This is a genomic window from Bifidobacterium amazonense, assembly GCF_018555435.2.
Classification (GTDB): Bacteria; Actinomycetota; Actinomycetes; order Actinomycetales; family Bifidobacteriaceae; genus Bifidobacterium; species Bifidobacterium amazonense.
In genome coordinates this window covers 1-51,370 of record NZ_JAFEJT020000017.1, presented here as the reverse complement: position 1 = coordinate 51,370, position 51,370 = coordinate 1, and the positions used below count along the sequence as shown (strand labels likewise).

The following is a 51,370-nucleotide window of genomic DNA, read 5'->3' as shown; positions in this document are numbered from 1 at the left end:
AGCGCGATACCACAGCCCCGGCGAGCCCACAGACAGGGCCGAGCCCCTCGCGTCACACCCAGCGGTCGGACATGGCGAAGCCGTTGTGCATGAGGTTGCTGGACGTGTACAGCACGTCGTTGAGCAGCGTGGTCGTATGCACGCGCAGATAGTCGGCCATGCGATCGTTCGCTTCCGCGAGCACGCCGGTCACGGGCATGCCGTCACGGCTGCCGTCGCCGTCCGCAAGCCCGTCGCCATTGCCGTCGATGCCGTCGTCGAACCGACCGCTGGCGATCGCCGCGTCAGTCTCGCCCAGCAGTCGGTGCCCGAAGATGCGCACGTTCTCGGCGTACCGTTCGATCGCGTTGCGCGTGTCGAACCAGTGCGCGTCGGCGAGCGCGGCGATCAGCCGGTTCGTCCAGTACAGGCTGTCGGTGGAGACCTCCGGCGTCGTGTCACGCAGGTACGCGGGCGTGTCGTCGACGTTCGCGTAGAACGGCGCGGCCGTAGTGAACGGACCGGAGCCGTACGAGATCCACATGACCGCCCGGCTGGCCGCAGGTGCATACGGTCGCAGCTGGATGGCGACCATGTGGCCGGTGCGGTTCACGCCGATCGGACGGTAGCGGTGGCGTGATTCGGCGGTGCCGGTGGTACCGTACGGGTCATACGGGGTGCCTTCGAAGTGCGACGACAGCAGGAAATCAACATCCTCGACAGTCACCTTCGCCTCGGGCACGCGGCACCACGGGATGTCGTCGGATTCGGGCGTGTAGCGGGCGACGGGCGAATCCCAGTCGTCGCCGGGGTTGAGCCGGCGCTGCATGTACCAGGCGCGCGGCGTGTTGTAGATGTGGTCCTTCGGCGTGCTCGTGCCGAACGCGAGCCGCGGATTGAACACGTCGGGCACGGCGTCGTTCGCGGTTCCGTCCATCGTGCGGTCGAGCCGATGCTGCGCCATGAACTCGCGCAGGTCGGCGCTGCACAAGTATTCACGCTGTTCGCCGAACGCGTCGGCCAGGTCGAACCGGTCGATGCCGAGCTGGTTCGGGATCGTCGCGTAGCAGTCGTCGGGCACGCGCCGCGCGATCCAATGGTGGCCGCCGATCGTCTCGACGTACCAGATCTCGTCCACGTCGGAGATGATCACGCCGTTCGACTCGTACGTGCCGTACGTTTGCAGCAGGTCGCCGAGCCGCAGCACGCCTTCGCGCGCGGTCGCGACGTACGGCAGGACGAGCGTGATGATGTCCTCCTCGCCGATGCCGCCCGGCTGTTCCGGCTGATAGCCGGGCTCCCCCGGCTCGCCGACGGCCGGCACAAGTTCGACGAACGGGTCGGCCGCGGCGACGCGCTCGTTGACGGCGATCGTTTCGGTCGCGCTCATCGCCACGTTGCGTTCGTTCGCACCAGCTTCGGCGAGCACGCCGCGATTGTTGAGCACGTTCGGCACGATCGTGTACCGGCACGGATCGTCCGGCAGATTGATTTCGACGTGGCTGAGCACGCTGCGGTAGTGCCGCGGCTGGTCTTCCGGATGGACGGCGACGAATCGCTTGGGATCGTAGCGGCCGGAGCCGGAGTCGTCGTCGCGCGCGATGATCGTCGATCCGTCGGTGCTGGCTGATTTTCCGATGAGAATGGTGGTGCATGACATGCGACCCACTCTAGGAGCGGGGGCGGCCGTGCCTCTTCATCTCGCGGCGCACATGCGTTGCAGATACGTTGTGGATGCCCGTTCAGTCTTCGGAATCGCGCTGCGCGCGATACTGTGTTGTTGGCGGCGCTCCCGCGCCGAGGAGCTCCCCCAGTCGAGCTTCGCTCGACAGCCCCCTCAGTGAGGGGGCCGAGGCTGCCGCCAGCATCTTTGCCACCGTCATCTCTGTCGGCTCGCGCATCGCCTACAAACAGCTCTGCTGTCTGCTTTACGGCGATGTTTCAGAGGAAACCGGCCTGTGGCTTATAACCGTTGGCAACGCCTTCGAAGCTGGCGGAGCCTCGGCTCCCTCACCGAGCTGTCACGGCGTAGCCGTGACTGAGGGAGCTCCGCGGCGCGAACGCGCCGCCAACAACACAGTATCGCGCGCAGTGCGATTCCGAGATTACGCGGATGGCGTGGCTGGGCGGGCGGGGAGTGGGATCGTGAGACAGTAGTGTGGAATGGCAGCGGATGCCGGGTTCGTTCGGCCGGCCGACTGGGCCGCGGACGGATGGACGACATCGCATTATGGATCAACGGAAAGGAATCATCATGGCCATTGAGATGTACGGCGCGGATTGGTGTGGCGACTGCAAGCGCGCGAAGGCGGCGCTGCAGCGGCTCGGCGCGGAGTATGTGTGGCACGACATCGAGTCCGAGGAGGGCGCGGCCGACCGTGCGGTCGAGATCAGCGGCCAGAAGCACATTCCGGTCGTGCTGTACCCGGACGGCGCGTTCCAGGTGGAGCCGTCCGCCACGGATATCGAGAAGAAGCTCAAAGAGCTGGGCATCATCGCCTGACCGGCAGCACACGTTAGCAGAACTGCCGGCAGATCCTCCAGCGGAACGCATCGGCGGGATTGCCGGCGGATCCGCCATCGTATCGGCCGATCGGCGCGGCTACGCACGACCGCGCACAGCCTCGCGACTCCAAGCGTTTTCCCAGCCAAACCGGGACTCGTATCCAGCAAAATCCGGGGAAACGCCGAAGCTCGCCCGCCTATCCTGTATTTCAGGCCGCAAGGCCGATATAACTTAACCTCTTTCCTCTCTCTTCTTCTCTCTTCTCTGCAAGCCCGGCGCCAATCCCGCCGGGCTTTCTCGTTCCCGCATTTCGTCTGGAATGAGCAGTCCGGCCACATCGTCGGCCGTTCCACCGCCCATCCCCGGTCATCTCATTTCATTCCCGCCACCTCGCCACCCCTCCACCATCCGCACAGCCGAGTACGGGGGTATTGTGTCGCGCGCCGATGCCCGATACATTGAATGGAGTTTGTCCATTTCGCGCGTTCCGTCAAGAACGGGAGCCGAAACCGTTCCGTTTCGCATCGGAGATCAGATCATATGACCCAGCAGCCCGCCGCGCAGCCGACCGGCACCCCCGCCGCCAAATCCTCCCGCCTCGCCATCCCCGACCTCATCTCGATCGGCATCTTCACGGCCCTCTACTTCGTGTGCGTGTGCGTCGCCACGCTCATCAGCGCGCTCGTCGCCGGCGCGGGCACGATCTTCCTGCCGGCCGTCGCCGCGCTCATCTGCGGCCCGGTGTTCATGCTGTCGGTCGCACGCGTCGGCAAGTTCGGCGGCATCACCGTCATGGGCGTCGTGATCGGCCTGTTCCTGTTCGTCTCCGGCCATTTCGCGCTTTCGTTCGTCGCGAGCATCGTCTTCCCGCTCGCCGGCGACCTGATCGCCCGCATCGGCAACTACAAGAACAGGATCACCATCCTCATCGGCTACGTCGTGTTCTGCTACGGCCTGACCGGCCCGATCCTGCCGCTGTGGTTCATGAAGGACGCGTATGTCGCCTCGCTGCAGGCGCGCGGCAAGGACTCGGCGTACATCGACAACCTGTTCTCGCAGATCAGCGTCGGCTCGTTCTTCGTGGCGATGGCCGCGATCCTCGTGTGCGGCCTGATCGGCGGCTGGTTCGGCCAGCGCATCCTCAAGAAGCATTTCGTCAAGGCCGGCATCGCCTGATGACGCGGACGATCGCGGCCCGGCAGGACGTGCGCATGACCGCGTCGGCACGCACCGCCGGCCTGCGGCTCGACCCGCGCGCGAAACTGTATCTGCTGCTGCTTGCGAACCTGCTGTTGTTCTTCCACGTGGACACGCGCGGCGAGGCGATCATGGTCACGCTGTTCCTGCTGCCGCTGTTCGTGGCCGGACGGTGGCGCACGGGATTGCGCTTGACCGTGCTGTACTTCGCGCTGCTCGGGCTGGGATTGTGGTCGGATGCGGTGACGCTGACCGGCACGGGAAGCGGTTCCGGCGGCTCGCTGATCGGCATGATGAACGGCGGCACGACCGGCGCGGGCGACGCAACGACAACGCTCGCGACGGCCGGTCACGTCGCCGGACTACTGTCGGTCGGCATCCGCATGATGATGCCGTGCCTGATCACCGGCGCGTACGCGTTCACGACGACGTCGATCAGCGAGTTCGTGTGCGCGATGCGGCGTATGCGCGTGCCCGAGGCGATCGTGATCCCGTGCATGGTCGTGATCCGCTTCTTTCCGACCATCGCGCACGACTATCGGCAGATCCGCAACGCGATGGCGTTGCGCGGCATCGCGGCCGGCCGGTTCGCGCTCGTACGTCACCCGGTGCAATCGTTGGAGTTCATCATCGTGCCGCTGCTGATGAACGCGACGTTCGTCTCGCGCGACCTGTCCGTCGCCGCACTCACCAAAGGGCTCGGCATCGCCGGCGAACACACGTGCATGACCGTGATCCGCATGCGCTGGTTCGACTGGGCGTTCATGGCCGTGTGCACCGTGCCGATGGCGCTCTCGATCGGAGGCGTACTGTGAGCGAACCGTCATTCTTGTCATTCCGGGCGAACGCCGCCGGCGGGGCGACCGTTCCCCCGTCGACATCCGTATCCGATGCCATCATTCGCATCGTCGACACGTCGTTCCGGTACTCGCACGACGATACGGGCGCGGCGTCCGATGCATCGTCCGGCACGCCAACTGATACGACGGCCGGCACGACGGCCGGCATGTCCCTCGACCCCGCGAACGTCGACGCGACGCATCCCACCGAACCCGCCCTGTCGCACGTCGATCTGACCGTGCGCCCCGGCGAAACCGTCATGCTGTGCGGACAGTCCGGCTGCGGCAAAACCACCGTCACGCGGCTGCTCAACGGTCTGATCCCGAACTTCTTCCACGGTCCGCTCACCGGCACGCAGGTCGTGTGCGGACTGGCACCCGGCGGCTCGGACAGTGCCGCATCCATCCCGATCGAGTCGTACGTGCCGCTCGTCGGCAGTGTCTTCCAGAATCCGAAAACGCAGTATTTCAACGCGGACACGACCTCCGAACTCGCGTTCCCATGCGAGAACGTCGGCATGGAGCCGGACGCGATCAGCACTCGGGTCGACGACGTCGCGCAACGATTCAACATCAACCATCTGCTCGACCGCAGCGTGTTCAAGCTGTCCGGCGGCGAAAAGCAACGGCTTGCAGTCGCCGCGGCGACCATGCTGGGCCCGCGCGTCGTCGTCATGGACGAACCGACCAGCAATCTCGACGCGTCCGCGATGCGCGACCTGCACGACATGGTCGCCGCGCTCAAACGCGACGGCGTGACGGTCGTGATCGCCGAGCATCGTCTCGCGTGGTGCGCCGATCTGGTCGACCGGTACGTGCGCTTCGCGGACGGCGCGATCGTTGGCACGTACACGGCCGACGAGTTCTCCGTACTGCCGGCCGAACGGCTGGAATCGTGGGGACTGCGCGCGCTCGATCTCACGCCGTATCGCAAAGCGCTGCGACAGAAGATGCGGTCCGGAAGCGAGCGAACTGCGGAAGCCACGCGCACGGAAATCGACGCTCCCATCATCGCCACGCAGGGTCTCGCCGTCGGATATCGTCGCGCGTTCCGCCGCGACATCGGCGACCTGACGCTGTCCGGCGGCGAGATCGTCGGACTCATGGGACACAACGGCGCCGGCAAAAGCACGCTGGTACGCACGCTGTGCGGTCTGCAGCAACCGCTCGCCGGACGCATGCTGTTGCACGGCAAGCCGGCCCGGCCGGCCGCGCTCACCCGCGCCGGATTCCTCGTCATGCAGGACGTGAACTATCAGCTGTTCGCCGACAGCGCGCGCGAGGAACTGCTGCTCGGACTGGGTGACGCGGACGATGCGATCCGACGTTCCGTCGATGTGCCGGACGCGGCTGGCGCACCGCAGCTTCACCCCACCACGCTCGGCGAACAGGCCGACCGCGTGCTCGACGAACTGGACCTGCTGCCGTTCGCGGAACGTCATCCGATGAGCCTGTCGGGCGGGCAGAAGCAGCGGCTGGCGATCGCGTCGGCGATCATGTGCGGCAAGGAACTGATTGTTTTGGATGAGCCGACCAGCGGACTCGACCGCGCGCACATGATGCAGGTCGGTGCGCTGCTGCGGCGTCTTGCGGACCGAGGCAAGGCCGTGCTCGTCGTCACGCATGACGAGGAGCTGGCCGCGCTGTGGTGCGACCGTATCATCGACCTGGACGAAAGCTTGCATAAGGAGGCATCATGACCGATCCCATGGCGGCCGAACCCGCGGCAGCACCATCCGCCGCACAGTCCGCGGCGCAACCCGCTGAGCAACCCGCGACGCCATTCAATCCAACCGAATGGCTCGGCGACTGGATCAGCTTCGAGCGGCTCATCGACAGCCGCGAACCCGCGCTCGAACGCGCGTGGGCGGAATCCGAGGCGGCGATGCGACGCAACAAGTCCGCGTTCACGCTCATGCTGCCGTTCTTCGGCGGCAGCATCCGCCGGTTCTGGCGTTGGGCTTGCCGCACGACCTGCCGCGAAAACCGTCACGCATCCATCGTCGGTTGGCACATCGAACCGTTGGAATTCGGCGAGCGCCCGGACAACGGATTCGCACTCGCCTGGCTCAGCGGCGAAAACACGGTGATCGGCCGCTACGCCTACCAGTTCGACCACATGATCGACCGCGGCCTCGAAGGCAAGCCGTGCTACGTGTTCCACGCCGACTCCGCGCCCGCCGACAGTCCGTTCCGCGTGCTCATCGCGATGGACCCGATGCCCGCGCGCGCCGAACTGTCGAACGGCGGCTTGCTGAGTCATCTGCATTTCCAATACAGCAACAGCGAAGCGACGTTGCTGCGCGGCGAAACCGGCAACCCGGCGGCCAAACTGCGTCATCGCATGTGGTATCCGACCATGTGCGCCGGTGACGGCGACCTGCTCGCACAGTGCAACGTCGTGCGCGCGCTGCACAAGCTGCCGGCGTGGACGGAACTGCCGGACTGAAATCGGCGGGCCGGTCAGCGAACTGTTCAACCAGTAATCCGGCAATCGTCCCAACCGGCGTCCCGACGCAATCCGGCACCCCGGCCGCACATCCGACAACCAACCGACCAACCGACAACCAACCGCCCGACAACCGGCCGCATGCCTACAAGCACGCCTACAATGGGACCCATGGGAAACGCCGTCGTACGCCGCAGGCCGAAGTCGGAATCAGCGCTGGAACCACAGCCGGAACCGCAATGCACGGCCGAGGAATGGCAGGGCAGCCGCCAACCCGTCCGGCAGTTGATCCGCCGCCGGCTCTGGCAGACGTTCGGCCCGGCGGTCGTGGTGGCGGTGCTCGGCGTGGCGGCCGTCATCTGCGTGTGGATCATGCGCGACACGATCGGCCGTCCGCTGTTCGCGGACGGCGTCTCGCCGTGGGAATACGTGCTCATCGCCGTCGGTCTGCTCGTGCTCGCCGTGGCCGGCGGACTGGCCCTGCATTCGGTCGTGGTCCAGCTGCCCTACGACATGGTCGGCGTGCGCACCGACGACGATTTTCCGCTGCGGCTCGTCCGCAAGCCGCACGACAACCGCGATCTCGAACTCGAGGACCCCGACTATCTGGTGTCGGCGATCCTGTTCTCCGGCAATCTCGACCGGGTGTTCAAAGTGTTGGAATTGGACGGCGGCGAGGCCGACGTCTGCTGGACGATCATGCAGGTGAGCGACGGCCGACTGCGCGTCGTCGACCGCGACGCCGTCGACACGAACACCCGGCTCGCCTGTGCGGAACAGTATTCGACCGACGACCTGACCGGCATCCCGCTCGACGACAACTGCGAATACGATCAGCGCAACAGCGTGCTCATCGTGCGGTAGCGCCGCCGGCCGGCAGCCGGCCAACGACGCTCCGTTTCACACAGACGACCGGACGGCCGGGATCAGAAGTCCCAGTCCTCATCGTCGGTCTCCTCGGCCTTGCCCATCACATACGACGAGCCGGAACCGGAGAAGAAGTCGTGGTTCTCGTCCGCGTTCGGCGACAGCGACGCGATGATCGCCGGGTTCACGTCGCAGATCTCCGCCGGGAACAGCGCCGGATAGCCGAGGTTCATGAGCGCCTTGTTGCCGTTGTAACGCAGGAACTTCTCCACGTCCTCCGTGAGCCCGACCCCGTCGTACAGCGACTCGGTGTACTCCACCTCGTTGTCGTACAGCTCGTTGAGCAGGTCGTACGTGTATTCGCGCAGCTCCTCGCGCTTCTCGCCGCCGACCAGCTCCAAACCCTTCTGGTACTTGTAGCCGATGTAGTAGCCGTGCACGGCCTCGTCGCGGATGATGAGGCGGATCACGTCGGCCGTGTTCGTGAGCTTCGCGTGGCTCGAGAAGTACATCGGCAGGTAGAAGCCCGAGTAGAACAGGAACGATTCGAGCAGCGTCGAGGCGACCTTGCGCTTGAGCGGGCTGTCGCCCTCGTAGTAGTCGAGCACGATCTGCGCCTTCTTCTGCAGGTACTCGTTCTCCTCGCTCCACGCGAACGCGGCGTCGATCTGCTCGCTCGAGCACAGCGTCGAGAAGATGCTCGAATACGACTTCGCGTGCACGGATTCCATGAACGCGATGTTCGTGTACACGGCCTCCTCGTGCGGGGTGAGCGCGTCCGGGATGAGGCTCACCGCGCCGACCGTGCCCTGGATCGTGTCGAGCAGCGTGAGGCCGGTGAACACGCGCATGGTGAGCGTGTGCTCCTCCTCGCTCATGGCCTGCCAGCTGGGGATGTCGTTGGAGACAGGGACCTTTTCGGGCAGCCAGAAGTTGCCGGTGAGACGGTCCCAGACCTCGAGGTCCTTGTCGTCCTCGAGTTTGTTCCAGTTGATCGCGCTGACGCGGTCGATGAGCTTGAGCGGCTTGCGCGGGATGGAGATCGGTGCCATAGTGCGGTTTCCTTTCGTTTACAGCATGCAGGAGACGCAGCCCTGGACCTCGGTGCCTTCGAGGGCCTGCTGGCGGATGCGGATGTAGTACAGGGTCTTGATGCCCTTGCGCCACGCGTAGATCTGCGCCTTGTTCACATCGCGCGTGGTGGCCGTGTCGGGGAAGAACAGCGTGAGCGAGAGTCCCTGATCGACGTGCTGCGTCGCCTCCGCGTACGTGTCGACGATCGCCTTCCAGCCGATCTCGTACGCGTCCTTGAAATACTCGAGGTTCTCGTTCGTCATGTACGGCGCGGGGTAGTACATGCGGCCGATCTTGCCTTCCTTGCGGATCTCGATCTTGGAGACGATCGGGTGGATCGACGACGTGCTGTGGTTGATGTACGAGATCGATCCGGTCGGCGGCACGGCCTGCAGGTTCTGGTTGTACAGTCCGTCCGTGAGGATCGCGTCGCGCAGCGCGGCCCAGTCGTCGACGGTCGGGATCGCGACACCGTACTTCGCGAACAGTTCGCGCACGCGTGCGGTGCGCGGATCGAGCGAGCGGCGGCCGTCCGTGTACTTGTCGAAGTAGTTGCCCTGTCCGGCCGGCTTCGCGTACGCGGAACGCTCGAATCCGACGAACGCGCGGCCGCGGCTCACCGCGAGGTCGTGCGACGCGCGGTACGCGTGGTAGGCGACGGTCATGAAGTACATGTCGGTGAAGTCGAGCGCCTCGTCGGAACCGTACTGGATGCCTTCTCGGGCGAGGAATCCGTGCAGGTTCATCTGGCCGAGGCCGATCGCGTGGCCTTCCTCGTTGGCGCGGCGGATCGACGGCACCGCGTTGATGCTGGTCTGTTCGGCGACCGACGTGAGCGCGCGGATCGCCGTTTCGACCGTGCCGGCGAGGCCGCCGTCCATGGCCTTGGCGATGTTGAGCGAGCCGAGGTTGCAGGAGATGTCGCGGCCGACGTGCGCGTAGGTGAGGTCCTCGTTGTAGGCGCTCGGCTCCTGCACCTGCAGGATTTCGGAGCACAGGTTCGACATGGTCACGCGGCCGTCGATCGGGTTGGCGCGGTTGACGGTGTCCTCGAACACGATGTACGGGTAGCCGGATTCGAACTGGAGCTCGGCGAGCGTGGTGAAGAACTTGCGCGCGTCGATGTAGGTCTTGCGGATGCGATCGTCCGCGACCATCTCGTCGTACTTCTCGCTGATGGAGATGTCGGCGAACGGCTTGCCGTACACGCGCTCGACGTCGTACGGGCTGAACAGCGCCATCTGCGCCTTCTGCTTGGCCAGTTCGAACGTGATGTCCGGCACGACCACGCCGAGCGCGAGCGACTTGATGCGGATCTTCTCGTCCGCGTTCTCGCGTTTGGTGTCGAGGAAGCGCATGATGTCGGGGTGGTGCGCGCTCAGGTACACCGCGCCCGCGCCCTGGCGCGCGCCGAGCTGGTTCGCGTACGAGAACGAGTCCTCGAGCAGTTTCATGACCGGCACGACGCCGCTCGACTGGTTTTCGATGTGCTTGATCGGCGCGCCGAGTTCGCGCAGGTTGCTCAGCAGCAGGGCGACGCCGCCGCCGCGCTTGGACAGCTGCAGGGCCGCGTTGATGCCGCGCGAGATCGACTCCATGTTGTCTTCGATGCGTACGAGGAAGCAGCTGACCGCTTCGCCGCGCTGCGCCTTGCCGAGGTTCAGGAACGTGGGCGTGGCCGGCTGGAAGCGGCCGGCGATCATCTCGTCGAGGTAGCTGACGGCGGCGGTTTCGTCGCCGGCGGCCAGTGCGAGCGCGACCGCGGCGCAGCGCTGCGGGAAGTCCTCGAGGTACTGCTTGCCGTCGAACGACTTGAGCGCGTAGGAGCGGAAGAATTTGAACGCGCCGAGGAACGTCTCGAACTCGTAGCCGCTGGCGGCCGCGCGCGCGTAGAACGTGTCGAGGAATTCGGGCGTGTACTGCTCGAAGACGCGGGCCTCGTAGTACTGGTTGTCGATCAGGTACGCGAGTCGTTCGGCGGTGGTGGCGAAATGGCGCGTGTTCGGTTCGATCTCGGTGGCGACGTACGCGCGTTCGGCTTCCTTGTCCTTGCCGAACTGGATGCGGTGGTGCTCATCGTACAGGTTGAGCATCGCGTTGAGCGCGTGGTAGTCGGTGGACGGGTCGTAGGTGGTGGGCATGTGTGATGAATCCTGACTGGTTGCGATGTGGATCGGTTACGGTTCGTATCGGGTGGGGCCCGGGCCGGTTGCGTTTTGTGGCCGGCTGGATTCCGGGCCGTTGACTGTTGCCGCTGACTGTTGGCTGCTGGTCGTTAGCGTTGGTCGTTGGCCGTTGGTCGTCTCGATGCGTCGGCTGCTGGTTCGGTTACCGGTCGTCGGCTTGCCTGTTGTCGGCGAAGAATCGGGCAAGTCCGTCGCGCGTCTTGCGCACGTCCCCCGGCGTGCCCATGAGTTCGAACGTGAACAGCAGCGGCACCTTGCATTTCGCGGAGACGATGCGCCCGGCGGCCGCGTACGCCTCGCCGAAGTTCGTGTTGCCGGACGCGATCACGCCGCGGATCCACGCGCGATTGTCCGGATCGTTGAGGAATCGTTTGACTTGCGGCGGCACGGCCTTGCTTACGACTCCCCCGCCGTACGTCGGCACGATCAACACGTACGGTTCGCGCACGGCGAGCGGCTCGTCGCCGGGGCGCAGCGGAATGCGGTAGGAGGCGATGCCGAGTTCGTCCAGTCTGCAGTTCGCGACAAATCGTGCGGTGTTTTCCGATGCGGACGAGAAGTAGACGATCGCGCCGGCGTGACGTTCGGCTGTCGCAGTCGCCGTGGCCGCGTGCCCGACGGTCACGACGGCCGGTGATGTCGCTGGAACTGCCGGCGACTGTTCGCGTTCGGCCAGGATGGTCGACGTGCCGGACTGTATCGTCGGATCGCTCATGCGACGAGGATGCGCTCGTTGGCGCCGGTCGCCGAGATGACGTCGTGTTCGGCGGCGGATTCCGCGGCGATGGTCTTGGCCAGTTCGCGGATGAGGTCGGGGCGGTAGCCGGTCCACGAATTGTCCGGCGTGATGACGACCGGGGCCTGCTTGAAGCCGGCTTCCTGCAGCTGCTCGAGCGTGGACGGGTTTTCGGACAGATCGACGGTTTCGAACGGGACACCCAGCTTGGTGAGCTGACGCTTGGTGGCGTCGCACTGCGGGCAACGCGGTTTGGTGAAGACGGTAACGGTCATGTGATGCCTCCATTCGGTCGATGCTGTGAACTGCCGAGGAACTAGACTACAACCATGCCCCGGATCACGCCGGCACTAGTTCTTGTGGCGTGTTGAGCGTGTCGCAACTAGATATAGGGGTTGCACCCGTTCTGGCAGTAGGCGCACACGACGACGCACGCCTTTCTCGCTCGCCCGCTCCAGCGAAATGTCAGATTGATCACATTCAGGTTTTCGAGCGGCGAGGAGACGACTCCACGACGACTCAGCACACGCCAGGATGCGCGGTGGGAGGCATGACGAGGCGACGCCCCATGCACAAATACACGAACCTTTCCACACACGGACCCCAGTGCGGAAACTATGCATGCACCCCACCATACAGAGTATGAATTTGGATAGTCGTTTATGACTGTCGTTTGTTCTTGACCCGCGTTTCAGTGTTGGCTTTCGCTTTGGCTGACGTCGGGGAGCCGTACTCCTTACGGCGTGACGGACAGCGTTTGCCGTCCGGGCATCGCTGGGCGTGCTCCTTGCGGAGTTGGCTCAGGATGATCGTTCTGCCGATCCTCCGCCAGCTTTCGGGACGGGAACGTCTCGCCCTGATGGTTCTTGCGGCGGCGATATCGGCGTTGAGTGTGTATCCGCAGCATTCGCAGCGGAACAGGTTCCGGTTGGGTCGGTTCTTCGAACTGGCCCAACCGCAGGATCCGCATTCCAGTGACGTGTATGCGGGGTTGACGTGGGTGATGGCGATGCCCTTGGTCTGGGATAAACGTTGGAGCTTGTATCGTACCGTGGCGCGTCCGGCGCGGGTGAGGATACGGTTCATCTGTTTGGATAGTCCGCCGTGACGGAAGTCGAGGTCTTCGACGACGATCTCGCGGAGCCGGTCATCCGCGATGAGGTTCAGTACGCGGTTGGTTTCGTTGCGCACGTATTCGCGGATGCGCCGGTTGAGGTTTCGGTAGCGTTTCGACTGCTTGTAGGAGACATGGGAGTGGGCAAGTTCCCTGGTGAGCGCAGTCAGTTCCATGTCGCGTTTCTGGAGCCATGCGAACAGTTCCAGCCCGTACAGGCGTCCGTCGCTGGTGGCGAACAGGCTTTTCAAACCCCAGTCCAAGCCGATGGCCTCCCCGGTGTCGCGTGGTTTCACGGACTCCATGGTGGTCATGAGCCGGGCGACGATGGTGTCGTCCTCGTTGACCCTCAATTGCAGGTGGTTCGCCAGCCGCTGGGGGTCGTCGGGGTTCAGGTGCGGTTCGAGGTCCGAATGGATGAGGATCGGGGCGTACAGGGGGTGTCCCTTTTCCAGGGTGGAGATGCGCGCCCAGTAATAGTATTCGCCGCCGTTCGATGGTTGGATCTGGGCGATCTTGCCGTCCATGCTCATGGTGCGGCATCGCATCGGGTTCGGGAACCGGTTGCGTTTATGCAGGTGCTTGATGATACGACGGGCCATCCTGTGGGCCTCGTCGTCCACCCGCTCCCACCATGCGTGACGCAGGTTGATCCGGTACAACGCCTGTTTCAGGTCGTCATCGAGCGACGAATGGTAGACGATGCCCCTGAAGTCGTTCTCACGCAGTTCGATCCATGAGTCGAGCATCGCCTTCGCCTGCCTGACGACGGAATCCCACTGCCGTTGCGACAATCCACCGTCCCAGTTCTTGGTGTCCACCCAACGGGGCATCTTTCCGCCCCCGATGATGGTCCGCTCCAATACCGCAAGGACCCGCTTCAACCCACGCCGCCACACGGGCAGCATACGACGGAGCATCCCGGCCTTCCCCATGTTCACGGGGAAGCCGACCTGATAGGAGGTGTACACCATGTCAGGCTTCGACGGCATCGTCCACCCCGTTTTCGTCACGGGTGAGCACGTCCACCATCGCCACGGCTTTTTTTGACCGGCGTTGACCATACAGGCGCGCGCTGAACGAGTAGATGATCGACACGAGATCCCGGATCAGATCCGTACGATCGTCACCCGCCTCATTGATCACAATGATTCGTTTGTCTTGCTGTTCGATGAACAGGCGGAACCATTCGAACCCGAACCGGGTCAACCGGTCCTTGCGCTCTACGATCAGCACGCCCCACGTGTTCCGTTTCAGCAGGGCGGACAGTTTACGCCGCTTGTCGTTTACACCGGAGCCCACTTCGGCCACGGACTCCACGATATGATACCCGTTCGCCGTCGCCCAATCCTCCACACGCTTCTGCTGGGCGGGCAACCGGGTCCGACGTTCCGACGGGTCGGACACTCGCGCGTATACGGCCGCATCGTTCGCCATATACGTTTTCGTCTCGTCGGGTACGATGATCGTCCCGACCTCATCCTTGTACGCGCCGGGTATCCGCCCCAAACGGAAACGCTCCCATGCTGCACGGTATTGGATACCGTGTATGCGCGCGTATTCGGAGAGTTTCATAATCATATGATATCATAAAACACTAGAAAAAACTAGTCTTTTAACAACTAATCACAAGACTTCCGCACATACGCCCTGCCACACGCACCATCATTGATCTCGAACGTGATTCCCACGCGACTTCCAGCCACCACACACACCTCGCCGAGACTCGCGTTGTTATATGAAGTCACGGCCGCAAAGGCCGCGATAACTGAACCCTTTCCTCTCTTCTTCCTCTCCTGAAAGCCCGGCTCCCCGCCGGGCTTTTTCGTGCTCTGAATGCAGTAGCGGACGCATGCCAATCTTCTCTGCCAGCTGCTTGGCGGTCAATTTCCTCGGTTGCGAGGGTAAGGCTTCACCGTTCTCGTTCGATATCGGCCAGTCCGGCGGCAAGCATGTTGACCCGATTGACGCCAGATGAGGTCGGTTGCCGTACCCATTCAGGCTCGGTACACATATGACCGTGTCAAAAGTATCCGATTACAACCCGAAAATATCCGATTAGACAGCCTTCATCCGAAGCGAATCCTTGATTTTTCAACGATTTGTATCGGATAGATCATGGTTCAAACTATCCGATTAACCCAGATACTATCCAATTCCGAGGTGGACCAGACGACCTCAGCCAAACAAGAGAAAGGCGTTTTCTAGGCAGGGGTTTCCGATATAATCAACCATACCTGGACGGGGTGAGTCCCGTCTGTGACTTCGGAATGCCGGCTCTTTGAGCCGGCATTCTTGCTTTTCCACCGCGTCCGCCACGCACGTGGAATACACCTCACTTACGAAATGTCGATTTGGTTTGTCCGGTGGAAGTGTGTATCTTAGTGCTGTTGCCCCTTTAGCTCAACGGTTAGAGCAGCGTCCTTTTAAGTCGTGGGTTTTTCGGGGATTAAACGTACTGCCCCGACCCGCTTCACGGATTAAATTTTGAACGGTTCCCGGTCATGGAAAGCGTGTTTCCATGTCTCGGACCAGTGCCTCCGCCGCGTGCGCGTTGTCGCCGGTGTTTGCCGTTGACGGCTTCGCCGATGCTTCGCGCGTCCTGTTCGGGCGTGGTGTCGTTCCTCAGTCCCATGATACCCGTTTTCTGCTGGTTCCCGCCGCGAACCGTGACACGAGCGTGCCTGAGCAAGGCGCGGCGAGCGAACGCGAGCTGCGCCGTGACGGCGTGACCACGCGCCGCGTGCGCATGCTGATGGGTGAGCCGAATTATGTGAGCTACGCGGCGCTTGCCCGTATCATGCGACTGTCGAAGTCGTCGGTGACGGGCAAGCTCAACGGCGACATCAACTGGACGCTGCCCGACATCAGGCGCATCGCGTCGCATTTCCGCGTTTCCAGTGACTGGCTGCTCGGCCTGTCCGACGATCCCGTTCCTTCGATGGCGAAGGAGGTGGTCGCCTTCACATAGAAGAAGCCCTCTCCTTGCGGGAGAGGGCCAGGTCCGTTCGGGATCCGTGGAGGCGGCCGGTCAAAACCGTTTCCCGGATTCCAATCAAAGTAACCAAGAAAGCCTGAATTTTGTGAAGAGAAAGGAAGGCTTTCGCGGTGCAGACAGAGATTGGATTCTTATGTCTTACAAGCAGGATTGTATACCCGCGCGCGTGACCGTCATCGCGTGCGGAAGCCCGGAAAACCACGGTTTTGAGGGAAAGTCTTATATCACGGTTTCACCGTATCTCGACGAATCGGTCAGCCGCGCTGACCGGTTGCGGCGCGCCGTGGCCGCGCATCCGGCGGGAGGTGAACGCCGATGAGCATCCAGGCATTGAGCCGCGTGTTCACGCTCAAGCGGCTGATCGAGGATCCGTACGCCCAGCTCGTGCTCATCAACCTCGCCGACAACGCCGACGAGCACGGTCGCAACTCCTTCCCCGGCATCAAGAAGATGGCCAGGAACTCGTGTATGTGCGAACGGTCGGTGCAGCGCAAGCTGCGCTGGCTGGAGGAGAACGGCTTCATCCGCAAGTCGGAAGCCACGGAGGTGATCCAGTACCTGCCCGAGTACAAGCGGCCGACCGTGTGGGAGATCTGCATGGACCGCGACGAGACGCTGCCCGCGCCGACGGACCGCAAGCCGCGCACGTCGTGCAGAGGCGGGAGCCAGACGGAGGAAGCGGACGACACCGAGCAGGATGCCGACGCCGGTGCATGCGAGGCACCCGGTGCATCACAGTCACCGGGTGCAGGAAAAGCGCCGGGCGGAAGCAAGACGCCCGATGCACTGCGAGTCACCAGCCCGGTGACCGTGCAGTCACCCAAACCATCCTATGAACCTATTACCCCTCTGTCCCCTAAAGGGGACATCTCCCCACGGGGAGACTCAGCCGGGAACAGCACAACCACCATCAGCCAATCGTCCGACGTACCGGACCGCGACGACGAACCGAACCAGGATTTCGGCTTCACCAGCGAAAACCATCAGTCGGACGGGACGTTCGTCGGCGACAACGTCTCCGTGTCCGATTGCGACGCGCTGCTGGAACGGTTCGCCGAACTGCTCGCCGGCGAACAGGTGTGGGCCAAGCCGCCACGGGCGCGCGACCAGCGGGCCGCGGCGAAATTGCTCTCGGAGCACAGCCAGATGGAGATTCTGGAGCTGGTGCTGTGGACCGCCAAGAATCCGTTCTGGCGTCCGAAAATGCTGAGCATGTCCGAGTTCGCTCGACGTTGGGAACGCCTGTGGCAGGAACGGCGCAGCGAGATCGAACAGCGGCGGATCAGGGTCAAACGTATCAAGGCGGGGACCATGCCGGCGAAAGACGAGGAGGAGAAGGACCCTCATGCGGCGGTGCTGGTCTCGTGCGAAACCGTCACGCAGTGCCCGGTGTTCGGCTACTCGTCGTTCCAGCACGGCAGGTCGAACAGTCGAATCGCGTTCGCGCAGAACCATCTCAACGGCTCCATCCGACGGGACAAGTGCCCGGTGTGCGCGTACGACGAACGCAACCTGGCGCTGCACGGCAACACACGCACCGCGGAAGCCGTCAAGCGGGCACGGGTCGAGGCCGACGAGCAGACGAAACGCTGGAAGGAACACCTGCGGCAGAAGGAAGAGAAACTGGCAGCGTTCGACCGGATGCTGAGCATGGAACGGAGCGCATGATGGATGGGTTCCGCCCCACCGGCAAGCCGGCCGGCAAACCAGCACGAGCTACGGGCGGCGACGAGTGGATACACACGTCGATGCTGCCGCCCGGCGGCCTGTGCGCGCAGGCGCAGCTCGACCTGTACGACATGATCTGGATGGAACTCGACGCCGCCGGCGACTCACGTCCCGACCAAATGCTGCGCGGCGCAGCCAAACGCCTGTGCGCGCAATGCCCAATGCTCATGCCGTGCCTGGCCCGCAGCCTGCTGCGCCCGGTCACGCACGGCATCCTCGGCGGCATGACCTACAAGGAACGCCAGTACGCGATGCGCGTCGTCATCGTCCACGACGTCCTGCCCGGCCGCAAGGCCGCGGATCTCGCCCAACCGTACCGGCGGCTGCTCGACTGGCTCGACGCCCACCCCGAAATCCACAGCATCGTACGCAACCGGCGACGCAACGAACGCGCACGCAAAACCGGCAACGGCGAACCGCTCGGACGGCCACGCAGGCTCACCCGGCTCGAACCCGGCGAACGCGATCCGCCGGAGACGCCCGACGAACAGGCCCAGCCGGACACATCCGCAAAGAAATAAAGAAACAAAGAAAAACACAAATACAAACAAACACAAAGGGAGACCGTCATGAGAATCGCCATCGCCAACGCGAAGGGCGGGGTCGGCAAGACCACCATCGCGCAATACCTGTGCCACGCGCTCGTCCGCGACGGGCAGCATGTCACGCTTCTGGACGCCGACCCGCAGTACTCCGCGACCCTGTGGGACAGAATCGCCAACCTCAACAACGAAACGCTGCCGTTCAACGTGCAGGCCGCCACCGGCGACGAACTCGCCGCAATCCGCACCGCGCCGGGAGAATGGCTCATCATCGACGCGCCGCCCACTCACGCAGGCCTCAAAACCGCGCTCGACACGGCCGACTTCGTGATCGTGCCCACCACCGAATCTCCCGTCGACCTGCAGCAGGCATGGGCGACCGTCAACGCAGCCGGACGCACGCCCGCCGCCGTACTGCTCAACCGCGTCGAAACGAACACGGTCGCGTTCCGGCAGGCCATGCACGCGCTCGAAACACAGGACACGCCACGCTTCGACACGATCGTGCCCAAACGGCAGGAGATCAAGACCAGCTTCGGCCGCCGCCCGGCCAAACTCTGGGAATACGGCCTCGTCCTGCACGAGCTGAGACGGGCGGTCGGACAATGAAAGGGAACCTGAGCTATCTGCCCGCCGAACGCGAGATCACGTCGGTCGACGACATCTACCGCGAGGAACCGGCCAACGACCCCTACATGGTCACCAGCATCAAGATCCGCACCTCGCTGCGCAACCGCATCAAAGCGGCCGCCGGCATCAAGGGCATCCGCATGCAGGACCTCGTCGCCCAGGCCCTCGCCGAATACCTCGACCGGCACGAGTGAAGTTATTGCTGGTGCGCCGCAGCGGAGACATTCCTTGCAGTCGTACCAGCAATACAACCAATCGTGATGGATCAGCGTCTCGCCCATAGGTTGAACACGAAGCCGTGACGATCCTTCTCATATGTGCGGATGAGCTGGTATCCGAACGAGGCGAACAAATGAGCGCTGGCACGGTTGTTTTCATCAATAGTGGCGATGAACACCGGGTTTAAGTCACGTTGGACGGCATCGCGGGTCGCAACCGCCATCGCGTCGCGTAAGGCCTGCGTACCTAATCCCAGGCCTCGGAGCCTGCGGGATACAGCGATCACCGCGATTTCGTACACCCCGTTACCCTTATGCGCTACCGCACAGTATGAAGCCAGATTGCCGGTCTCATCGTCCACGCCCACGCGAATCCAGCAATCCTTGTCGTGATATATCGGACTGTTATGGATGAGACGTTGCACTAGCAGCGCCCACGGTTCCGGATGAAGCTGTGATCCTTTGACCCATCGTCCGTCAATCTGACGGTTGGCCGGTACGGGGTCAGTGCAAGAGAAACTAGTGAACCGCGACTGATCGGACTTGTCGGCGAAACGAAAACGAACCGGCACTCTGCTGCTCCGTCAACGGCTCAAGCGTAAACCTGTTCACGAGGAGACGGGACAGCGCCCGGCTCCGCTTCAGAGGATTTGCCGAGAAATTCCAACACATCCTGCGGCAGGGGCGCATCACACAAACGCAGATAGTCGTATTCGGCACTGTCCTTATCCACCGTGTACAAATCAACGAGTTTTACCATGACACGCCTCCTTTCGTAAAGATATGCTACCGCACGTCATGGTCCGGCATCAAGGGATTTTTCCTGAAAGGAAGTCATGCCAGATCCACATAAACAAAGAAATACGAACATAAAGAAATGCTACGAAACTACCGGCTGATGGGTGGTATCGGGGACGGTGACGATTATCGTGGTGGGACCACGAAGTCGTGGCGGGCGGCGGCAGGATGAGGGGCGTGCGGTCGGACCAAGGGTGGTTCGGGTAAACGTTCCGCATTCTTGACGGCGTGCCATCACAAGCTGGCATCGGACACACCAACGCCGCCATGATCACCAGCAAACGAATCTATGAACGCCGAGTCCCGCAGCATACTTGAAACAATCTCCGAAAACGTTGGAATTCAGCCGATGCAACCGCTGGTTGCGCGGCGATTGGCTTCGTGATCGGCGTGTGCAACCGCAAGATGGTGGCGGACGGCGGCGCGGTCTGCCATAGTGGGGTCATCGTCCGGACGCGACATGACGACACTGTTGGAAAGAGGGGACCACCATGACATTCCGCACCAATCTGCAGACGTTGCGCGCACGGCGCAACATGACGCAGGAGCAGCTCGCCATGCTGCTCGGCGTCTCGCGGCAGGCGATCTCGAAATGGGAATCCGAGAAGGCGTACCCGGAAATGGACAAGCTGCTGGCAATCTGCGACCTGTTCGGCTGCACGCTCGACGACCTCGTGCTCGGCGACGTGAACCGGCCGGCAAACGGCGCCACGTCCGACCCGACGACGGGACCGTCAGACGAGCAGAACCATCCCGATACGAAACCGGCCGAACCGGCGATCGGGTCGGCCGACGCCGGCACACCGCCCCTGCCGCAGGACCTGACCGGATACGACGCGCATCGGCGTCGCTTCTCACTGCTGATCGCGTCCGGTATCGCGGCGGTTATCGCGGCGGTCGGCATCGCGAACCTGTTCGACTCCGACAACTCGATCATCGGCCCTTCCCCGCTCAACGATTTCCTGATGTTCACGTGCATCGGCATAGGCGTGGTCGTCGGATTGGCGCTGCTGCTGGGCGGCGGCATGATGCGCGTCGCGTTCATGAGACGGCACCCGTACGTCCAGGACTTCTACACGCAGGACGACCGCAGCCACGAGGCCCGCATACTGGTGGCCGGCATCACGGGCGGCATCGCGGCGATCCTGATCGGCGTCATGCTCGTGGTGTACATGGACGAGGTGCGGGGCGTCGACGCCGGCTGGCCGAACGCCGTCATGCTGACGCTCAGCGCGGTCGGCGTGTTCCTGTTCATCTACTGCGGCATGCGGTATCTGCAGTTGGACATCGACGCCTACAACCGGGCGTCCGAGGAGGACCGCAAGGAACGCGCCGGATTGCAGACCGCTTCCTCCAGGCTCACCACGACGGTGTGCGGCGTCATCATGCTCGTCGCCACGATCATTGCAGTATGTCTGCTGATGTTTGCACCCGACGCGCCGTTCTGGCTGCCGTGGGAGATCGGCGGCCTACTGTGCGGCATCGCCGCCCTCGTCATTCAACTGTTCAAAGGACGTTTTGACCAGTAAGCAGCTACCCGTTGTGTCACATCTTCAAGAGAGCCGGCTCACCGGCTCTCTTTTTTTATTACGCCTTCAGAATGCTTGACGCAACCCAAAGAATATCATATAATGAGCACCACTGTTTCATAATTCAGACAAAGGAGTGATTATGAAAAAGATACCGCATATGATAAAAGTCCTTGTTGCATGGCTGTCGGTATTAGGGCTCTCCATGAGTGTGTGCGCACAGGCTTCGGCATCCGAAGTCACTGCCAACGAACCGTATTCGTCATCCGTCACCTCAATCAACAGGCCAGAAGTAGCGGCCACAGACAATATCATGAGGATCAAGGGCAGGGTGCTTGACGCATCCTCCCTCAAAGGAATCAAGCTCAGTCTGGCTGACGGGGACACCGTCGTAACCGAATCGGATTCCTTCCGCATCATCGACAGCGCTGGAAACACCGTCATAGGCTTGGCGACGCAGCTTTCCTCTGGTCAAAGAGTCGCATACGACGCGAGCACGAAAACCATCCACATCGAAACCACAGCAAGCAATGGCCTGAGATCATGCAACCCTTGGGCCAAATGGATCGTGCAGACTTGGGGCGATCTTGGCGTGTGCACCCCTGCAGCATTGGGCGCGCTCGGCCTTGGCGGAGGAATCGTCTCAGCCTTTGTCGCAGCCGGATGCCACGGTGGAATCAGCGCATTGCTCACCCTGATGGGATGCTGACGATACAAGGAGCGGCAATCATGAAGACGAGACTGCGCCAGATTCATGAATACAACGGAAGCCACAATTTGTTCGAAAACTGCAAAAAGACCAGCAATACACAGCTGAGCGCGATAATCGCCACACTGACAACCTGCGATCTGGTTGGATGCTCCTTGTCAGCGAGAAGCTATGCCATGCTTGTCACGTCCCTACTTACAGGAGCCGTTCTATTCCTCGTATGCGAAACTGTGTTCTACAATCTATCGACACTCAATAACGGTGATAATAAGTAAATTAGTTTTTCCCACTAATGACGGTCGTGTGGTCGTATAGTTATTCAGCCACACGACCGTCATTAGCTCTCTTTTTTTCGCGGGGATGGCGTCACTGCTTGCCACGCTGGTTATGCTGGTGACCTTCCCAGAGATATTCCGCCACGTCCAGCGCCATCGCGGCTACGGCTATGACGGTGAGCAGCAGGCTTTCTCCCACGGATGTGATGAGAAGAAGAACATAACAGGCAAGTCGCGCGATCCGCCACCAGTTGATAGGCATGATCCCATGCTATCGAGAAATACAAAAAGAAATGCTACGAAACTACCGAATGCCGAGCAGCATCGGGCAGTGACGATTATCGTGGTGGGACCACGAAGCCGTGGCGGGCGGCAACAGGATGAGGGGTGTGCGGTCGGGCCAAGGGTGGTTCGGGTAAACGTTCCGCACCTTCCCTCTCATGACATGGCCGCGCCGTCGGGTTCTCTTCCTTTCTCTTCCCCGTCGGCGCGGTTCGTGCCTTGGTCTCGGGGGATGCGGATAGTGAAGGATTCCGATCATGTTCTCTTCCCGCAAGTTCGGCTGGCTGCTGCGCGCGACGATGGCGACAGTGCTGCTGCTGGCCACAGTGTCGGCCGGCGGCATCGCCCATGCCGATGAGGTCGGTGAGACGACGCCCGTATTGGGTGATTCGATCACGCTGAACGCCGGTCCGGGTTCGTCGTTGAACGGCGCGGACTTCAAGGTGGTCAAGCTCGCAGGGTTCACGATTCAGGGTTCCGCGGTGACGGTGCGCACCGAGGACGCGGTGCGCGGCGATGTGATCGCCTCGCTGCCGAAGGTCGGCGACGGCGAATACCCGGTCGATGCGGCCGATGCCGACGGTGGGATGCCCGGCGAGGCGGCGTGGGGCAACGATGGGGCGGCCGACACGGGTTCCGGCGGCGAGGATCCGATCGTGTGGCTGGCCCGGCAGGGGGACGCGAAGGATTCCCCGGCTTGGCGGCTGTTCTCCGATCGCATGGCGGACACCGTTGCCGTCACGGATGCGCCGGTCATGTCCGGCACGACGACGCCCGCCGCCGACGGCACGATTTCCTCGATCATATTCGCCGGATTGCAGCCCGGCCTGTACCTGCTGGAGGATGCGAACACCGCGTTGACCGGCACCACGCGTTCGGCGCCGATACTGGTCGGTACGGCGATCACCGCCGCGAAACCGCCGATCGGCAACGCCGATGGCGTGGCCGAGATCAAGAACCAGCGCGTCACGATCGGCAAAAGCATCATCGACGGTGACGACGCAACGCTGACGGACGACCGCAATGCGGGCGATATCGTGGACTATCGTATTGAAACCCTCATCCCCGATACTGCGAAATACGCGAATGATACGGCCAACCCGTACGTGTTCCGCCTGACGGACGTCCTGTCGAAAGGCCAGCGGTTCAATGATGACCTGTCCGTCACGGCCAGCAAGGACGGCCGGTCATGGAGCCCGCTCGACGGTGAAGATTACACGCTGCGGGCAAGCAAGTCCGACGGCGGCACGGCAACCACGATCGATCTCGACCTGAGCGCATGGGTCTATACGAATGGCCGTGACGGCATGGCGGGCGGTTTGCTGCGCGTCGACTATTCGGCCACGCTCACCGAGCATGCGACGATCGACGGCGACGGCAACACGAACACGGTCACGCTCACGTACTCGAACGATCCGAAAACCAACCAGACCGGCGAGCTCACGCCTCCGGACACCACCGTGTACACGCACGGCTTCCAATTCGACAAGATCGGCGAGGACGGCAAGACGCCGCTCGCCGGCGCGACGTTCACGCTCTACACGGCGGACACGTTCGCGGACGACGCCAAGTACCGTCGCGCCGACCGTCCCGACGAGGACGTAACCGCCACGTCCGACCGCAACGGCCTCGTGAGGTTCGACGGTCTGGCCGCCGGCACGTACTGGGTGCGCGAAACCGGAGTGCCGGACGGCTACCGCGACCTCGACGTGCGGTTCAAGGTCACGATCACCGCGGATCCCGGTAAAGCGGCGCTGGCCGTGTTCGAACGCGTGCCCTCACTGGCCGATTCGCTCGTGCAGATCGAGAAGAACGGCCTGCTGTTCGTACGCAACGTCACCACGATCACGAATCTGCCCTTGACCGGTAGTGGCGGCATCGTCCTGTTCCTCGTCATCGGCGGCCTGCTCGCCGCCGGCGGCGCGATCATCGCCGTCATGACCCATCGCAGGGGACGCCTGCTCAAATAAACGCTCCACGACCGCCCCCGCCGCGCAACCCCACGGAATCGCGCGACGGGGGCGGCTGCGTTTCCCCGGTGTACGGCACCCAATATCCGTCCGGGACCACGGGCGACGGGCATGGGAACGGATACTGTCTGGCGTGCGGTGGGGCGCCAATGGTGGGCTCCGGTCAAATGATCCGCACGGGCTTTCCGGTTCGTCGTTCGCCGTCGCGGGTTTCCCTCTCCCTTTTTCTCGCGGCGGCGGCCGTCGGCCGGGGCTGGCTCCTCGTGAAAGGGAGTGTTCCATATGGGCGTGTTGGGAAGGAAATGCTGTGTCTCGGCGGCCATCGCCGCGGCGGTGTGCCTGCTGGTGTCGCCGATGCTGGCGTTGGGGTCGCCGGACGGCGCAGCCGGCACCGGAAGCGGCGGCGTGGTCGGCGGTACGGCCGGCGGGCATGGCAATACGGCGGATACGGCGTCGCTGGGCTGGTATCTGCCGAACAAGGCATGGGTGCGCATGGACGACGACGTCTGGCAGATGGTCTCCGATCCCGAGCGGGATAATCACGTCGGCGCGGACGGCATGTCGTTCCTTGACGGCGACGTGGTCGCGGCGGCGGTGAATTTCACGGTGCCGTGGTGGGATGAGCCCACCCGGTTGGAGCTGGTGGACGATTGGACGCTGGTGGACCGGTATCTCGATGTGCGGGACGTGTCCGAGGTACGCGTGTACGTGGCCGAAATAGACGAATACGACGCTCCCTCGCTGGACGGCATCAACGTGACCGGCGAGGATGTGACCGACCGTTTCGACATCGTCTCGGAGGGCATGACGGTCACGGCGAAGGCGACGGCCGAGTATCTGGCGTCGCTGGACCTGAGGGAACGACGCAAGTCGTTGCAGTTCTCGATGCTGGTGCCGTTCGACGTGAGGTTCGACGTGCGCGAGGATCTGCAGCGGGACATCGACGCGATGCGCACGCGCAGCGGGTCGATCGACAATACGTGCAGCGACGGCAAACACGAGCTGATCAACCGCGGCGGCGTGTTCTGGGCCGATCACGAGTATTGGGAAACGAACGAGCCTCGCCTGTGCATCGTGCGCCCGGAGTTCGACAAGGACGTGACCGCGAGCGAAACGGAGGGCGGCGACGGGTCGAGCATCGATGGCCACAGCGTGCTGCCCGGCCAGACGGTCACCTATGAGCTGGAATTGCAGGTGGGCGCCGCATCCGACTACACGCTGCACACGCTGGAGTTCGTGGACGAGTACGACGTGCGCACGACGCCGGTCAAGGAGAGCCTGACGGTCATCGATGCGCGTGATGGTGTGACGGTGCCGGCCGAAGCGTACGACGTGGAGTGGGACGACGCCGGGCACAAACTGTCGGCCGCCTTCCGACGCGACTGGCTGGACGAGCGTTGGGAACCGTACGGGAACCACCGGTATCGGCTGGAGTTCGACGCAACCGTGTCCGAGGACGCTGCCACGGACACGGTGATCTCGAACCGCGGCTGGATCACGTTGAACAATTCCGGATTGGAGTCGAACGAGGTGACGAACCGGCCGGTCGACCCGCAGCCGGTCAAGCAGGACACACAGGCGGACGCGTCGGTGGACATCGACGGCAGGACCGTGCTGGTCGGCGACCGCCTGTACTACCGGATCACAATCGACGCGGCAGGTTTGGCCGACCCGGCGTATCCGGTGCGCCGGCTGGGCGTGATCGACGACTACGACGAAACCGTGCTGGACGTGGACGAAGCCGGCATCCAGGTGCTTGGCGAGCAGGGCGCGGACGTGACCGACCGGGTGAACGTGCAGGTCGCCGATGGCGTCGTCTACGCGTTCTTCAAGACCGTGGACACCACGCTTGCCGACGGGACGGTGCTGCCGGGCGACCCGCAGCCCGCCAATCTGGCCGAATACGCGCGGCACGAACTGTCCGCGGAACGTGACGCGGGCATCGACCAGTCGCTGCTCGGCAAGACATACCAGCTGGTACTGCCGATGACGGTCATCGCGGCGGCGGACGGCGGCTCGGTCGAGAATACGGCCGTGCAGGTCACGAACAAGCGCCGCGCGGTGTCGAACACGGTCACGAACGTGCTCGCACAACTCGACCCGTTCAAGGACGTGACGGTCGACGTCGGCGCGGACAGCGCGGACGGCATGAGCATCTACAAGGACCAACTGTTCCTCTACCGGCTGGACTCCTCCCTGCTGCCCGCGAACCGCGCCTACCCGCAGGTGACGCAGTGGCGTATCGACGACGATTACGACGAGTCGGGCGACGAATACGCCGGCCAGTGGGCCGTGTACGCGGCCGAGGACCTGCACGACACGGCCGGCGGCGTGATCGCGTCGAAAGGCTCGCGCATCGCGGGCAGCGGCTTCGATTCCGCGCGATTCGGCGGCGACCTGTTCTCTCTGGACATGCGCGACGGCTCGTTCACGGTCGCAGCCACGCAGCGCTATCTCGACCTGGTGTCGGCCGACGGCGCGCGGCCGCAGGCATGGCGCGCATACGTGCAGTTCCGACGGGTGAAGGCCGGCGAGTTCTCCAACACGTTCACGGAGACGCTGAACGGCGTGGAACGCCCGTCGAACACGGTAACCACGCGCACGCCCGAACGCTCCCCGTCCGTCGACGTGGAGAAGTTCGACGAAGCGTCCGGCCTAGAGGCGGGCGACCGCGACGACACGAAGGACGCGTTGGAGATCACGGGCGACGGCACGGTGATCGTGTTCCGCATCACGAACACCGGCGACGTGCCCCTGACCGGTCTCGAACTGTCCGACGAGACGATCGCCGGAGACGGCACGGTCACCGACCTGAAATACCCGGACGGTTGGGCGACGCTCGTATTGCAGCCGGGCGAATCCGTGGACGTGACCGGCACATTGACCGGCGTCACCGACCTGCACACCGATCGCGCGACCGTACAGGCCGCGCCGGTCATCGAATGCGTGCCGAAGGACGACGACCCGTTCGACGACCGGCCCGCGCAACCGGTCGAACCCGGCACGGTGTGCACGGACACGCCGATCACGAGCGAACCGGACGACTGGAGCGCCTACATGAAACGCATGCTGCCGCACACCGGCGTCGATCTGACCAGCATCATCACGATCGGCATGCTCATCCTGCTGACCGGTTTCGCCATGCTGCGCATCGCCCACGCGCATCGCCGGAACCCGGTTTCCAACCTCTGACTTCCGCTGCGGCCACGGCATCATCCGCATGACCGCAACGGTTCCTACGGGGATGCCGCCGACCGTCAGACCGGCGGCATCCCGTCGCCAAGGCCGTCCGGCTTTCGACAACACCGGACGGCCGTCCACTCACCGTTGAGTCCCATCACCGCAAAGGAGCCGTCATGGACACGATCACCACGATTCTCGAACTGCTGCAGAAGGCCGCGCTGCTGGGCGGCGGCATCTGGAGCGTATGGGGTGCGATCACCCTGGCCGGAGGTTTGAAGGACCATTCCGGCCCGCAAACCCAATCCGGCATATGGCAGCTGGTCGGCGGCGCGGTCATCATCGCCGCGGCCGCCCTGTTCGCCAACCTCAGCTTCTGAACGCCCGTCGGCAAACGGGCGTTCGATTCGCATCGGACAGTCAAACGAGGAAGGTGAACCGGTCATGGCGGACTTGGTGGAACCGTGCGTGAACATGCTCAACGCGATCGGCGGCGGCATCGACGGCAGCATACTCGACCGGCTCGCGTTGGGACCGGCCGAGTTCAACGCGAGTCTGTACGGCATGGCGGGATCGGTGCATACGAGCGCGGTCAAACCAGTGTCCGCCACCATCGCCAGCATCGTGTTCACGCTGGAACTGGCCCGCGCGTCGACCCGCGCGGACGGCGACCGCGAACTGGGCGTGAAGATCATCGGCGGCGTGCTGCTCAAATGCGCGCTCGTGCTCCTGTTTGCGTCCAATGCGGCGCTGATCCTGCAGGGCATCGACGCGGTCGTCTCGCAGATCGTGTCCGCCGCGTCGGGCGTGCTCGCGGCCGCGCCGGGCAGCGAGACGCAACTGTTGGGCGATCAGATGCGATCCGCGATCGAGGATGCGGGTCTGATCGGTCAGAGCGGGCTCATGGTGTTGGTATTGATCCCGTTCATCGTCTCGCAGATCGCCGGCGTGGTGCTGCTGGCGGTCGTGTACATGCGGTTCATGCAGATCTACATGCTGACCTGTTTCGCGTCGCTGCCGATCGTGTTCATGGCCTCGGAGCATACGCGCATGATGGGCGTCGGCTATCTGAAACGCTACGGACAGGTCTCGTTCCAGGCGATCACCCTGACGGTCGGCGTGATCCTGTACCGCACGTTCGTCGGCGAGGCGCTGCGGCTCGACGGGTATGTGGACGGCGGCGACCTGTGGCAGTACATCATCGCGAACTTCGGCACGCTGCTGTTGGGGGCGATCATGCTCGGCTGTCTGGTCATGGTGTCCTCGGCCACCGCCAAGGCCGTGTTCGGCGAATAGACGCGAGATCAGGGAAGGCGGCGGCGATGGCGTTGGAGATCAGGATCTACAAGGAGATCACGGCCACCGAGGCGCGGGTCATGTGGGGCATGAGCTGGCGGCAGCTCGCCGCGGCCGCGATGATGGGCTGCCTGTCGGCGGTCGTGTGGCTCGTGTTCTGGCGCCTGTTCGGGCTCCCCGACGTCGGCCAGTACGTGGTGTTCCTCGTGAACCTGCCGTTGGCCGCATGGGGCTGGCTGCGGCCGAAGGGGCTGAAACCGGAGGTCTGGTTCGGATACGTGATCGCATGCCGGTTCGGGCAGCAACGGTATTTCATCGACGGGCCCGCCCGGTCTCGTCGACGAGAACGGAAACGGGGCAGGAAGGCCATCAGCGAACGGAAGGACGGATGATCATGGCACGACGCAAACCGGCAGGCAGGCAAGGGCGCAGGATGCGCCGGCGGCGGGAGCGAGGGTATCGCACGGCGAAGGAGCTGATCGGCTACGAGGCGATGCTCTCCAACGGGATCGCGTATCTGGGCGACAACCGGTGGAGCGTGACCGTGCGCATGTCCGACATCAACTATGAGACGGCCACGCGCGAACGGCAGGCGCAGCTCATCAACGCGTGGGCGGAGTTCCTGAACACGTTCGACGGCTCCACCCGGCTGCAGGTCACCTGCGTGACGCGCACGCTCGACGCCCATGACGTGATGTCGATGGTCGGCATGCGGTTGGACGGTGGCCAGTTCGATGCGCTGCGCGCGGAATCGAACCGGATCATGCTCGCCAAGCTCGGCGAACGCTCCCGCAACGCGGTCACCGACAAATACCTGACGATCACGATCACGGAAGAGGACCCGGAACGCGCGCAGGCCACGCTGAACCGGCTTGTCAAAACGTCCGAAAGCCAGCTTTCCACGTTGGACGGCTGCAAGATCACGCCGCTCAACCGAGGCGAACGACTGCGCCTGCTGGCCCTGCTGCTGCGTCCGGGCGAACCGTTCCGCTACGACGACAAGCTGGTCGAATCCGGCCGCGCCACGTCGAAGGACTTCGTCGCACCGTGGTGCGTGGACGCGACGGACGCGCGCGTATTGCGACTGTCGAACGCCGCGGGCGATACGCTGCGTTCGACGTTGTGGATACGCGACTTTCCGCCGATCATGTCCGACCGGCTGATCGCCGAATTGACCGGTTTGAAGACCGAGGGCACGGTGTCGATTCATCTTGCGCCGTACGATCGCAGCGTCGGCGCGGAACTGGTGGACCGCAAGATCGCCGAAATGGACATGCAACGCCTGGAGGAGCGTCGCAGGAACATGCGCCGGCACATTCCCGCCGACGAACTGCCCGCCGACCTGCGCGACTCATTGGAGGAGGCGCATAATCTTCGCGACGAGATGCGCCGGTCGAACGAACGGCTCGTGGAGGCGCTGGCGACGGTCACGGTCACGGCCCCCACACGCCCGCTGCTCGACCAGCAGGTCAAGGACGTGCTCGCCGCCTGCCGCAAGCTCTCCTGCACGGCCGAAACCCTCGCCTGCATGCAGCTCGACGGGTTGAACGCAAGCCTGCCGTTGGGCGTGAACCCGCTGCCGATGCGACGCACGCTGACCACGAGCGGCGCCGCGATCATGATGCCGTTCACGAATCAGGAGATCATGGACGAGCACGGCGTGTTCTACGGGGTCAACGCGCGCAGCGGCAATGCGCTCATGGTCGACCGCACCCGCACCACGATCAACGCGAATGGGTTCATGCTCGGCACCACCGGAAGCGGCAAATCGCAGGCCGCGAAGGCCGAAATGACCGCCTTGTTCCTATCCTGCCCCGACGACGATCTGATTATCGTCGACCCCGAACACGAATACGCGCCCCTGTGCGACGCGCTGCACGGCGCGAGGGTGATCGTCAGCGCCGGTTCAGCCGATCGCATCAACCCGATGGACATCACGCTCGACGCCACGCTGGACGGTGACCCGATCCGCACGAAGGCGAACGCGGTCATCTCCATGATCGGCGCGCTCATCGGCGGCTCCGACGGCTTGGACGCCGCGGAACGCTCCATCGTGGACCGGTGCACGCTGGGACTGTACCGCGAATACCGCAACAATCCCGCCCTGCCGCAGCCCACGCTGGCCGATCTGCACGCCCGGCTCGCCGCCAGCAACGAGCCGGAGGCGCGGGGGCTGGCGTTGAGCCTCGAATCGTATACGCTCGGCAGTCTGTCGGGTTTCGCCGGGCAGACCACCGTGGACATGTCCAACCGGTTCACCGTGTTCGACGTGGCCGCGCTGGAGGGCGAATTGAAGACGTTCGGGATGATGGTCGTGCTCGACCATCTGTGGAACCGGGTCGCCCGCAACCGGAAGACGAACCGGCGCACCTGGATCTACGTGGACGAGTTTCACCGCATGTTCTCCAACAGGTACGCGTCCGAACAGTTCCTGGACATGTTCAAACGCGCCCGCAAATGGGGGCTCGGCATGACCGGCATCACGCAGAACATCGAGGAACTGCTCGCCAGCAAGGAGGCGCGGTTCATGCTTGCCAACTCCGCGTTCCTGCTGCTCATGAACCAGACGCCCACCGACGCGGCGCGACTGGCCGACATGTGGCACTTGTCTCCCGAACTGAAGGAACGGTTGGGCGGTGCGCGTCCCGGCGAGGGCCTGCTCAAGGCCGGCGAGGCGTTCATCCCGTTCGACGGGCGCATCCCGACCGATTCCACGCTCTACCGGCTATTCACCACGAAATTCGGGGAGACCTGATGGTCGAGCTCATGGATCCACGGCGGACCGGCACCGCCGACAAGCTCACCTCATACACCGGCCGTATCCGCGAAGGCGAAGGACTGACGGGCCGACTGCGCTCGACCACGGTCAGGTTCGCCGGCGACGCCGCCGCGCTCGGCCGCAGCACCATGCAAACCGCGACGGGGACAACGGACGAACATGAGGAAAACGGTATCGACCCGGCTGACGCGATCCTTGACGTCGGGCAAGGGCTGCGTTCCGCCGGCCAACTGGTGCCAAACACCGGCAGGCGCGGCGGGCGACGCAACCGGCGGCCGATGACCGTGGAGGAACCATTGGACGATATCGCCGATGCCAAGCCGACCGTGGACGTCTTCGCGGAACCGGCAAACGGCGGACAGACCGTGAACGGTCCAGCTCGTCATACGCCCGTCACGTCGTCATCCGGCACGGCTCCGAATCCCGTTGCCACGTTGAGCAAGTCGGACGGCAGCACCCGCGGCGTCGCACGCCGGCTCGCGCAATCCGGAACAGGCGGGATACGCCGTGCAGGGAACACGGCGAACGGAACGGCCGGAGGCATACGTTTCGCGTCGCCATTGTCCAGATTCACGCCCGGCTCCACGGGCTCCGCGACGCGTGGCACCAGAAATACCGCCAAGGGGGTGGCGAAGGCGGCGGACGGCTTGTCCAACCTCATGCGGGCGGCCGTCGAAGGCTCGCGCAGAATCATGGCATCCGTCGTTTCAGCCGTGACGGGCACAGTCGGCATGCCGGTGTTCCTATTGGCGACGGCCGCGATCATGGTGCTCGCGACGCTCATGGCGCTCCTGTCATGGCTGCCCGGCTTCAACGCCACGCAACAGGGCTGCACCGGCGGCGACTGTTTCGTCACCGGCAGCGTGATCGGCTCGCTGGAACCGCCATTGGTCATGAACGGCAACGATACGGTCGTGAACGTGGACGCGATGGACCTGCCCGAAATCACCTCGTACGAGCGCTGGCAGTGCACATGGTGGGCCGCGTCCCGACGCGAGCAGATCGGCACGCCCGTCGACCCGTGGATGGGCGACGGGCGCATGTGGCGCGCCAGTGCCGAACGATTCGGCTATCCGATCGACAAGGCTCCCCGCCCCGGAGACGTCATGGTCTTCCAAGCTGACACACTCGGCGCGGACGATTACTACGGGCACGTCGCCATCGTCGAGGAAGTCAACGAAGACGGCGACATCATCATCTCCGAAAGCGGCGCCGCAGCAGCCCGCGTCACCCTGCGCACGCTCACCGCGCAGCAGCTTGCGGACAACCGGGCGAACATCGACTTCATCCACTGACCGAACCACATCACGCAAAGGAGCATCCATGAACAATCGAGACCCCAAACGCAATCTGATCATCATTGTCACGGTCGCGCTCATTCCCATTATCCTGCTCGGCGCGGCATGCCTGCGCACGTTCATGCCCGTACGGCATACGGGCGTCCCGATCGTCGTGCGCAACGATCAAAACCGGACGGTCGAACCGAAATCGGATACGACGGTCAACGGGCGGAGGATCGACGTCTATCGTACGGACGAAGCGTGCGTGCTGATGGCGCCGCTCGCCGTACAGGCGTACGTTTCCGACCGGGACGACCGCGACCGGAACCTGAGCAACCTATTCACCGAGGATGCGGAAGGCCTGCAGATACCGGTCGAACGCATACGCCACGATGACGCCGGCTCGCTTGGCAACGGCTACGTGAAGGTCGCCATCAACGACGACGCGGCCGCATGCGTGGTTGAGACCGAGTCCGGCGTGATCTGGGAGGTCTACTACGCGGACTTCGACCGCGACGGCTACAAGGTCAGCAAGATCATCAGCCACGACAGGGAACGCGCCTACGTTCCCGGCACCGACTCCCTGTAACCGGCCACGCGTCACGGAAAGGAACAAGATCATGACCGGTGAACCGTTCAACCTCGGCCCGTCCAGCCTCCCCGCCATCGCCGACGACGAGCCGGGCGAGACCCAAATCCTCGGCATGGATGCTCCGCCGCGACGATGCGAAGGCTCCACGGCCAACATCACCCATAATGCAGACGATGCCATGCCTCTGAACCTCGGACCGACCGAACGCAACGACCGCAACAATGACGAAGACGATGACGGTCATGCCGATGCCGACGGCGGTCGATTCATGTCACGATTCCCGGAAAACGCCGTCAAACCGGCGGTAGCAGGATTGGCCGTCCTGCTACTGGTCGGCGGCGTAATCGCGGGCGTTCGCGTCATCACCGCGACGAATCATGCCGAGCCGACCATTCAACAGCCAGTGCAGGCGGAAGAGGATCGCAAACAAGCGGAACGCCTGCAGGATGCAATGACGATCGCGAAGGCGCTGCTCGAACGCGTCAAGCGCAGTCCCATCGCCGATCAGATCAACCCCAGCCAGCTCGAACAGGCTATGGACGATCAGGACATCGAACGCATGGAAGCATTCACCAAACAACTGGAAACCTCATACGCTACAGCGCTAGACGACACGACCAGTCAGACGTCCAAGACCCTCGGCGAAGCGATCGGCCGAGCCGACAAGCTGCGCGCAGCACCGGAATCCGACGAACATGCACGACTCGACCGGCTTGCCGACACATGGCGCGACAAGACCATCACCGAGGAAAACCTGGCCGATGCCATCGCAGCCGCACGCCAGATCGCCGACCTCGCCGCGACGGTCGACGTGCAGCAGACGAAAGCTGCGGAAGAGGAACGGCAGCGGGAACAACGCGAGCAAGAGGAACGCGAACGGCAGTCCGCACAACAGCAGTCCACGCAGCAACAGGCGACGGCACCGACGCAGTCACAGCAGCCGCAGTATCAGCCTCCCACGCCGCAGCCGGCGCCCTCGTGGAACGTTCCCGGCCAGCAAACAGATCGCCTACCCAACCGGGACGGCAGCCTCTGACGGCAGGCACGGGATCATATGCAAGCGCGAACGCAACCCCGCGTCCCGACCCGGCACCAACCGTCACGTTCCGCTCCAACGCAAGCGGTCGTCCCCGACCCCGCGCCAACGCAAGTTAATCCATCAGACCGTCGGCATATCCCCGATATGCCGACGGCTCGCTCTTTTATCCAGCGGTTGCCTCTCGAATTGAAATCGGCGTACGAGTACTGCTATCTATGCAGACTCCGAATTTACTCCGCAGTACTCTGACATGTACTCCGACATACTCCGACATATACATGTCGGAGTATGTCGGAGTATGTCGGAGTATGTCAGTCTCGACTGTAGTACTGTTTGGGATCACGTAGCCCGGACCCGTGCCAGTGCAACAATCCCTGCTGGGCGAGCTGTTTCAATGTCCTTGCCGCCGTACGCGGATTTACACCGATCTTTTCGGCCAAGCGTTTGGTGGTCACTTTCCCCTCGACCGCGACGATGGCCAAGGCTTCGCGTTCGATGTCGGTCAGTCCGGTGGCGGGCACTTCGGTCTGGTTGACGATGGACGGGGCCGTGTCGTTTTGTTCGTTGAGGTAGGGCACGCGTTGCCGGATGTTGTTGCGCAGGACGAGTTTGACCATGAAGTTGTTGGGTTCGCTGTACTCGGGGTCAGGCAGGCCGAGCTCGGCCATTTCCTCGTACATGCGGTGCACGCCCTCGTTGAGCTCGCGCACCAGTTCGAACGCGGTGAGCACATGGCAGATCTTCGGGTTGCGCGCGTACCGGGTGGTGCGCATGTTCTCCACCGTCACCCGGTTCGGCAACGCTCCCGGACTGGTGATCTCCAGACGGTCGTCATAGATCATGACGCGCGTATGCTCGCCGCGGATCGAATAGTCACGGTGCGCGACCGCGTTCACCAAACCCTCGAACCACGCGAACCGCGGATACTCCGGCACCGTGCGGAACCGGCCGTCATCGCCGAGCACCTGGAACTCGCGCAGCAACGAGCCGACCAGCTGGCTGGCCCGCTCCACGACCTCGGGCAGCGGACCGTCGAACTCCACGTCCTTGACGATGTTCAGACTGCGGCCGGTATGCAGTTCGGTCCCGTCGACCTTGACGACGCGCACGCGCGCCGACGGCAGGAACGCGGCCGGATACTGCGAGAACAGGAGCACGCCGGCGTTCGTCAGATGCCCGTCCGCGAGAAACCCGCGACTGCGCAGCACCCGCTCGTCGGGGATATCCGTCGCGCCGATGGCCTGCTTGTACCGGTCGAACACGTCATGATCGATATCGTCGACGCCCGACCGGTCTTCCGGCTCGTCCTCGAACCAACGCTGCCCCTTGTCGTACTCCAACGCGAGCACCTGCTCACGGTCCAACAGCACGCTGCGATCGTCCTCACGCAGATACACGTCGCCGTTCGACCGTTTCGCGACCACATGGTTCGACGACGGCGACACGTCCAATACGAGGACCAGATCATCCTCGCCGGACGAGTTCACGCACGGGATACGCCGGGCGGCCACCTGCGGGGTGGGCGCGCACTGCGTGATCGGCAGCTGCTCGAACGATTCGACCGGTTTCGCGTTCGCGCGCTTGAAGCCGGTGATCTCGCCGTCGTCCTCGATACCGATGACCAGCTGGCCGCCCGAAGCGTTCGCGAATGCAATCAGATGCCGTGCCACGTCCTCGGGCTTGATGCGCGCGCTCTTGCGATCGAAATACTGGTTCTCGCGCATACGGGCGAACGCCGCCGTCTCGTTGGTCTTCGATTCCATGCGCTTCTCCCCGCCCATTCGCGTTGACATTACCAAGGGCAAGCCTACCCGCATCGGCACGACCGCAGCAAAACACCGGTCGGGAACCCCAGATTCACCGGCATGACCATTTCCATGTCAAACCTGGGATGCCGGTACAGAAAAACCCTTGGAAACGTTGACTTCCAAGGGTTGAACTGTGCCCCCTGTGGGATTCGAACCCACAACCCACAACTTAAAAGGATGCTGCTCTAACCGTTGAGCTAAAGGGGCAACAGCACTAAGATACACACTTCCGCCAGACAATCCAAAAATCGGCGTGGCGGGTAACCGCTGTGCCGGCCAGTAGTTTTTCTGTATTTATGTATGTAAAGAAACAAAGAAACACTACCGACGCGTCCGCCTGCACTGCGCTTAGGGCGCATCACATCGGTATCTTGCGGCTGCGGAACGGTCGGACGCCGCGCAGGATGTAGATGCACTCGTCGGTGGGCAGCAGGCCGAGTTCGTCGGGTTGCATGAGCTCGCGTTTGGTGCGCCGCCAGCTCGTTGTGTATGAACCGTTGATGCCCTTGCTTTCGCTGTCGTCCATGACGTCGATGGTCTGGGAGCCCAATCGTTTGGACACCCATTCGAGCGTGCTGGTTTCGGTGCCGCCGAGGAACAGCATCGAATCGCAGTTGCCGACGATGGTCTCCCAATCGTCGCGGTACATGGCCTTGCCTTGCGCGTAGTTCTGGATGATGACTGAGCAGGAGATGTTGCGGCTGCGAATGGTGGCGATGAGCCTCTGGAAGTTGGGGATGCGACCGACGTTCGCGAACTCGTCGAGGAAACAGTGCACCGGCAGACGATGATCGCCGCCGTCCACATGGTCGGCCTGGTACACGTTGGACTCGAACAGGCATTGGTAGAGGATCGCCGCGAGGAACGAGAACGTGTTCTCCGTGTCTGGCAAGGCGAGGAACACGGCGGTCGGCCGCAATGCGATCTCGTCCAGTCGCATGTCGTCTCCCGACAGGATGCGTCGCACGTTGCCGACTTGCAATGGGGCGAGCCTGACGCCCAGCGAGATGATGATCGACTTCTTCGTCTCGCCGGCTCCCTGCTGAAATTTGCGGTACTGGCGTGCGGCGAAGTCCAAACCCTCCAGCGTCTGCCGTGATTCGACGTCATGTCGGCCGGGGTCTGCGTGGTATTCGGCGACGAGTTCACGCGCCGCGTCGAACATGAGGTCCACGTCGGATTGCATGGTCTCGTCCGCTTCGCTGGCTTCCATCCGGTCGAGCATGTCCGTGACCCGGTTCAGGTCCGGCTCGTCCTCGGCGAACCGCACCCATGCGATGAGCGCGTTCAGCAGGTTGCGTTCGGCGCGTTCCCAGAACCCGTCGCCGTTGCCGGGCTGCCTGTTGTCGCCGGCCGTGTTCGCGATGATGTTTTCCGTCAGGCGCAGAATGCCGGCCTCGGGGTCGGACGGGTTGAGATAGCGCATCGGATTGAACCGGTCGGAGCATTCAAGGTCGATGAGATTCAGACAGTGGATCGCATAGCCTTTGTCGCGCAGCAGCTCGCCGACCGCGTTCTGGATCTCGCCTTTGGGATCGGTGATCGCATACGACATGTTCGCCTGCCGCAGGTTCGGCAGCACATACCGTCTGGTCTTGCCGGAACCGGACGAGCCAATTACCAACACATTCAAGTTGCGTCGTGTCACCCGACCGTCGATGCCCAACGCTTCCGTCGCGGTCATCAGCAGGTCGCGTCGCCCGCCCTGCCGGAACGGACGGATATCGGCCGGCGTGCCCCACTTGGCCGAACCGTGCTCCTCGCCCTCTCGCAGGTCGCGGCGCATCGACCATCGGTATAGCCAGATCAGGCCTATCGCAATCACCGTGCCCAGTCCGGCAATAAGATCGGCTCGGTGCAGGGACAGAAACAGCGGGCGCTCCGCTATCCCGACGAACATCCGGTCGATGATCTCGCTGGCGGACAGGCCGGCCGTCATGTCGCCGCGCACTTGCAGGCACACGCGATTGCCGAGGCAGAACAGCAGGCAGGAGGACAATATCGTCAGGCAGATTACGGGGAAACGCTTCATCGCACCATACTTTCCGTTATTCGCGCACGCTGCTCCGACTGTTTGCGCTGTAGTCGCTCATTGGTACGACGCCTTAGTGATTCCAGCACCATCTCACGGGTAAGCGGTGCAGCATCACGATTCGGTTGAGATGCGGTCTGAGATTCCGTCGTATTCGGCAACGGTTCTGTGACTGCGAGCGGCGTGACGGAGATTCGACGGCCACCGTTTGACGAACCGGCGCCTATGTCCTCCGCCGCTGTTCCTCCTGTCCCAGACGCTATCTCGCGAAAGTTATCCACAGAGTTATCCGCATAGTCGATGATGAGCATGTTCGTTCCGCACCATTCAATGCTGGATGCCTCACGATCTCCGCACAACAGTCGGTCAAGCCGTGTGAGCGTCATCGGCATGTTCCGCTCGATCATGCCGGCTCCTTCCAGTTCATTGACGTGGAGGCGGCGATCATGTCCGCGTTCACCCGAACTTCGGCGTTGGCGATGTCATGGGAGGTGTTGCCGGCGTCGGCCCAGCCGCTTGCCACGATCAGGTCGCCTTGTTCCAGTTGTTGCGCCTTACAGTACGTGGGCATCACGGAGCCGCCCTGCACGATTACCGGCTCGGCCAAACCGTTCGGCATGCGCACGCCGATCCTCAGCTGCACCAGTTGACCGCCTGTGGCGGAAACCGTGAATACCGGGTCGGCGAGGAGTTCGCCGCGTACGATCATGTATCGCTTCGTTCCCATCCTGAAAACTCCTATCTGGTCCGAGGGCGGCCGGGTTTCCGCGTTGCAACCGGTTGCACCGGCTTGCCGGTGAGCTTGCGTTCGATCCGTGCACGGAGTTCCGCGAGCGTGTCACGCCGGCTGACTTTCCGTTCCCCACATCGCGCCGTCGGTTTCGGCGAAACCGGCGCACGCGGCTCCGATGGAGCAGGTTCTGCCACGGTCTGGCGATTGGCCTCATCGGCAACGGTCTCAGTCTCGCCATGTGCAGCCGGTGATGATACGACCGGGGATTGCGGCGGCTGCTCATCGTCCGATATCGGCCGTGCGGATTGTTCCGCCGCGACTGCCGGGGATGCCTCGTCGCGCTGCTCGGCCGTTGCGGTCGGGATACGCGATCCTGACTGAGCGGCATCGGGACGTGTTGGTGATGATTGTTCGGGTTTCACCGGTGCGGGCTCCTGTGGTTCGCCCCGGTCCGGTTCCGTTGCCTGCTGCGGCTGAGTGTTCTCGCTTCCGCGCCGCTCGGCCGGCTGCCGGCCGTCGATCCGCAGTTCATAGCCGACATCCTGCAGCGCCCGCCGCACCGAGTGCGTCACATGATCGAGATCACGTCCCTCGAAATGAATCCACGTTGACTGGCTATCACTCTCCACTGAATACCGCACGCCCGCGCGACGCAGACTGTGCACCACCGCACGTACCTGATGCCGCTCCAACTCGATCGCATGAACGTCACCGCCGGCCAGGCGCTGCAATCGTTTCTCGCTCATCCGCCCGGTATCGCGGCCTCTCCGTATCACGCCACGCATCGCCGACAAGCCGCGCCCGCCCAATCGCAGAAACCAGCCGGCGGTCTTCTCTCCGACCTGCAGTGCGAAACCGCCACCGGCGCGGCCGACTCCCATAGCAATCTGCCGGCCGGTGTCTTCCAATCGTTCCTCGATCATCGTTAATCCTTTCCATGTATGAACCGTCGTCTATTCGGGTCGGCGGATGTGCCGCCGCTGCTTGACATGCTGAGCCTGAGCGCGTACGCGACGTAACGTGTCCAGTTCGCGGGCCAACTCGTCGAGTCTGCGTTCACGCTCCCGCAGTTCGACTGCCGCATCGTCAGACAGCGGCCCGTCACCGTCCGTTTCGTCCGTGTCGCAAGCTGCGACCAACGCCGCCTGAAACGCTTCCCGCTCCGCCTCGATGCGCCGCGTCGTTTCGGCGATCGCATCATCCACCGCGGCGCCACTGGCGGCAAGCCGGCCAGCCGTATTCAACTCGTCCGCCAGCCGGTTCAGCTCATCGAGTCGTCGCGCCTGCATCGCATACCAGCGGCGCTGCGCATCCGATTTGCCGATCGCGACCGTCATCCGCTCATGCACAGCGGACTCCAGCCGTGTGGGCGGGCGGGAGAAGTACCCGTACAGGTCCTCCGCACGCACCTGCTTGGCGTAACGGCCTCGCCGTCCCGTGATGACCTGCAGCGACGCCGCCGGCAGGTACGCGCGATACGTGTCCCCGTCGCGCACGATCCGCGTCAACGGAATCGTAATCAGCAGTCGCCGTCTCGTGCCGGGCAGCCACACTCGCATCGCATTGCCGGTTCGTTCGGCGATCATCCGCCGGTTGAAACTGATCGGCATGACCGTATGCCGGCCGATGCGGGCCATGATGTTCAGCTCGTCGTAGGCGCGTCCCAATTTCACGTCGCGCACCCGCAGTCCGCTCGCCATGTCCGTAAACGTCAAGTGCCGGCCGCGCACGACGACCATCACGCCGGCGCTGTCCAACTCGCGTACGAACGAATCGAAATCGGTGGAGGCGCCTGCGGCCGTATCGATCGCGGCGCGAATACGATCCTTGATCGCGTCGCCCTTCGCCGACGCATACAGTTCCGCGAAGCTCACGCCATGACGGCGCCGCTCTCGCGCAGGTTTCAGCTCGGGCAGCACGTCCAGTCCGGCTTCCCGGCACAACCGGTCGCTGATCTCACGCAGTCTGCTTATCGTGACCCCCGGTTTGGTTCGCATCTTGCGGAACGTCACGTCACTGGTCGCGCAGATGATGATGTGGTTATGCGTGTGCCCGCGATCGACGTGCGTGGCGATCACGTACCGGTACTCGCCGCCGGTGAACTCGTCGGCGAACTGCACACCCAACTCATGCAATTCCCGCGCGGTCACGCGTCGGCTGTCCTCCGGACTGAACGATTGAATCACATGATGCGCAAGCACGCCGTTGGCACGATTCCCGCCAGCTGACTGTTCGACCGTGGCCATCATGCGCCGCGCCAACTCCACGGGATTCGTCGCATCATCGCTGAAGTTCGCCGAGGCCAAAGCGCCATGTTCGGTCTTGTCGGGATTGGCGATATAAGCGATTGCCTTGTGCAGAGTGACGGTGATCTGACTCATGTTGACGACAGCCATCGCGCCGCCTCCACCGCTTCGTCACGCTCCCGACACATGCGCAGCAGCAACGCCGTCAGCTCGCGCTGGCCGTCCAGCACGCGCGCCACGTCGCCGCTCGTGATCAGCCCTGTCGCGTTCGCCACATGGGCGATCTGGTTGATGTTGTTGCCGATACGCGCCATGTCCGCGCGAACCATGCCGGGATCCAATGCGACCGTGACCATGACCGTATGCGCGTCGATCAGCAGTGCGCGGGCATGGGCCGAGAACGACAGGACTCCGCCGCGTGATCGTTTCACCCGCTGGTAGAAACGATTCGCCTCAGCCCACTCGTCGGGAGTAAACGTGACCGTCTTGCGACGGCAGCGATTGGGATGCGAGTCCTGCCAACTCATGGCCATAGCCTATCGGGTCGCGGGTGTCCCGCAGCGGATGACCGGAAGGGAATCCGCGCAACCGTACGTACGGTTGCAATGCTTGCTATTCCCCGACCTGACTCAAAAATCAATCCGGGACCACCACCTGAACACGCCATGACTAACCTCGATTCCTAACGCCGATATCGGCGATTGAACCGCATCGCCACAGCGCTGATGGTCACGCAAGGATAATCACGCTGCAACATAACGACACAGCCAAAGGAGGCGAGGATGGCCGTCGGAAACCGTCGCAAGGAACGCGCCGACTGGGTACGCAAATCACTTGAAGAGTACAGGGCGCAGCTCAAGGAACGGGAGAATCGTACCGCGGCGCTGTACGATGCACTCACCGATTTCACCAGAGCGTTGGACGCCGCGCGACCGATCGTGCAGGACTACACCCGCGACTACGGGGTATCGCGCCGTGAGATCGGCGAACGGTTCGGGCTCACGCAGCGGCAACTCAACGCATTGTTTGAACCGTTGATTGATGCCGACTCGAAGGCAAATGACGTTAAGCCACAAACATCCGAGACAACTGTGACTCCAAGCGGGCCAGAATCACAGTCCAAGTCTGTTGCAGTCATTGCCACGGAATCAGTTGTATCGGCAAACCATGCCACGGGCGATAAACAACCGCCAAGTCTAGGAATCCTTGGCCATCCTATTGATTATTCCGATGCCGGAGATTCACGCAGAGATTATGAACCTTCCGAAAACGGACCATTCATATATTGATGTAGTTGCCTGCGTCAAAGAACGATGGAGCCCTGTGCCACTCGTCCCATACCGATGTGCTTGACGCCGTTTACAGTTCCATTAGTAGTTCGTCAGTAGTTAATCATTTCGAGTTCCGGTCCCATGTCCTCGGTTTGGGTGAGACCGGTCTCGTGGAAGCCGATGTGCCGGTAGAAGCCCTGCGCATTGGCGTTGAACCCGGCGACCCACAACGCGAGCCGGTCATTGCCGGTGGCCTGTTTGCCCGCTTCGACTAGCATGCGTCCGACGCCGTGCCGATGCCGGTCTTGCAACACGTACAATGAGGCCAGTTCCGCCGCTTCGGGACGGTCGATCGGCGGACGCGGCGTGCGCAGCAGTTCCGCGAACCCGATCACATGATCGTCGCCAAGCGCCACTAGGGTGACCTGATCGGAGTTCTTGGCGTGGGCTTCGGTGAGTTTCAACGCGAACTGCGGGGTGATGGCATCCACGATCTCCTGCGGAATCTTGCCCTGGTTGAGTTCCCGCCATGTTTGCGACTGCACTTGCGCCTTCTCCTCGAACCATCGAGGTTCGATCGGAGCGATACGAATCGTCATGCCTATCCTTCCTTCTGAATATCTTCATATGTTCGATTCCAGGTAATGCCTTTTTGCGTCGAAATTCGCGATGGTGCCGCATGCGACAAGCCAAGCAACAAGCATGGCGGCAAGTGCAAGAAGCATCCACCACCAGATCATGTTCATGGTATTAATGTCACGGGTTGCAATCATGCCGACCAGTACGTCTAATGGCATCAGAGTGGTCAGAACACCACAGCCGAGGAACACGAACGCATACTTGCGGTGTATGTATTCCCATGTTTCGTCCGAGGCGATGGTCCAGCGGGTCTTGATGCCGACCTGATAATTCCTCTCCAATTGACCGTTCTTCGCGAACCCATACATGGAGAAGCACCACCGGACTATCGGCAGGAATAAACCGATCAGACAAAGAAGCATATCTCGAATCCTTTCAGACATTATGTCGTTTACGGGGCGCTTGCACGGCGGCGACACCGAACACGGACTGCACACAGAACAATCCCGTGAGGAACACCAACACGGCGGGACGGTATGCACGATAGAAATCAACCATGTCCGGTTGTGCATATGGCATAGCGATGGTGTACGCACAACCAGCAAGCAGGGCAACGAGCAACGAACCGATCAGCAGTGCGATGACGGTGAAACGCAGTCGTCGCCGGTCTTCGCACGCATGCGCAAGCCAGCGAAACGCCAGCGTGATGCAAATGCTAACCAGCAGGTAGCACAATAGCCCGTATGTGGGCAGCATATCGATGATAAGCAGATACTTCATGGAAGATCCTTTCAGATCAGACATTCGAAGAAATGCCATTCCGAGGAATCAGCATCACGGATGATGACCAGCGTACCGCTCTCGTTGTCCATCTCCCTATGAGGCTGATCGTACAGATCATCAAGTCGTGTTCCCAGATCCAATTGCAGAGTCGCATTCGCTTCCTTGACCATGCGTATGCTCTCCTGTGGCAATCGACCGCCGGAATACTCTCTGCCGTCCAGAATGGTGCCGTTAACTTTTAAGTTATACCGGTTTGATAGGAGCGTCAAAACAGTTTGATGATTTGTCGATAGGAGGATGGGCGACTCTCTTCCATCGGCGTGTCGGGTCGAAACGCTTATAGATGAAGCGTTTTATCAATAGGGTCGTATTTCCTACGATGTGCTTGTTGACAAGGTTGATTTTTGGTGATCTAATATAACTATCACATTGATCAAACGCTTTAGCAAAGAAGCTAAGGAAATGAATAATACGATCTTCTATAAACCGGCCGAAGGATGGGTGGGCGACGTCATTCCCTACTGCGAAGGGGAGGAGTTCCATCTGTTCTACCTACATGAGCGTAGGGAATCCCCACGCGAGGGAATGAGCTGGCGATTGGTGACGACCAAGGACTTTGTGCATTATGAGGACCGCGGCGATCGTTTGGTGCACGGCACGGCTCAGGATCCGGATTTCAACGCGTATACCGGCAGCGTAGTCAAAGACCATGATGGTCGTCATCACCTGTTCTATACCGGTCATAATCCACGTCATTGCGGTGACAACGGTCTGCCCCTGCAGCGGGTGATGCATGCGGTGAGTGAAGACGGCATGGCGACATGGCATAAGATTCCTGCGGATATCTTCGGCGCTCCCGTAGGGTATGAGCAGAGCGACTGGCGTGACCCGTTCGTGTTCTGGGATGAGGAATCGAAGATTTGGCGACTGGTGCTCGCTGCGCGGCATACGTCCGGTGCCGATCGAAGGCGCGGCGTGGTCGCCCAGTGCGTATCCAAGGATCTGTCTCGCTGGGAGATAGCGGAACCGTTATGGGATCCCGGTCGATATATTACGCAGGAATGCCCGGATGTGTTCTTCTGGAACGGCTGGTGGTATCTGGTGTATTCGGAGTTCTCAGACGCTTTTGCGACGCGTTATCGTATGTCCCGTTCGTTGGAAGGGCCGTGGGTCGCTCCCTCGAGCGGCAAGGACAGCGTGGACGGTCGGGCGTTTTACGCGGCCAAGACCGCGCAGCGCGACGGTCGACGATTGTTTTTCGGCTGGATCCCCAGCCGTATCGGGGAATCCGATGAGGGTGCCTGGCAATGGGCCGGCACCATGTCGGTGTCGGAGGGAACACAGAACGCAGACGGTTCGTTGTCGTTCCGTATTCCCCATGAAGTCAAGTCCGCCTTCTCCGATCTGATGTGGAACGACGTGGGGAACCATGCCGTGGGGCGCTCGGACGGATATGATGCGAAGATGTTCGACCTCGATGTGCCACGATGCGCGTTGCTGCACGGCACGTTCGAGATCGGCGAGGATCGTGCCGATGCCGGAGTGATCGTGAAGGCCAGCAAGGACGGCGACCTTGGCCATATCATCCGGTTTGAGCCCAAGCGTAGCCGTATGGTGGTGGATCGGTGGCCGAGACCTCGGACCGGCGGCGAGCAATGGCAGATTTCCGGTGATGTTCCCTTTGCCGTCGAATTGGAAAGACCGTGCGATCTGCCGGTGGGAAGGCATGAATTTGACATCATCATCGAAGATGATATCTGCGTAGTGAATCTCGATCAGGATGTCATGTTGAGCACGCGTCTGGAAACATCATGGGGATCATCGTTCGGCGTGTTCTCCAATGACGGCGTAACCCGCTTCTCTGATTTCGCGGTCCTCACCAGGAATACGGAAGAGACGAAGTAAAGGTTCCCGGCAATGGCCGCGTTCCTTGGAAAGGGAGGTGCCGCTACCCCTACGTAGACATCAGGCGATACCGGTCGTCTCGAACAACATCCAACCACATACATACTCGTAAACAACAAATCTGATCAATCAATGGAGATGATTACGATGCGAACCATGAAAACGCTGGCCGTATCCGTATTGGCCGCTGCTGCGCTGGTACTGTCCGGGTGCGGAACCAGTACGTCCTCAGTGAAACCGGACGATGTGAATCCCGAAGGCGAGATCAAACCGCACGAGATATCGTGGCTGCTGTCCCGCCCGGTGGACGGTGGCGTGATCACGGCGATGAAGCAGATCGCCGCGGACTACGCGAAGGATCACGAAGGATTTGAGCTGAAGTTCATCACCACGCCAGACCGACCGTCTTACATCCAGAAACTGGAGACGCTTGCCGCCGCCAACAAGTTGCCGGAGCTCTTCGACATCGATGCCACGCCGTTCGCCGCGAAGCTGGCGAAGAAAGGCAGCATGGTGGACGTCGAGGCGATGCTGAAGGACATGGGTCTGTACGATGACTATCGCACGTCCGCCTTGGACTACCAGCGTTTTGATGATGGCTCGTTGTATATGGTGCCGTTTGAATCTCAGGTGGAGGTGTTCTTCTACAACAAGGCGCTGCTCGCCAAGGCGGGAGTGGACATCCCCAAGACGCTTGACGACATACCTCAGATGTGTGCCGCGCTCAATAAGGCCGGTATCACTCCGATCACCATGGACGGCCAGGATATGTGGCCGCTGGAGAGGTTCATGGCCTACTACCCGTTCCGGGAGAGTGGCAATGACTACATCAAGAAGCTCAAGAAGGGCGAGGCCAAGTTGTCGGATGAGACCGGCCGGAAGGCCGTGCAATGGATGGCCGACCTCGGATCGTCGGGCTGCTTCCAGGAAGGCTTCTCCTCCACTGGATATGCGGATGCGCAGGCACTGTTCACTTCCGGTAAAGCGGCGATCTACAACACCGGCTCGTGGGATCTGCCGACGCTGGGCACCGAAGATTTGGACGCCTCGGTGCGCGATCAGATCGACTACTTCCTGCTACCGGTCACCGATGGAGGTGCCACAACGCAGAACGAGTATGTTGCGCCGTCCGGTATCGGCATGGCCGTCAACACCAAGGGATATGACCCGCTTGTTCGCGACTTCCTGAAGTATGCGCTTGAGCAGTACCCGAAGGTGTATGGAGCCACCGGCCAGGTCAACCCCACTACCGGTGATGGCACCACGCTGCCAAGCAATGCCACGGATCTCTACCAGCGCGTGGTGGATGAATCGGACAATGTCGGCGATGTTACCGCGATGCCGTGGGACACTCAGCTTGACTCGACCTCGAACACCCGACTCCAGCAGGAACTGGTGCTGCTGGTGCAGGGCGATGTGAGCGTGGACGAGTTCATCGACACGATGGACGGAGTCATCGCTGAGAACGGTCCGAAAGCCTTCGCCGAGTAACGCTCGCGAATATATATGTCGGCAGGGGATGGCCGGTTACCCAAAGCACTGCCATTGCAACGGTCATCTCCCGCCGCCTTCCAAGATTGCAAGGAGCCTCCATGCTGCCGTATCGTTCGAAAAAATCAGTGTTGATATTCCTTTTGCCGCCGTTGCTGTTCTATGGCCTCGGTGTGCTGATGCCGGTGATCCAGTCGCTGTTTCTCAGCTTCTTTGAGTGGGACGGCATCAGCGACATGCAATTCGTCGGTCTGGGTAACTATGCCAAGATGTTTGCTGGTGACGCGGTGTTCTGGCAAGCGTTCGGCAACTCCATGATCTACATGATGATCTGTCTGGTATTGCAGCTCGGTGGCGCATTACTGGTCGCCACATTGCTCATGCAGCTCACTCGTGGCCGTGAAGTCATCAAGACGCTGTACCTGTTGCCGGCGGTGATCTCGACCGTCGCCATCGGTTTCCTGTTCCAGCGCATCTATTCGATGGATCCGGTGGGCCTACTGAACCGGTTGCTGCAAGTGGTCGGGCTTGGTGATCTGGCAAGGCCGTGGCTGTCCGACACCCATACGGTGCTTGCGGCAGTGTCCGTCCCGGAAGGCTGGCGGTTCTCCGGTCTGTACATGCTCATCATCTACGCCGCGTTCATGTCGATCCTGGCCGAGATCGAGGAGGCGGCCAAACTCGACGGTGTCAACGAATGGCAGCTGTTCGCCAAGATTCGTTTCCCGTACATTCGGCCGGTGTGGATCACCACGGTGGTCATGGCCGTGACATATGCGTTGCGTGGCTTCGATATCCCCTACCTGCTGTCGAATGGCCGCCATGGGCAGCTCGTGACCACGTACATGTACCGTACCGCGTTCACGAACACGAATTACGGGTATGCCAGCGCGATGTCGGTGTTCATCGTGGTCGAATGCCTGGTCGCGGTCGGATTGATCTTCGGACTGATGAAAAGGAAGGTGGACGAATGACGGGTGTGGAATCGTTGCCGAGCATGAGATCCTGGTATAAGCAATCCTTCAATAACGTGGAAGGATATCGGCATCATCGGCGTATCACGGTGCATCGTATTATCACGTGGGTGCTGATCGCGATCATCATGGTAATTCAGGTGTATCCGCTGCTATGGCTGTTCATCACCAGCGTGCGCACGGAGCATGATTTCGCTGCGGGGGATCCGTTCGGCATACCGCAGCAGTTCACGCTCGATAATTATGCACGTGCCTTTGAATCGGGAAACCTTGGTCGGTATATCCTGAACAGCGTCATCGTGACCTTCGGCTCGAACTTCTTCATCGTGATTCTCGGCATGATGGCGGCATACGCTTTGCAAGTGCTGCGATTCAAGGGCGGCAAGATTATCCGCATGATCTTCATGATGGGCATCATCGTGCCCGTGCAGATCTCGCTGGTGCCGTTGTTCATCGATTATTCGCAGGTCGGTCTACTGGATACGTATTGGTCGATGATCATCCCGCTGGCCGGTTTCTCGATACCGATGTCGGTGTTCCTGTTCAGCTCGTTCTACCAGTACATTCCCTCGGAGACCTATGAGGCCGCATCGATCGACGGCGCCGGCCCGTACCGCATCTTCGCGCAGATCACACTGCCACTGTCGCTCAACACGATCGTGACGGTGGTGCTGGTCAACAGCATCTTCATCTGGAATGAATTCATCTTCGCGAACACCTTCGTGCTAACCGATGATCTGAAGACCATTCCGCTTGGCTTGCAGAACTACATCGGGGCGATGGGCAACACGGACTGGACTGCTACTTTTGCCGCCGTTTGTGTCACAATTACACCATTGATGTTGGTGTTCCTGGTCTTGAACAAGGCTATGATCCAAGGCCTGGAAGGTGGCGCGACCAAGGGATGATCGATGGCAGTGCAGCGAATAGCAGACCCCGCATCTGAGAACTCGCGGGAGCGGAAGAACGGGAAACGTTCCTCCGTGACGTTGAAGGATGTGGCCGCGGCGGCCGGAACCTCGGTATCCACGGTGTCGTTGGTCATGAACCATAAGCCGGGCGCGCGCATCGGCAAGGACGCGCGCGCCCGAGTGCTCAAGGCCATCGATGAGTTGGGATATCGGCCGAACACCCTGGCGCAGGGACTGGCTCGCGGACGATCGAATTTCATCGGTCTGGTGGCGGATTCCATCGCGACGACACCGTTCGCGGGACAGATCATCCATGGCGCTCAGGAAGAGGCCTGGAAGCGTGGATATGTACTGTTGATCGCCAACACCGAGGGCGACCGTGACCTTGAGCGTCGTGCCATCGAGGAATTCATGGAGCACAACGTCAGCGGTGTCATCTACTCGACGTGGTACCACCATGAGATCACCATGCCGCCGGAGCTGACGCAGGTCACCACGGTACTGGTGAATTGCAGCGATCCGAACAGCGAGGTCACGGCGGTGGTCCCGGATGAATTCCGTGGCGGCAAGGCCGCGGCGCAGATGCTGATCGATGCCGGGCATCGGCGAATCGCCTTTGTGAATTCGACCAGCATCTCACCCGCCCGAACGGGGCGACGCGCCGGATATCTTGCGGCACTTGAGGAGGCTGGCATCCCCGCGGACGAGAGTCTGATGTTCGACACCATGCCGTATCAAGAAGGCGGCATGCGAATCGCCGAGCAGGTGGTGCAGACCGGGGCGACCGGTGTGTGCTGTCATAATGACCGTGTGGCCATGGGATTATACGATGCGTTGCGTGATCGTGGTCTGCGGATCCCCGATGATCTTTCAGTGGTCGGGTTCGACAACCAGGAGGTCATTGCCGCGCATATGTCGCCGCCGTTGTCAACGGTGCAACTGCCTCATTATGAGCTTGGCGTGGTCGGGGTGAAGATGCTGCTGGAAGACGTAGAATCCCCCGATCGTGCGGGATTTTCGAGAACCATCCGCATCGACTGTCCTCCGGTGATGCGCGATTCCATACGTCGGCTGTGACACGGATGGGCACCCTGCATGGTCAATCTTTATACATCCGATGTGACATGGCTTCGTGTCCTGCTTTCCAATCGCGGTTCATCTTGTTTGGCGACAGAAAAACGTACACAGGACACGGGCCATGCCCCTATCTCAAGGCCAGACCAAAGTGCGCAAGAATTCGGGCGTTAGGGGCTGCGGACATTTTCTTGGAGATAATCACGCAGCCATTCCTTGGCTTTGACGGTATTGTACCGGGCTCATCCAACCAAGCGACTGTTTGATGCGCTCGTGGTTGTACCAGCGTATGTACTCATCGACCAAGGCGAGCACCTCGTTGCGGGTGTGTTCCTCCCACTTCTCGGGGTAGACCGCCTCGGTCTTCATCCTGCCGAAGAATCCCTCCGCGGCCGCGTTGTCCGGCGAACAGCCCTTCGCGCTCATGGAGCGCGTCAGCCCGAAGCGTTCCATGAGCCCGAGCCATCCGGGCCACCGGTAATGGCATCCACGGTCGGAATGCACCAGGGGACGCGCGTTCCCTGGCAGCGTCGAGGCCGCTTTCTCCAGCATCCGGTTGGCCAGCTCCGCGTTGGGGCTGAAGCCGGCGGTGTATGCGACGATCTTGCCATCGAAGCAGTCGATCATCGGCGAGAGGTACACCTTCCCGTCCCTGGCCTTGATCTCGCTGATGTCCGTCAGCCACTTCTCGTTCGGACGCTCGGCCGTGAAGTCCCGGTCGACGAGATTGGCGGGAGCCGGCGTCGTCTCGCCCTCGTAGGAACTATACCT

Annotated in this window: 51 protein-coding genes and 1 tRNA gene; 29 read left to right on the top strand and 23 right to left on the bottom strand. The window is 62.1% G+C overall.

The window, feature by feature from the left end; all coding sequences use genetic code 11:
• Positions 1-52 precede the first annotated feature (52 nt).
• Entirely contained in the window at positions 53-1,639 is a 1,587-nt protein-coding gene (locus JS533_RS05760) for a C69 family dipeptidase (RefSeq protein ID WP_241513495.1), read from the bottom strand.
• A gap of 594 nt (positions 1,640-2,233) precedes the next feature.
• Here JS533_RS05760 and JS533_RS05755 point away from each other — a divergent pair.
• The 6 genes from JS533_RS05755 (at position 2,234) to JS533_RS05730 (ending at position 7,834) form a co-directional block, all read left to right on the top strand.
• Positions 2,234-2,482, top strand: coding sequence for a mycoredoxin (locus JS533_RS05755; RefSeq protein WP_033494394.1), 249 nt, complete (start codon positions 2,234-2,236; stop codon positions 2,480-2,482).
• A gap of 543 nt (positions 2,483-3,025) precedes the next feature.
• A complete protein-coding gene (locus JS533_RS05750) occupies positions 3,026-3,661 on the top strand; it encodes an MptD family putative ECF transporter S component (protein WP_241513494.1) in 636 nt (211 codons plus the stop codon).
• The gene (locus tag JS533_RS05745; protein WP_241513493.1) at positions 3,661-4,497 is read left to right on the top strand and encodes an energy-coupling factor transporter transmembrane component T family protein; all 837 of its coding nucleotides are present in this window, start codon (positions 3,661-3,663) and stop codon (positions 4,495-4,497) included. The genes JS533_RS05750 and JS533_RS05745 overlap by 1 nt, the downstream gene beginning before the upstream one ends.
• Entirely contained in the window at positions 4,494-6,221 is a 1,728-nt protein-coding gene (locus JS533_RS05740; RefSeq protein WP_241513492.1) for an ABC transporter ATP-binding protein, read from the top strand. Before JS533_RS05745 ends, JS533_RS05740 begins: the two co-directional genes overlap by 4 nt.
• A complete protein-coding gene (locus tag JS533_RS05735; RefSeq protein ID WP_241513491.1) occupies positions 6,218-6,970 on the top strand; it encodes a hypothetical protein in 753 nt (250 codons plus the stop codon). The genes JS533_RS05740 and JS533_RS05735 overlap by 4 nt, the downstream gene beginning before the upstream one ends.
• Positions 6,971-7,141: 171 nt before the next feature.
• Positions 7,142-7,834, top strand: coding sequence for a hypothetical protein (locus JS533_RS05730; RefSeq protein WP_241513490.1), 693 nt, complete (start codon positions 7,142-7,144; stop codon positions 7,832-7,834).
• 62 nt (positions 7,835-7,896) lie between these two features.
• Here the strand turns inward: JS533_RS05730 and nrdF are convergent, their stop codons facing one another.
• From nrdF to JS533_RS05700, 6 genes are all read right to left on the bottom strand, one after another.
• Entirely contained in the window at positions 7,897-8,889 is a 993-nt protein-coding gene (gene nrdF, locus JS533_RS05725) for a class 1b ribonucleoside-diphosphate reductase subunit beta (protein WP_241513489.1), read from the bottom strand.
• 18 nt (positions 8,890-8,907) lie between these two features.
• The gene (gene nrdE, locus JS533_RS05720; protein ID WP_241513488.1) at positions 8,908-11,052 is read right to left on the bottom strand and encodes a class 1b ribonucleoside-diphosphate reductase subunit alpha; all 2,145 of its coding nucleotides are present in this window, start codon (positions 11,050-11,052) and stop codon (positions 8,908-8,910) included.
• A gap of 187 nt (positions 11,053-11,239) precedes the next feature.
• On the bottom strand, positions 11,240-11,812 hold the full coding sequence (gene nrdI, locus JS533_RS05715; RefSeq protein ID WP_241513487.1) for a class Ib ribonucleoside-diphosphate reductase assembly flavoprotein NrdI: 573 nt from the start codon (positions 11,810-11,812) through the stop codon (positions 11,240-11,242).
• The gene (locus JS533_RS05710; RefSeq protein ID WP_241513486.1) at positions 11,809-12,108 is read right to left on the bottom strand and encodes a glutaredoxin family protein; all 300 of its coding nucleotides are present in this window, start codon (positions 12,106-12,108) and stop codon (positions 11,809-11,811) included. The genes nrdI and JS533_RS05710 overlap by 4 nt, the downstream gene beginning before the upstream one ends.
• A 385-nt stretch (positions 12,109-12,493) precedes the next feature.
• Positions 12,494-13,780 (bottom strand): zinc ribbon domain-containing protein, encoded by a 1,287-nt coding sequence (locus tag JS533_RS05705; protein WP_241513485.1) that lies wholly within the window; start codon positions 13,778-13,780, stop codon positions 12,494-12,496.
• Positions 13,781-13,922: 142 nt separating this feature from the next.
• The gene (locus JS533_RS05700; protein ID WP_241513484.1) at positions 13,923-14,522 is read right to left on the bottom strand and encodes an IS607 family transposase; all 600 of its coding nucleotides are present in this window, start codon (positions 14,520-14,522) and stop codon (positions 13,923-13,925) included.
• Between the two features lie 988 nt (positions 14,523-15,510).
• Here JS533_RS05700 and JS533_RS13790 point away from each other — a divergent pair.
• From JS533_RS13790 to JS533_RS05670, 6 genes are all read left to right on the top strand, one after another.
• Positions 15,511-15,918 (top strand): helix-turn-helix domain-containing protein, encoded by a 408-nt coding sequence (locus JS533_RS13790; RefSeq protein WP_241513483.1) that lies wholly within the window; start codon positions 15,511-15,513, stop codon positions 15,916-15,918.
• A 193-nt stretch (positions 15,919-16,111) separates the two neighbouring features.
• Positions 16,112-16,264 carry a hypothetical protein gene (locus JS533_RS05690; RefSeq protein ID WP_241513482.1) on the top strand — a complete coding sequence of 51 codons (153 nt, stop codon included), beginning with the start codon at positions 16,112-16,114 and terminating at the stop codon, positions 16,262-16,264.
• A complete protein-coding gene (locus JS533_RS05685) occupies positions 16,261-17,613 on the top strand; it encodes a helix-turn-helix domain-containing protein (RefSeq protein ID WP_241513481.1) in 1,353 nt (450 codons plus the stop codon). The genes JS533_RS05690 and JS533_RS05685 overlap by 4 nt, the downstream gene beginning before the upstream one ends.
• Positions 17,610-18,194, top strand: a complete 585-nt coding sequence (locus JS533_RS05680) for a WhiB family transcriptional regulator (protein ID WP_169171401.1) — start codon at positions 17,610-17,612, stop codon at positions 18,192-18,194. Before JS533_RS05685 ends, JS533_RS05680 begins: the two co-directional genes overlap by 4 nt.
• A gap of 48 nt (positions 18,195-18,242) precedes the next feature.
• Positions 18,243-18,824, top strand: coding sequence for a ParA family protein (locus tag JS533_RS05675; RefSeq protein WP_241513480.1), 582 nt, complete (start codon positions 18,243-18,245; stop codon positions 18,822-18,824).
• Positions 18,821-19,039, top strand: a complete 219-nt coding sequence (locus tag JS533_RS05670) for a hypothetical protein (RefSeq protein ID WP_033494383.1) — start codon at positions 18,821-18,823, stop codon at positions 19,037-19,039. Before JS533_RS05675 ends, JS533_RS05670 begins: the two co-directional genes overlap by 4 nt.
• A gap of 71 nt (positions 19,040-19,110) precedes the next feature.
• On the opposite strand, the gene JS533_RS05665 is transcribed toward JS533_RS05670, so the two are convergent.
• Together JS533_RS05665 and JS533_RS05660 are read right to left on the bottom strand one after the other, a co-directional pair.
• Entirely contained in the window at positions 19,111-19,635 is a 525-nt protein-coding gene (locus JS533_RS05665; RefSeq protein ID WP_081892078.1) for a GNAT family N-acetyltransferase, read from the bottom strand.
• A gap of 20 nt (positions 19,636-19,655) precedes the next feature.
• A complete protein-coding gene (locus JS533_RS05660) occupies positions 19,656-19,823 on the bottom strand; it encodes a hypothetical protein (protein WP_241513479.1) in 168 nt (55 codons plus the stop codon).
• Positions 19,824-20,352: 529 nt separating this feature from the next.
• On the opposite strand from JS533_RS05660, the gene JS533_RS05655 reads away from it, so the two are divergent.
• Together JS533_RS05655 and JS533_RS05650 are read left to right on the top strand one after the other, a co-directional pair.
• Entirely contained in the window at positions 20,353-21,390 is a 1,038-nt protein-coding gene (locus JS533_RS05655) for a helix-turn-helix transcriptional regulator (RefSeq protein ID WP_241513478.1), read from the top strand.
• A gap of 142 nt (positions 21,391-21,532) precedes the next feature.
• Positions 21,533-22,099 carry a hypothetical protein gene (locus tag JS533_RS05650; protein WP_241513477.1) on the top strand — a complete coding sequence of 189 codons (567 nt, stop codon included), beginning with the start codon at positions 21,533-21,535 and terminating at the stop codon, positions 22,097-22,099.
• Between the two features lie 366 nt (positions 22,100-22,465).
• On the opposite strand, the gene JS533_RS05645 is transcribed toward JS533_RS05650, so the two are convergent.
• Positions 22,466-22,636, bottom strand: a complete 171-nt coding sequence (locus JS533_RS05645; protein ID WP_241513476.1) for a hypothetical protein — start codon at positions 22,634-22,636, stop codon at positions 22,466-22,468.
• 277 nt (positions 22,637-22,913) lie between these two features.
• Here JS533_RS05645 and JS533_RS05640 point away from each other — a divergent pair, with 277 nt between their 5' ends.
• The 9 genes from JS533_RS05640 (at position 22,914) to JS533_RS05600 (ending at position 34,789) form a co-directional block, all read left to right on the top strand.
• Positions 22,914-24,626, top strand: coding sequence for a SpaH/EbpB family LPXTG-anchored major pilin (locus tag JS533_RS05640; RefSeq protein WP_241513475.1), 1,713 nt, complete (start codon positions 22,914-22,916; stop codon positions 24,624-24,626).
• Positions 24,627-24,908: 282 nt separating this feature from the next.
• A complete protein-coding gene (locus tag JS533_RS05635; protein WP_241513474.1) occupies positions 24,909-27,818 on the top strand; it encodes an LPXTG cell wall anchor domain-containing protein in 2,910 nt (969 codons plus the stop codon).
• 164 nt (positions 27,819-27,982) lie between these two features.
• Positions 27,983-28,186, top strand: a complete 204-nt coding sequence (locus JS533_RS05630) for a hypothetical protein (protein WP_033494380.1) — start codon at positions 27,983-27,985, stop codon at positions 28,184-28,186.
• A gap of 64 nt (positions 28,187-28,250) precedes the next feature.
• Positions 28,251-29,102 (top strand): VirB6/TrbL-like conjugal transfer protein, CD1112 family, encoded by an 852-nt coding sequence (locus JS533_RS05625; protein WP_241513473.1) that lies wholly within the window; start codon positions 28,251-28,253, stop codon positions 29,100-29,102.
• Between the two features lie 26 nt (positions 29,103-29,128).
• Complete coding sequence (locus JS533_RS05620) at positions 29,129-29,494, top strand: PrgI family protein (RefSeq protein WP_140463215.1); 366 nt, start codon at positions 29,129-29,131, stop codon at positions 29,492-29,494.
• 2 nt (positions 29,495-29,496) lie between these two features.
• Complete coding sequence (locus JS533_RS05615; RefSeq protein WP_214358550.1) at positions 29,497-31,857, top strand: VirB4-like conjugal transfer ATPase, CD1110 family; 2,361 nt, start codon at positions 29,497-29,499, stop codon at positions 31,855-31,857.
• Positions 31,857-33,176 (top strand): CHAP domain-containing protein, encoded by a 1,320-nt coding sequence (locus JS533_RS05610; protein WP_150379088.1) that lies wholly within the window; start codon positions 31,857-31,859, stop codon positions 33,174-33,176. Before JS533_RS05615 ends, JS533_RS05610 begins: the two co-directional genes overlap by 1 nt.
• A gap of 28 nt (positions 33,177-33,204) precedes the next feature.
• Positions 33,205-33,750: a hypothetical protein gene (locus JS533_RS05605; protein ID WP_241513472.1), complete on the top strand. Its 546-nt coding sequence runs from the start codon at positions 33,205-33,207 to the stop codon at positions 33,748-33,750.
• Between the two features lie 31 nt (positions 33,751-33,781).
• Positions 33,782-34,789, top strand: a complete 1,008-nt coding sequence (locus tag JS533_RS05600; protein WP_214358551.1) for a hypothetical protein — start codon at positions 33,782-33,784, stop codon at positions 34,787-34,789.
• 314 nt (positions 34,790-35,103) lie between these two features.
• On the opposite strand, the gene JS533_RS05595 is transcribed toward JS533_RS05600, so the two are convergent.
• The 8 genes from JS533_RS05595 to JS533_RS05560 all read right to left on the bottom strand — a co-directional run bounded on the left by JS533_RS05595 (position 35,104) and on the right by JS533_RS05560 (position 42,138).
• Positions 35,104-36,555: an ATP-binding protein gene (locus JS533_RS05595; protein WP_240541025.1), complete on the bottom strand. Its 1,452-nt coding sequence runs from the start codon at positions 36,553-36,555 to the stop codon at positions 35,104-35,106.
• Positions 36,556-36,734: 179 nt separating this feature from the next.
• Positions 36,735-36,807 (bottom strand) — tRNA-Lys (locus JS533_RS05590).
• 151 nt (positions 36,808-36,958) lie between these two features.
• On the bottom strand, positions 36,959-38,632 hold the full coding sequence (locus JS533_RS05585; protein WP_214358553.1) for a VirD4-like conjugal transfer protein, CD1115 family: 1,674 nt from the start codon (positions 38,630-38,632) through the stop codon (positions 36,959-36,961).
• Positions 38,629-39,039: a hypothetical protein gene (locus JS533_RS05580; RefSeq protein WP_214358554.1), complete on the bottom strand. Its 411-nt coding sequence runs from the start codon at positions 39,037-39,039 to the stop codon at positions 38,629-38,631. Before JS533_RS05580 ends, JS533_RS05585 begins: the two co-directional genes overlap by 4 nt.
• Entirely contained in the window at positions 39,036-39,359 is a 324-nt protein-coding gene (locus tag JS533_RS05575; RefSeq protein WP_214358555.1) for a hypothetical protein, read from the bottom strand. Before JS533_RS05575 ends, JS533_RS05580 begins: the two co-directional genes overlap by 4 nt.
• A gap of 11 nt (positions 39,360-39,370) precedes the next feature.
• A complete protein-coding gene (locus JS533_RS05570) occupies positions 39,371-40,288 on the bottom strand; it encodes a DUF3801 domain-containing protein (RefSeq protein ID WP_214358556.1) in 918 nt (305 codons plus the stop codon).
• Positions 40,289-40,318: 30 nt separating this feature from the next.
• Positions 40,319-41,761, bottom strand: a complete 1,443-nt coding sequence (locus JS533_RS05565; RefSeq protein ID WP_214358557.1) for a relaxase/mobilization nuclease domain-containing protein — start codon at positions 41,759-41,761, stop codon at positions 40,319-40,321.
• Positions 41,743-42,138 (bottom strand): MobC family plasmid mobilization relaxosome protein, encoded by a 396-nt coding sequence (locus JS533_RS05560; protein ID WP_214358558.1) that lies wholly within the window; start codon positions 42,136-42,138, stop codon positions 41,743-41,745. The genes JS533_RS05565 and JS533_RS05560 overlap by 19 nt, the downstream gene beginning before the upstream one ends.
• Positions 42,139-42,393: 255 nt before the next feature.
• Between JS533_RS05560 and JS533_RS05555 the strand changes: the two genes are divergently transcribed.
• A complete protein-coding gene (locus tag JS533_RS05555; RefSeq protein ID WP_214358559.1) occupies positions 42,394-42,900 on the top strand; it encodes a hypothetical protein in 507 nt (168 codons plus the stop codon).
• A 92-nt stretch (positions 42,901-42,992) separates the two neighbouring features.
• Here the strand turns inward: JS533_RS05555 and JS533_RS05550 are convergent, their stop codons facing one another.
• The 4 genes from JS533_RS05550 to JS533_RS05535 are packed head-to-tail and all read right to left on the bottom strand — an operon-like array spanning position 42,993 to position 44,414.
• Entirely contained in the window at positions 42,993-43,481 is a 489-nt protein-coding gene (locus JS533_RS05550) for a GNAT family N-acetyltransferase (protein ID WP_214358560.1), read from the bottom strand.
• A gap of 24 nt (positions 43,482-43,505) precedes the next feature.
• Positions 43,506-43,883 (bottom strand): SdpI family protein, encoded by a 378-nt coding sequence (locus JS533_RS05545; protein ID WP_214358561.1) that lies wholly within the window; start codon positions 43,881-43,883, stop codon positions 43,506-43,508.
• A 13-nt stretch (positions 43,884-43,896) separates the two neighbouring features.
• Complete coding sequence (locus JS533_RS05540) at positions 43,897-44,241, bottom strand: hypothetical protein (RefSeq protein WP_214358562.1); 345 nt, start codon at positions 44,239-44,241, stop codon at positions 43,897-43,899.
• Between the two features lie 11 nt (positions 44,242-44,252).
• Positions 44,253-44,414 carry a hypothetical protein gene (locus JS533_RS05535; protein WP_240541024.1) on the bottom strand — a complete coding sequence of 54 codons (162 nt, stop codon included), beginning with the start codon at positions 44,412-44,414 and terminating at the stop codon, positions 44,253-44,255.
• Positions 44,415-44,706: 292 nt separating this feature from the next.
• On the opposite strand from JS533_RS05535, the gene JS533_RS05530 reads away from it, so the two are divergent.
• From JS533_RS05530 to JS533_RS05510, 5 genes are all read left to right on the top strand, one after another.
• Positions 44,707-46,149, top strand: coding sequence for a glycoside hydrolase family 32 protein (locus JS533_RS05530; RefSeq protein ID WP_214358564.1), 1,443 nt, complete (start codon positions 44,707-44,709; stop codon positions 46,147-46,149).
• Between the two features lie 156 nt (positions 46,150-46,305).
• Positions 46,306-47,640 carry an ABC transporter substrate-binding protein gene (locus tag JS533_RS05525; protein ID WP_214358565.1) on the top strand — a complete coding sequence of 445 codons (1,335 nt, stop codon included), beginning with the start codon at positions 46,306-46,308 and terminating at the stop codon, positions 47,638-47,640.
• A gap of 101 nt (positions 47,641-47,741) precedes the next feature.
• The gene (locus JS533_RS05520) at positions 47,742-48,614 is read left to right on the top strand and encodes a carbohydrate ABC transporter permease (RefSeq protein WP_214358566.1); all 873 of its coding nucleotides are present in this window, start codon (positions 47,742-47,744) and stop codon (positions 48,612-48,614) included.
• On the top strand, positions 48,611-49,522 hold the full coding sequence (locus tag JS533_RS05515) for a carbohydrate ABC transporter permease (protein WP_214375395.1): 912 nt from the start codon (positions 48,611-48,613) through the stop codon (positions 49,520-49,522). The genes JS533_RS05520 and JS533_RS05515 overlap by 4 nt, the downstream gene beginning before the upstream one ends.
• Positions 49,523-49,525: 3 nt before the next feature.
• Positions 49,526-50,602 carry a LacI family DNA-binding transcriptional regulator gene (locus tag JS533_RS05510; RefSeq protein ID WP_214358568.1) on the top strand — a complete coding sequence of 359 codons (1,077 nt, stop codon included), beginning with the start codon at positions 49,526-49,528 and terminating at the stop codon, positions 50,600-50,602.
• Between the two features lie 198 nt (positions 50,603-50,800).
• Here JS533_RS05510 and JS533_RS05505 read toward each other — a convergent pair.
• Positions 50,801-51,370 (bottom strand): IS3 family transposase (locus tag JS533_RS05505; RefSeq protein WP_241513471.1); only part of this gene is annotated, 570 nt, incomplete at its 5' end.

What these genes read in the sequence shown, in the direction of transcription:
- JS533_RS05760 (WP_241513495.1), bottom strand. Translation starts at nt 1,639, where the DNA reads ATGTCATGCACCACCATTCTCATCGGAAAATCAGCCAGCACCGACGGA.
- JS533_RS05755 (WP_033494394.1), top strand. Translation starts at nt 2,234, where the DNA reads ATGGCCATTGAGATGTACGGCGCGGATTGGTGTGGCGACTGCAAGCGC.
- JS533_RS05750 (WP_241513494.1), top strand. Translation starts at nt 3,026, where the DNA reads ATGACCCAGCAGCCCGCCGCGCAGCCGACCGGCACCCCCGCCGCCAAA.
- JS533_RS05745 (WP_241513493.1), top strand. Translation starts at nt 3,661, where the DNA reads ATGACGCGGACGATCGCGGCCCGGCAGGACGTGCGCATGACCGCGTCG.
- JS533_RS05735 (WP_241513491.1), top strand. Translation starts at nt 6,218, where the DNA reads ATGACCGATCCCATGGCGGCCGAACCCGCGGCAGCACCATCCGCCGCA.
- JS533_RS05730 (WP_241513490.1), top strand. Translation starts at nt 7,142, where the DNA reads ATGGGAAACGCCGTCGTACGCCGCAGGCCGAAGTCGGAATCAGCGCTG.
- nrdF (WP_241513489.1), bottom strand. Translation starts at nt 8,889, where the DNA reads ATGGCACCGATCTCCATCCCGCGCAAGCCGCTCAAGCTCATCGACCGC.
- nrdE (WP_241513488.1), bottom strand. Translation starts at nt 11,052, where the DNA reads ATGCCCACCACCTACGACCCGTCCACCGACTACCACGCGCTCAACGCG.
- nrdI (WP_241513487.1), bottom strand. Translation starts at nt 11,812, where the DNA reads ATGAGCGATCCGACGATACAGTCCGGCACGTCGACCATCCTGGCCGAA.
- JS533_RS05710 (WP_241513486.1), bottom strand. Translation starts at nt 12,108, where the DNA reads ATGACCGTTACCGTCTTCACCAAACCGCGTTGCCCGCAGTGCGACGCC.
- JS533_RS05705 (WP_241513485.1), bottom strand. Translation starts at nt 13,780, where the DNA reads ATGCCCCGTTGGGTGGACACCAAGAACTGGGACGGTGGATTGTCGCAA.
- JS533_RS05700 (WP_241513484.1), bottom strand. Translation starts at nt 14,522, where the DNA reads ATGAAACTCTCCGAATACGCGCGCATACACGGTATCCAATACCGTGCA.
- JS533_RS05685 (WP_241513481.1), top strand. Translation starts at nt 16,261, where the DNA reads ATGAGCATCCAGGCATTGAGCCGCGTGTTCACGCTCAAGCGGCTGATC.
- JS533_RS05680 (WP_169171401.1), top strand. Translation starts at nt 17,610, where the DNA reads ATGATGGATGGGTTCCGCCCCACCGGCAAGCCGGCCGGCAAACCAGCA.
- JS533_RS05675 (WP_241513480.1), top strand. Translation starts at nt 18,243, where the DNA reads ATGAGAATCGCCATCGCCAACGCGAAGGGCGGGGTCGGCAAGACCACC.
- JS533_RS05670 (WP_033494383.1), top strand. Translation starts at nt 18,821, where the DNA reads ATGAAAGGGAACCTGAGCTATCTGCCCGCCGAACGCGAGATCACGTCG.
- JS533_RS05660 (WP_241513479.1), bottom strand. Translation starts at nt 19,823, where the DNA reads ATGGTAAAACTCGTTGATTTGTACACGGTGGATAAGGACAGTGCCGAA.
- JS533_RS05655 (WP_241513478.1), top strand. Translation starts at nt 20,353, where the DNA reads ATGACATTCCGCACCAATCTGCAGACGTTGCGCGCACGGCGCAACATG.
- JS533_RS05650 (WP_241513477.1), top strand. Translation starts at nt 21,533, where the DNA reads ATGAAAAAGATACCGCATATGATAAAAGTCCTTGTTGCATGGCTGTCG.
- JS533_RS05645 (WP_241513476.1), bottom strand. Translation starts at nt 22,636, where the DNA reads ATGCCTATCAACTGGTGGCGGATCGCGCGACTTGCCTGTTATGTTCTT.
- JS533_RS05640 (WP_241513475.1), top strand. Translation starts at nt 22,914, where the DNA reads ATGTTCTCTTCCCGCAAGTTCGGCTGGCTGCTGCGCGCGACGATGGCG.
- JS533_RS05635 (WP_241513474.1), top strand. Translation starts at nt 24,909, where the DNA reads ATGGGCGTGTTGGGAAGGAAATGCTGTGTCTCGGCGGCCATCGCCGCG.
- JS533_RS05630 (WP_033494380.1), top strand. Translation starts at nt 27,983, where the DNA reads ATGGACACGATCACCACGATTCTCGAACTGCTGCAGAAGGCCGCGCTG.
- JS533_RS05625 (WP_241513473.1), top strand. Translation starts at nt 28,251, where the DNA reads ATGGCGGACTTGGTGGAACCGTGCGTGAACATGCTCAACGCGATCGGC.
- JS533_RS05620 (WP_140463215.1), top strand. Translation starts at nt 29,129, where the DNA reads ATGGCGTTGGAGATCAGGATCTACAAGGAGATCACGGCCACCGAGGCG.
- JS533_RS05615 (WP_214358550.1), top strand. Translation starts at nt 29,497, where the DNA reads ATGGCACGACGCAAACCGGCAGGCAGGCAAGGGCGCAGGATGCGCCGG.
- JS533_RS05610 (WP_150379088.1), top strand. Translation starts at nt 31,857, where the DNA reads ATGGTCGAGCTCATGGATCCACGGCGGACCGGCACCGCCGACAAGCTC.
- JS533_RS05605 (WP_241513472.1), top strand. Translation starts at nt 33,205, where the DNA reads ATGAACAATCGAGACCCCAAACGCAATCTGATCATCATTGTCACGGTC.
- JS533_RS05600 (WP_214358551.1), top strand. Translation starts at nt 33,782, where the DNA reads ATGACCGGTGAACCGTTCAACCTCGGCCCGTCCAGCCTCCCCGCCATC.
- JS533_RS05595 (WP_240541025.1), bottom strand. Translation starts at nt 36,555, where the DNA reads ATGGAATCGAAGACCAACGAGACGGCGGCGTTCGCCCGTATGCGCGAG.
- JS533_RS05585 (WP_214358553.1), bottom strand. Translation starts at nt 38,632, where the DNA reads ATGAAGCGTTTCCCCGTAATCTGCCTGACGATATTGTCCTCCTGCCTG.
- JS533_RS05580 (WP_214358554.1), bottom strand. Translation starts at nt 39,039, where the DNA reads ATGATCGAGCGGAACATGCCGATGACGCTCACACGGCTTGACCGACTG.
- JS533_RS05575 (WP_214358555.1), bottom strand. Translation starts at nt 39,359, where the DNA reads ATGGGAACGAAGCGATACATGATCGTACGCGGCGAACTCCTCGCCGAC.
- JS533_RS05570 (WP_214358556.1), bottom strand. Translation starts at nt 40,288, where the DNA reads ATGATCGAGGAACGATTGGAAGACACCGGCCGGCAGATTGCTATGGGA.
- JS533_RS05565 (WP_214358557.1), bottom strand. Translation starts at nt 41,761, where the DNA reads ATGGCTGTCGTCAACATGAGTCAGATCACCGTCACTCTGCACAAGGCA.
- JS533_RS05560 (WP_214358558.1), bottom strand. Translation starts at nt 42,138, where the DNA reads ATGAGTTGGCAGGACTCGCATCCCAATCGCTGCCGTCGCAAGACGGTC.
- JS533_RS05555 (WP_214358559.1), top strand. Translation starts at nt 42,394, where the DNA reads ATGGCCGTCGGAAACCGTCGCAAGGAACGCGCCGACTGGGTACGCAAA.
- JS533_RS05550 (WP_214358560.1), bottom strand. Translation starts at nt 43,481, where the DNA reads ATGACGATTCGTATCGCTCCGATCGAACCTCGATGGTTCGAGGAGAAG.
- JS533_RS05545 (WP_214358561.1), bottom strand. Translation starts at nt 43,883, where the DNA reads ATGCTTCTTTGTCTGATCGGTTTATTCCTGCCGATAGTCCGGTGGTGC.
- JS533_RS05540 (WP_214358562.1), bottom strand. Translation starts at nt 44,241, where the DNA reads ATGAAGTATCTGCTTATCATCGATATGCTGCCCACATACGGGCTATTG.
- JS533_RS05535 (WP_240541024.1), bottom strand. Translation starts at nt 44,414, where the DNA reads ATGGTCAAGGAAGCGAATGCGACTCTGCAATTGGATCTGGGAACACGA.
- JS533_RS05530 (WP_214358564.1), top strand. Translation starts at nt 44,707, where the DNA reads ATGAATAATACGATCTTCTATAAACCGGCCGAAGGATGGGTGGGCGAC.
- JS533_RS05525 (WP_214358565.1), top strand. Translation starts at nt 46,306, where the DNA reads ATGAAAACGCTGGCCGTATCCGTATTGGCCGCTGCTGCGCTGGTACTG.
- JS533_RS05520 (WP_214358566.1), top strand. Translation starts at nt 47,742, where the DNA reads ATGCTGCCGTATCGTTCGAAAAAATCAGTGTTGATATTCCTTTTGCCG.
- JS533_RS05515 (WP_214375395.1), top strand. Translation starts at nt 48,611, where the DNA reads ATGACGGGTGTGGAATCGTTGCCGAGCATGAGATCCTGGTATAAGCAA.
- JS533_RS05510 (WP_214358568.1), top strand. Translation starts at nt 49,526, where the DNA reads ATGGCAGTGCAGCGAATAGCAGACCCCGCATCTGAGAACTCGCGGGAG.